Source organism: Enterococcus sp. DIV0756 (genome assembly GCF_051710745.1).
GTDB lineage: Bacteria > Bacillota > Bacilli > Lactobacillales > Enterococcaceae > Enterococcus_A.
In genome coordinates, this window is record NZ_JBIOLF010000001.1 from 2,890,246 (window position 1) to 2,947,916 (window position 57,671).

Annotated in this window: 44 protein-coding genes and 1 other RNA gene (2 of these 45 only partly in view); 9 read left to right on the forward strand and 36 right to left on the reverse strand. The window is 40.0% G+C overall.

The window, feature by feature from the left end; genetic code table 11:
* From IGI44_RS13880 to IGI44_RS13890, 3 genes are all read left to right on the forward strand, one after another.
* Positions 1-66: the 3' end of a histidine phosphatase family protein gene (locus IGI44_RS13880; protein ID WP_438788339.1), read on the forward strand. The gene continues 579 nt to the left of window position 1, outside the view; the window shows 66 of its 645 coding nt (coding positions 580-645); its start codon lies beyond the left edge, outside the window; the stop codon is at positions 64-66.
* 554 nt (positions 67-620) lie between these two features.
* Complete coding sequence (locus IGI44_RS13885) at positions 621-1,763, forward strand: helix-turn-helix domain-containing protein (RefSeq protein WP_438788340.1); 1,143 nt, start codon at positions 621-623, stop codon at positions 1,761-1,763.
* A 46-nt stretch (positions 1,764-1,809) separates the two neighbouring features.
* Positions 1,810-2,049, forward strand: coding sequence for a YgiT-type zinc finger protein (locus IGI44_RS13890; protein ID WP_438788342.1), 240 nt, complete (start codon positions 1,810-1,812; stop codon positions 2,047-2,049).
* Between the two features lie 262 nt (positions 2,050-2,311).
* Here the strand turns inward: IGI44_RS13890 and IGI44_RS13895 are convergent, their stop codons facing one another.
* The 9 genes from IGI44_RS13895 to IGI44_RS13935 all read right to left on the reverse strand — a co-directional run bounded on the left by IGI44_RS13895 (position 2,312) and on the right by IGI44_RS13935 (position 20,679).
* Positions 2,312-3,898, reverse strand: a complete 1,587-nt coding sequence (locus tag IGI44_RS13895) for a SpaH/EbpB family LPXTG-anchored major pilin (RefSeq protein ID WP_438788343.1) — start codon at positions 3,896-3,898, stop codon at positions 2,312-2,314.
* The gene (locus tag IGI44_RS13900) at positions 3,888-4,649 is read right to left on the reverse strand and encodes a pilin N-terminal domain-containing protein (protein ID WP_438788344.1); all 762 of its coding nucleotides are present in this window, start codon (positions 4,647-4,649) and stop codon (positions 3,888-3,890) included. Before IGI44_RS13900 ends, IGI44_RS13895 begins: the two co-directional genes overlap by 11 nt.
* The gene (locus IGI44_RS13905; protein WP_438788345.1) at positions 4,649-8,497 is read right to left on the reverse strand and encodes a SpaA isopeptide-forming pilin-related protein; all 3,849 of its coding nucleotides are present in this window, start codon (positions 8,495-8,497) and stop codon (positions 4,649-4,651) included. Before IGI44_RS13905 ends, IGI44_RS13900 begins: the two co-directional genes overlap by 1 nt.
* Before the next feature lie 477 nt (positions 8,498-8,974).
* On the reverse strand, positions 8,975-10,636 hold the full coding sequence (locus IGI44_RS13910; RefSeq protein WP_438788346.1) for a SpaH/EbpB family LPXTG-anchored major pilin: 1,662 nt from the start codon (positions 10,634-10,636) through the stop codon (positions 8,975-8,977).
* Between the two features lie 11 nt (positions 10,637-10,647).
* On the reverse strand, positions 10,648-11,397 hold the full coding sequence (locus IGI44_RS13915; protein ID WP_438788347.1) for a pilin N-terminal domain-containing protein: 750 nt from the start codon (positions 11,395-11,397) through the stop codon (positions 10,648-10,650).
* Positions 11,398-11,801: 404 nt separating this feature from the next.
* A complete protein-coding gene (locus IGI44_RS13920; RefSeq protein ID WP_438788348.1) occupies positions 11,802-13,295 on the reverse strand; it encodes a helix-turn-helix domain-containing protein in 1,494 nt (497 codons plus the stop codon).
* 922 nt (positions 13,296-14,217) lie between these two features.
* Complete coding sequence (locus IGI44_RS13925) at positions 14,218-17,421, reverse strand: SpaA isopeptide-forming pilin-related protein (RefSeq protein ID WP_438788349.1); 3,204 nt, start codon at positions 17,419-17,421, stop codon at positions 14,218-14,220.
* Positions 17,422-17,839: 418 nt separating this feature from the next.
* Positions 17,840-19,270: a 6-phospho-beta-glucosidase gene (locus IGI44_RS13930; protein ID WP_438788350.1), complete on the reverse strand. Its 1,431-nt coding sequence runs from the start codon at positions 19,268-19,270 to the stop codon at positions 17,840-17,842.
* A 17-nt stretch (positions 19,271-19,287) separates the two neighbouring features.
* The gene (locus tag IGI44_RS13935; protein ID WP_438788351.1) at positions 19,288-20,679 is read right to left on the reverse strand and encodes a 6-phospho-beta-glucosidase; all 1,392 of its coding nucleotides are present in this window, start codon (positions 20,677-20,679) and stop codon (positions 19,288-19,290) included.
* 218 nt (positions 20,680-20,897) lie between these two features.
* Between IGI44_RS13935 and IGI44_RS13940 the strand changes: the two genes are divergently transcribed.
* On the forward strand, positions 20,898-21,815 hold the full coding sequence (locus IGI44_RS13940; protein WP_438788353.1) for a MurR/RpiR family transcriptional regulator: 918 nt from the start codon (positions 20,898-20,900) through the stop codon (positions 21,813-21,815).
* Between the two features lie 42 nt (positions 21,816-21,857).
* Here the strand turns inward: IGI44_RS13940 and IGI44_RS13945 are convergent, their stop codons facing one another.
* The 3 genes from IGI44_RS13945 to IGI44_RS13955 all read right to left on the reverse strand — a co-directional run bounded on the left by IGI44_RS13945 (position 21,858) and on the right by IGI44_RS13955 (position 25,270).
* Entirely contained in the window at positions 21,858-23,765 is a 1,908-nt protein-coding gene (locus tag IGI44_RS13945) for a beta-glucoside-specific PTS transporter subunit IIABC (RefSeq protein WP_438788354.1), read from the reverse strand.
* 85 nt (positions 23,766-23,850) lie between these two features.
* Complete coding sequence (gene licT / locus IGI44_RS13950; RefSeq protein WP_438788355.1) at positions 23,851-24,693, reverse strand: BglG family transcription antiterminator LicT; 843 nt, start codon at positions 24,691-24,693, stop codon at positions 23,851-23,853.
* A gap of 379 nt (positions 24,694-25,072) precedes the next feature.
* Positions 25,073-25,270 carry a hypothetical protein gene (locus tag IGI44_RS13955; protein ID WP_438788356.1) on the reverse strand — a complete coding sequence of 66 codons (198 nt, stop codon included), beginning with the start codon at positions 25,268-25,270 and terminating at the stop codon, positions 25,073-25,075.
* A gap of 163 nt (positions 25,271-25,433) precedes the next feature.
* On the opposite strand from IGI44_RS13955, the gene IGI44_RS13960 reads away from it, so the two are divergent.
* Entirely contained in the window at positions 25,434-25,946 is a 513-nt protein-coding gene (locus tag IGI44_RS13960; RefSeq protein WP_438788357.1) for a type 1 glutamine amidotransferase domain-containing protein, read from the forward strand.
* Positions 25,947-25,994: 48 nt separating this feature from the next.
* Here IGI44_RS13960 and IGI44_RS13965 read toward each other — a convergent pair whose 3' ends face one another.
* From IGI44_RS13965 to IGI44_RS14055, 19 genes are all read right to left on the reverse strand, one after another.
* Positions 25,995-26,261, reverse strand: a complete 267-nt coding sequence (locus IGI44_RS13965) for a hypothetical protein (RefSeq protein ID WP_438788359.1) — start codon at positions 26,259-26,261, stop codon at positions 25,995-25,997.
* Positions 26,262-26,789: 528 nt separating this feature from the next.
* The gene (locus IGI44_RS13970; RefSeq protein WP_438788360.1) at positions 26,790-26,939 is read right to left on the reverse strand and encodes a hypothetical protein; all 150 of its coding nucleotides are present in this window, start codon (positions 26,937-26,939) and stop codon (positions 26,790-26,792) included.
* Between the two features lie 481 nt (positions 26,940-27,420).
* Positions 27,421-28,260, reverse strand: a complete 840-nt coding sequence (locus tag IGI44_RS13975; protein ID WP_438788361.1) for a class C sortase — start codon at positions 28,258-28,260, stop codon at positions 27,421-27,423.
* A 16-nt stretch (positions 28,261-28,276) separates the two neighbouring features.
* The gene (locus IGI44_RS13980) at positions 28,277-30,178 is read right to left on the reverse strand and encodes a SpaH/EbpB family LPXTG-anchored major pilin (protein ID WP_438788362.1); all 1,902 of its coding nucleotides are present in this window, start codon (positions 30,176-30,178) and stop codon (positions 28,277-28,279) included.
* 4 nt (positions 30,179-30,182) lie between these two features.
* Positions 30,183-31,640 carry a SpaH/EbpB family LPXTG-anchored major pilin gene (locus tag IGI44_RS13985; protein ID WP_438788363.1) on the reverse strand — a complete coding sequence of 486 codons (1,458 nt, stop codon included), beginning with the start codon at positions 31,638-31,640 and terminating at the stop codon, positions 30,183-30,185.
* Positions 31,637-35,818 (reverse strand): SpaA isopeptide-forming pilin-related protein, encoded by a 4,182-nt coding sequence (locus tag IGI44_RS13990; protein WP_438788365.1) that lies wholly within the window; start codon positions 35,816-35,818, stop codon positions 31,637-31,639. The genes IGI44_RS13985 and IGI44_RS13990 overlap by 4 nt, the downstream gene beginning before the upstream one ends.
* Before the next feature lie 919 nt (positions 35,819-36,737).
* Positions 36,738-36,962 (reverse strand): hypothetical protein, encoded by a 225-nt coding sequence (locus IGI44_RS13995; protein ID WP_438788366.1) that lies wholly within the window; start codon positions 36,960-36,962, stop codon positions 36,738-36,740.
* A 205-nt stretch (positions 36,963-37,167) separates the two neighbouring features.
* A complete protein-coding gene (gene metG, locus IGI44_RS14000) occupies positions 37,168-39,177 on the reverse strand; it encodes a methionine--tRNA ligase (RefSeq protein WP_438788367.1) in 2,010 nt (669 codons plus the stop codon).
* Between the two features lie 160 nt (positions 39,178-39,337).
* Positions 39,338-39,745 carry a hypothetical protein gene (locus IGI44_RS14005; protein WP_438788369.1) on the reverse strand — a complete coding sequence of 136 codons (408 nt, stop codon included), beginning with the start codon at positions 39,743-39,745 and terminating at the stop codon, positions 39,338-39,340.
* A 104-nt stretch (positions 39,746-39,849) separates the two neighbouring features.
* Positions 39,850-40,194, reverse strand: a complete 345-nt coding sequence (locus tag IGI44_RS14010; RefSeq protein ID WP_438788370.1) for a DUF2200 domain-containing protein — start codon at positions 40,192-40,194, stop codon at positions 39,850-39,852.
* Between the two features lie 15 nt (positions 40,195-40,209).
* Positions 40,210-40,725: a helix-turn-helix domain-containing protein gene (locus IGI44_RS14015; RefSeq protein ID WP_438788371.1), complete on the reverse strand. Its 516-nt coding sequence runs from the start codon at positions 40,723-40,725 to the stop codon at positions 40,210-40,212.
* A gap of 102 nt (positions 40,726-40,827) precedes the next feature.
* Positions 40,828-41,997 carry an NAD(P)-dependent malic enzyme gene (locus IGI44_RS14020; RefSeq protein WP_438788372.1) on the reverse strand — a complete coding sequence of 390 codons (1,170 nt, stop codon included), beginning with the start codon at positions 41,995-41,997 and terminating at the stop codon, positions 40,828-40,830.
* The gene (gene fumC / locus IGI44_RS14025; RefSeq protein ID WP_438788373.1) at positions 41,984-43,366 is read right to left on the reverse strand and encodes a class II fumarate hydratase; all 1,383 of its coding nucleotides are present in this window, start codon (positions 43,364-43,366) and stop codon (positions 41,984-41,986) included. Before fumC ends, IGI44_RS14020 begins: the two co-directional genes overlap by 14 nt.
* Before the next feature lie 131 nt (positions 43,367-43,497).
* Entirely contained in the window at positions 43,498-43,944 is a 447-nt protein-coding gene (dtd, locus tag IGI44_RS14030) for a D-aminoacyl-tRNA deacylase (RefSeq protein WP_438788375.1), read from the reverse strand.
* 10 nt (positions 43,945-43,954) lie between these two features.
* Entirely contained in the window at positions 43,955-46,162 is a 2,208-nt protein-coding gene (locus IGI44_RS14035) for a RelA/SpoT family protein (protein ID WP_438788377.1), read from the reverse strand.
* A gap of 72 nt (positions 46,163-46,234) precedes the next feature.
* Positions 46,235-46,978, reverse strand: coding sequence for a 16S rRNA (uracil(1498)-N(3))-methyltransferase (locus tag IGI44_RS14040; protein WP_438788378.1), 744 nt, complete (start codon positions 46,976-46,978; stop codon positions 46,235-46,237).
* Position 46,979: 1 nt separating this feature from the next.
* On the reverse strand, positions 46,980-47,927 hold the full coding sequence (gene prmA, locus IGI44_RS14045; RefSeq protein WP_438788379.1) for a 50S ribosomal protein L11 methyltransferase: 948 nt from the start codon (positions 47,925-47,927) through the stop codon (positions 46,980-46,982).
* 12 nt (positions 47,928-47,939) lie between these two features.
* Complete coding sequence (locus IGI44_RS14050) at positions 47,940-48,416, reverse strand: DUF3013 family protein (RefSeq protein WP_438788380.1); 477 nt, start codon at positions 48,414-48,416, stop codon at positions 47,940-47,942.
* 2 nt (positions 48,417-48,418) lie between these two features.
* Entirely contained in the window at positions 48,419-49,045 is a 627-nt protein-coding gene (locus IGI44_RS14055; RefSeq protein WP_438788382.1) for a DNA-3-methyladenine glycosylase, read from the reverse strand.
* A 194-nt stretch (positions 49,046-49,239) separates the two neighbouring features.
* Here IGI44_RS14055 and IGI44_RS14060 point away from each other — a divergent pair, with 194 nt between their 5' ends.
* Positions 49,240-50,517 carry a replication-associated recombination protein A gene (locus IGI44_RS14060; RefSeq protein ID WP_438788383.1) on the forward strand — a complete coding sequence of 426 codons (1,278 nt, stop codon included), beginning with the start codon at positions 49,240-49,242 and terminating at the stop codon, positions 50,515-50,517.
* Positions 50,518-50,743: 226 nt separating this feature from the next.
* Here IGI44_RS14060 and IGI44_RS14065 read toward each other — a convergent pair whose 3' ends face one another.
* From IGI44_RS14065 to IGI44_RS14075, 3 genes are all read right to left on the reverse strand, one after another.
* The gene (locus IGI44_RS14065; RefSeq protein ID WP_438788385.1) at positions 50,744-51,829 is read right to left on the reverse strand and encodes a hypothetical protein; all 1,086 of its coding nucleotides are present in this window, start codon (positions 51,827-51,829) and stop codon (positions 50,744-50,746) included.
* Positions 51,830-52,242: 413 nt separating this feature from the next.
* Positions 52,243-53,649: an MDR family MFS transporter gene (locus tag IGI44_RS14070; RefSeq protein WP_438788386.1), complete on the reverse strand. Its 1,407-nt coding sequence runs from the start codon at positions 53,647-53,649 to the stop codon at positions 52,243-52,245.
* A gap of 187 nt (positions 53,650-53,836) precedes the next feature.
* The gene (locus tag IGI44_RS14075) at positions 53,837-54,304 is read right to left on the reverse strand and encodes a MarR family winged helix-turn-helix transcriptional regulator (protein ID WP_438788387.1); all 468 of its coding nucleotides are present in this window, start codon (positions 54,302-54,304) and stop codon (positions 53,837-53,839) included.
* A 393-nt stretch (positions 54,305-54,697) separates the two neighbouring features.
* Between IGI44_RS14075 and ssrS the strand changes: the two genes are divergently transcribed.
* The 3 genes from ssrS (at position 54,698) to IGI44_RS14090 (ending at position 55,888) form a co-directional block, all read left to right on the forward strand.
* Positions 54,698-54,891: non-coding RNA, 6S RNA (gene ssrS / locus IGI44_RS14080), on the forward strand.
* Between the two features lie 65 nt (positions 54,892-54,956).
* Positions 54,957-55,241, forward strand: coding sequence for a hypothetical protein (locus IGI44_RS14085; protein ID WP_438788388.1), 285 nt, complete (start codon positions 54,957-54,959; stop codon positions 55,239-55,241).
* Between the two features lie 176 nt (positions 55,242-55,417).
* A complete protein-coding gene (locus tag IGI44_RS14090; protein ID WP_438788390.1) occupies positions 55,418-55,888 on the forward strand; it encodes a universal stress protein in 471 nt (156 codons plus the stop codon).
* A gap of 61 nt (positions 55,889-55,949) precedes the next feature.
* On the opposite strand, the gene fucO is transcribed toward IGI44_RS14090, so the two are convergent.
* Both fucO and rhaM read right to left on the reverse strand, forming a co-directional pair.
* Positions 55,950-57,107: a lactaldehyde reductase gene (fucO, locus tag IGI44_RS14095; RefSeq protein WP_438788392.1), complete on the reverse strand. Its 1,158-nt coding sequence runs from the start codon at positions 57,105-57,107 to the stop codon at positions 55,950-55,952.
* Positions 57,108-57,415: 308 nt separating this feature from the next.
* A protein-coding gene (gene rhaM / locus IGI44_RS14100; protein ID WP_438788393.1) for an L-rhamnose mutarotase crosses the window boundary here: on the reverse strand, positions 57,416-57,671 show its 3' portion. It continues 56 nt past the right edge of the window; only the last 256 of its 312 coding nucleotides appear in the window; its start codon lies beyond the right edge, outside the window — the gene reads right to left on this strand; its stop codon occupies positions 57,416-57,418.

The window sequence follows — 57,671 nt, forward strand, 5'->3', positions numbered from 1 at the left end:
AAAATAAAAAATGTCGATATTTTTTGTATTCAATGGGATGGTAAAAATTTTTCTATCCTTACATGATAAGCACAGTACGCTTTTGCGGCTCAGGGCGATAATGCGAATTAAGAAATGGTCTGAAAATATGGCGCAAGATGTTTACAACAGTCAATATGGTAATGTGAACTCTATCGAAAAATGAAAATATCTTTCTTCAATAATAAGATTTCGGCTTGTTGCTACCTTACCTTTTTCAGGATTTATTTTTTGATATGCATTAAACATTTATTCAGTTACTTTTCAAATACTTAAGCTCTGAAACTACTTTATAGGCGTGGTTAGCGGGCTTTTTTTACTTTCTAAAACAAAATAACTCCTAATCAACATCCATCATATTTTCCATCAACCTCTTCATCATTTATAGAGGTAACTTTGTAGTTTTCTTCCTCTGTTCTATCAGCTTCTATTACAATACGCCCGCTGAACTTCTTTCCCAGCAGATATCAAACTATGTCATAGAAGAATGTTCCCTCAAGTTTCCTAGAAGTTGATTTATCAGCTCAAAGTTAACCACAAATCCATTGAATACGCTCCAGCATGTTCAGTATAATTAATTCAAGACATTAAATGAATTGAGGATGATTGCTACGAAAGAGATCCATATAGCTGAAAACATTGCTCGCGAGCGGAAAGAAAAGGGCGTTACACAGGAAGAATTGGCACGTTTCATGGGCGTGTCTAAAGCCTCTGTCTCAAAGTGGGAAACGGGAAACAGCTATCCCGATGTACATTTTCTGCCACAGCTTGCGGCCTATTTTAATATCAGTCTGGATGAACTGATGGGCTATGAACCGCAATTGACGGATGAAGAAATTCGCACACTCTATACCAAGTTAATCGACGAATTTGCGGCAAAACCACTGGATGAAATGTTGGAACGCTGCCGCGTCATTGTCAAGAAATACTATGCTTGCTCTTCACTGCTCTATCAAATCGCCATTCTTTTACTCAATTACGCCCCCGAAGCAGAAGATGATACGCAAAAAAACGCCATAATGGCTGAAGCAAAAGCCCTGTTCGTACGCGTAAAAGAACTATCCGAAAATGTCGAACTGAGGCGGCTCGCCCTCCAAAGCGAAGCTTTTTGCGAATTGATGTGTGACAATCCGCAAAACATCGTCGCACTATTGGAAAAAGAAAACAGGCATGAACCGCAACCATCCATCGGGACACTATTATCCCAGGCTCACCAAATGCTTGGCAATCAATTGGTGGCTAAGACCCTCTCGCAAGGCAATGTTTTTGATGCTTTGATCACTCTTTTTTATGAGATTACAGCACACCTTTCCATCTGCTGCGATGATGCCGAAGAATTTGAAACTATTTGCCAACGCACGCTAGCTTTAGAGGATATTTTTAAGATACGATTCCTTTTTCCTTTATCGGTTTTATCTTTCTATATGACGGCTGCATTAGGGTATCTGAATCTTGAAGACACCGAAAATACCCTTACGATGTTGGAAAACTATACCCTGCTTGCTTCGGAAGCAATTTTTCCACTTGGCATAGAGTCCGACGACTTTTTTCCATTAATCAAAGAAGCCAGAGAAAGACAGATGTCGGAAAGTTCCATTATCATGCCAGTATTGCCTCGCGATGAGCAGGCCATGAAGCGTGAAATTGTTAGTGCGGTGCTAGAAAATCCGGTGTTCTCTAGGCTGTCTGGATTGCCGCGTTTCGAAAGGCTGGTCGACAAATTAAATGTATTGCTGCGAGACTGACGCGATACCAAAAAATCAGTCAAATCAAACTTAGGAGGTTTTTATTATGTACTGTGCCAACTGCAAAAAAGAGATGAAAGATTCGACAACAAAAATGGAGGCTCCCGGTAAAGAACGTACCGTGGAAGTGGTGAATGTACCCAGTTCTATCTGCCCAAACTGTGAAGCGCAGGTAGTTGACAGCATTTCCGCTGCCCTAGTGTATAAGAGCGCAAAAAAATGCAAAGAGGCCACTCTAGATTTCGAAAAACTAGGCGGCATTGGTCTTATGGCGGGGAAATTATAGAAGTAATAACAAGATCTTTGTTATCGATCGCATTTAACTCAGCCTATCAGACAAATAATTGTTTGATAGGCTGAGTTAACGGAACTTTTTATCTTCTCCCGGTGGTTATCTCACCACTTTAGTATTTTTTTCTGAGCATTTCTTGTTATAGTTAACCTCTTTGGTTAGATAAACTGAAGTCAAGAAGATATGCTTTCAACATGTTTTACCTACTCAAAAAAAATGAGCAAAAGGTCCTCAAACCTTCTGCTCATTTTTTTAATTATACTTCAAATTGTACACGACGGTAGCGAACGATTGCTGCTGCCATCAAGCCAAGTCCAACTACGATAAATGCGATGATCCCCATGCCACCAGTTGATGGTAAGGTTCCGCCTTTCGTAATATTTTCGATTTCTTGATCCGCTGCGCCATCGTAAGAACCTTTTTCCACTTCAAATTGAACATCACTTGTTAATTTAGAGAAGCCGCTTGGTGCTTTAGTTTCTCGCAAGTAGTATGTGCCATATTCAAGTCCAGTTACTTCGAATTTCCCATCTGCGCCAGAAACATATTTCGTTGCTGTTGCGAAATCTTCATTCGGACCAACGGCTGTCCAAGTCATTGTTGTTGCGCCAGCAGTCAAGTAGTAATCCACTCCGTTTACACGTTTGATTACTACGAATTCTGCGCCGCCCAATGGTGCTTTGCTTGAACCAGCTTCGTATTTGAAGAATTTCTTACCGCCTGTTGTAATTGGATCAATTGGTGGATTGACTTTACTATCATCCTGTCCGCCGTCATGATTCATTGTTACTGAGAATTCATTGTTGATGTCGCGGTCAACCGGTGTTTCATCTGTGAATGACACCGTATAGAAAATTTCAATTGTTTGACCAGCATATTGACTTAAGTAGTTCGCTGTTGCAGGACCAGCAGCCCCTGTCAAATTCATTGCAATGTTAAAACCAGCAAAGCCAGAGAATGGTGCTGCTGTATTTGTATACGTAGCAGTTGCATTGCTCAAGAATGTTGCTTCATTGATTTGCGTACCATTGATCACAATTCGATCAATGCCTTCAAATCTCACGCCTTCTGTGTCGACCGCATCGTTCATTTCTAATTTCGTATAACGAGGAGCCCCGTTTACGATATCGCCGATTTGGTTCGGGATCATGAAGCTTGCACGGTAGTGGATTTGTTGTCCAACTTCAAAGTCATAAGCGCCAGCTGGACGTGGTGGCAATGGATTGCCATTTTCATCAACTAATTCCTTTTCAGGATCTTCGCCTTCTACTTTGTTCTTCGGATACAAATGAATGTCCGTAATTTCTGTATTGCCGTCTTTCAATGGCAACATCAACACTAATTTGTATGAACCAATCTCTACACCTTGTGACGCATGTTCTTCAAAGAAATACACTTTGTAAGAACCATCGGCGTTTTTAGATGGTAAATTCGCAAAATTTGCTTCTCCGTTTGCATCAGTTGTTTGGTCGCCAACATCAACTGCATTCGGTGCTGCATTCAAATCAAAGGCATCCATGATTTGTTTTGCTTTTGTATTGTATTCTGCATCTGTTTCATTTCCAGTTAAGATCGCATCTAATGCTGCATAGAAATCTTCCGTAATATCCCAAGCTGTAAAGGTAATTCCAGGTAATCCTTCATAGCGATCGAATTCTGTCATTTCTTTACCAGTATTAATCTGGCTATCATTAGGAAACTCATCCATTTTTTTCTTGTGCAACGTAACGTTTACTGAATCTGATGCATAAGCACTGTCTCCCCCACCTAGCACCCCTGCTAGTAAAGGAATCAGGCATAGCAATGTCGTTAACAACGCAACCCATTTCTTCTTACTTTTCATAATTTTTTTCCCCCTTATTTTTGTTCAATCCAACTAAACCAACAATCATCAACAACAACCCTAGAAAACAATAATTACGTATCAACTCGTTTGTAGAAGGAAGCTCTTTTCCTGAGTAACTTGGTCCCTCCCCTCCACTTGGTGTTCCAATCGTTTTTGGCAAGTCTTTCCTTGGTCCTGAGCTATCTGTTATCGGCGTTTCTGTCGATTTAGTTGTGGTAGTAGTGGTTGGTTCTGTCGTCGGTATGGTCGGCACCTCATCATATTTGCAATTAAAAAGCAAACTCGTATATTCTCTGGTTGAATCCGTTGCAAACAGCTGTGGTAAATACACCACGATCGGCAACATGTATTGTTTGCCCTTTTCCCCTGAAGAGAGGATCAAATATGCGGCATCCTTATCCTTTTGATAACGAGGAAGCGAAACAGATGTTTTTCCCGCATCATCTAGCAAAAGTGGTGTCTGATTTACTTTCGTCAAGTTTTCATTCTTAACAAAGCTTGCAGATTTTTCTTTTGTGGAATAGTTATCTAAAATATTCTTTTTGTCTTGCTTCTCATTACCAGTTTGTTTAGACCGCCATTCAGTCAAATCATAAACATCGAGAGTGATCGAATCGGTGCCTTCGATTATTTTCCCGGTCGGCCTTGTATCAATGTGTACTTCCACTAGACTTTCCTCTGCAAAAGCAGTAACCCCCATGTTACAAATCCCCAGAATCAGTCCCAAGAGCAGAATCATTTTTTTCATTACGATCCCCTCCTCTTCGTGTGGAGCCAGTAGAGGCTTCCCAGCAGTCCTCCCGCTGTAGAAATAACCCCAAGTGCTACTTTGAAGAACATCGCTGTGCCCGATCCGCCTGTGCTAGGCAATGGACCCGCTCCGCGTTTTCGATTTGTGACAGTCAGTTGAATCAGATTCGGAGTCCCCACTCCGCCAGATCCACTCACATTTTGATTGGACTGAATGCTCACGACACCTTCTCGTGAAATACTGATTCGGACAGTCCCGCTCATTCCCTGATACCCATTTGGAACGACCGTTTCAGACAAACTGTATTCACCTGGTCGCAAGCCGGTAAATTCAAAGTTCGGTCCGCCAGTCTCGGTTCGATCATAACTTGTTCCGATCAGCCGGAAGCTCGCTCCGCGAAGTTCATTCCCGTCTTGATCAACTTTCTTGATCTTCAGCTTGAAATCAGCCAGCTTATTTGTCACTTTGTAGGGTGAAGATTTGCCATTCAAGGTAATGTTCAAGGCCGTCCCTGCAGCATTTTCCACTGCTTTGAGATCGATGTTCGCCATCTTTTCATAGCCTGTCGGTACATAGGACTCTTCAATCACGAAGTCCCCCATTGGAATATTCTCGATAACTACCTGCCCATTACTATCTGGCTCAATATCTGTCGCTAACACTCTGCCATCGGAGCGACGCGTGATGGTGAATTTTGGTTTATCCTTACTAAATGGCGTCTTGCCATCATCCATGTATTTGCAAATGATCGCCTTGCCAGTCAATAATTTGTTGGTCAGCTTAATGCCTTCTGTCGGTTTCGTCGCAGCAGTAAAGCTCGTGCCGTAATTGTACGTTGGTTTGGCATAGCCGATGGTCCGCAACTCCTCAACGACGCGGTAAACAGTCCCTCCACCTTCGACATTTTGGAAAACCCCTTTCCAGTTGTCGATCGGTGTCAGCGTTAAGGTCTCAACATTCTCCCAGCTACTTCCTACTCTCTTTTGCAACGTGACTCTCACGTAGTTTGTCCGAAGTCCCCAGTAATTTTCTGTTCCTCGATGACTATCCGACCAGAGCTTCTCCACTGGAATCTCCAGATCCTTCGCCAATTTATTGATCACTTTGTATGGTGATGATTTTCCATTCATTGTGATGTTCAAGCTTGTTCCTGCTCCATTTTCCACCGCTTTGAGGTCAATATCCTCCATCTTGGCGTAGCCCTGTGGCACATAGGACTCTTCAATGATGAAATCCCCTAGCGGAATATCAGAAATCGTGACTTGACCGCTCGCATCTGGTTCAAGGTCTGTCGCCAGTACCTTGCCATCTGATTTTCTTCTTACTGAGAATTTCGGTTTGTCGCCGCTAAATGGTGTTTTGCCATCTTCTTTGTACTTACAAATAATCGCCTTCCCCGTCAGCAATTTATTTGTGATTTGAACTCCTTTGCTCGGTACGGTTTTCGCGGTAAATTCATTCACATTGGAATCCGGCTTGGCATATCCCGTTGTCCTTTCTGGCTCAACGACCCGATAGACATTACTGCCGCCATCTGCTGTGAACGTGTCTTTCCACTGATTCGCCGCATTCAACGTCTTCGTTTCAACGTCTACCCATGAACTGCCACTTTTTCTTTGTAAAACAACTTTGACACTAGTTGCACGAAGTCCCCAATAGTTCTCCGTGTTCTTATGCGAATCTGACCATTTCTTTTCAACTGGAATTTCGAACTTCTTGGATTTGCCCTTAACTGACGGTACGCCAAAATCCAGCTTATCTGTCGTACGTTCTGGTGTCGGTGTAAGTGTTGTCCTTCCGTTCGTTTGATACCATGTGTCGCCTTCGTAATCTTTATGATCGGTTTTCAGACGCAGTTTGTAGTTCACTTCAATTTCTTGCTGACCGTAAAGGTTAATGTTGCCAACCTTGATCGTATTGTTCGTCACAACTGGATTGCTCGGCAGTTTGCTACTTTCAATTGCAGGGACACCGCTCTTCTTGATTTCCTTAACAGTTGGTGTTCCCACTAGCTCAAACATATCGCCGATTGGATCTTCAATCACACCCTTATCCACCGTTTGAATGACTGAGTTGAACCAATCATCGAATGAAATATCAAAGTCACCAGTAGTACTTGCGTGATAGAATTGATAATCACTTTGTGTGTCTCCAGTTGCATTAGCTTTTTTAGAAGCCATTCGATACAAGCCTGTGACTAATTGATTAGTGGTATGTCTTTCTACAGGTACAACATCTGCTTTGATATTGATCGCAATAGTGTTAATTTCCATTCCTTGCTCTTTGATATCAGCAGCTGTAGAATTGGCAGGTGTCAAGTGACTATATAAACATTGCTTAGTTTTTGTTACTGTTTTCCCCTTTGGCTTATAGGTTGTATGGTATGAATTCCCTAGCCAACTCTCTGAAAGAGCAGCTCCAAAGTAATCTCCAGATGTTATTGAACTGTAATCTGTAATTCGAAGTCCATCATAGTAAATACTTGAATCTGAGTATGCAGATACTGGTGTTGCACTCATGTTAGGAGCGCCATCTGTCAAAAGAAAAATCACTTTTCGACGATTCGTCCCACTTGCACTATTCAGCATCTTCTGCGCATCCATTAATGCTTTTTGCGTATAAGTGTTTCCGTATGCTTGGGTTCCTTTATACGTATTAATTATATTTTGCCAACCAGACGAGCTATTTGACATAGGAACCGTTCGGTTTGCCGACGGATAATCTGAAGAAGAATAAATAACTCCTCCGATCCTTAGACTATCTGTATCTGGATCAGCTGCTTCAAACTTATCGATTAATTTTTGCAATGACTTTAAGGATAATGCTTTTCTAGTCATTCCACCGATATTCCCTTTTGACATTTCCATAGAAGAAGAATTGTCCAAAACAAAACAAACATCTACGCCAGGTTTAGGAATCGTTCTTCCACGAACATTTAACTTCACATCGAATTCATCTGCTTTAGATGTTTCACTCGCATATTTGCGAAGCTCAATATTGGGCTTCGATTTATTTTCCCCATATTTGATATACGATTTCGTATGATCATCATTCGAAACATCCCAGCCTGTATTACCATCCCAGCCGGAATCTTTCTCGTAACCACCTTGATGATTTCGAACATTAGATTGTCCTGTTGGCGTCCAGTAACACGTTGGATAGATACCATTATTCGTTGTGTAAACTGGTGATTTATTGGAATATTTCGGTGGATCCATTCTCAGCAAACCATTTGTAGGTACGGCTGTTGCTGGAACTACTTTTCCATCGTCTTTTGGTCCAATAGCATCTGCTGGGTCAGCGTACACAATATCTACACCAGCAGGGGCATCCGTTTTTTTACTTGCCGCATTTTTTGATACTTTTTTTACATTCAGCTCAAAAGGTTCCTTGATATCAAGAATATTTTCTTGTACCTTCGCATCTTTTCCATCAGAAAGAGTCTGCTCGTCTAATTGAACATCCAAATACAGTTTCTCGATTGTTTTCGGCAGTTCAAAAACAAGTTGCCCTTCCATCGTTGAGGAATAGCTTTTTTCGATCAGCCAATCATCCTTCTCGATCATGTTCTTTATCGTTGGATAAGTGATCACTTTTCCTTTTTCATCTGTTACTTTCAATTTGAGACGGTGTTCTTTATCACTTTCTTCGCTTTGCCTGCTAAACGTAATTCGCCAACGATTGGTGTCTTCTTGCGCTTCATACTCATAGGAGACCTTTAAATACTTCTCATCGATCAATTCCGTTTTCGTCGTTTCGGCATGCGCGGTAACTAGTGATGGCAGTGTTTCTGTAATAAAAGAAAATAATAGAACAACCAACATGAGTAAGTGCTTCTTTTTCATTTCATGATTTCCTCCTTCCACTCCTTTTTTCACCCACTCTCCCTTCCGCGTAACAATATGATAACTGATATCATTTTTATTCGCTTTATGTGTTTTTTTATATTTTTTTGTTATTCAAATAGAGTATTTTCACGTTGTTTTATTGATTTTTATAATCTTTAGTGTTATTACACCCATTTTTTTAATTTGGATTAAAGAATAATAAAGTTTGAATGTCGCATAAAAAATTTGCCTTTTGAATTATTCATTAAAAACACGCAAAAAAAGCCTCGGAAATATCAATTTCCGAGGCTTCTAAGATTCTCCTATATAAAAAGTACACAAAATCACCATGTAACTAATCTTATGATCAAGAGATTTCTACTTATTTGTTCATAGAATAGTTAAATATGAAGAATGAACTAGACAAGCCATCTAATACTAAAAAAGATGAGGCAAAGATTCGCCTCATCTTAAGTGATTATTCAATTGGTTTGACTATGCTGCGTGTTGTGTCTTGCGGTAACGAACGATTGCGATTCCCATCAACGAAAGCCCAATTACTAGGAATGCGATGATCCCTTTACCACCGGTAGATGGTAGGAAGCCGCCTTTAGTGGTATTGGCAACCATACCTCCCAATAATGCATCTGTTCCAGCATAAGAACCTGTAGTGATTTCAAATGGGAACGGTTGAGCTAGTTTTTGGAAGCCATTTGGTGCTTTAACTTCAACTAATTCATATTGACCATACTCAAGGCCAGTAATCTCAAACAACCCTTCGTCATCGGAAATAATTTTGTGTGCATTTGGATAATCAGTTGCAACAGCTACCCATTCACGCTTGTTAGCGCCCTCTTTTAAGTATTGTTTCTTGTTAGGATCGCTAGGGTCTTTTCTAGTAACAATGAATTCCGCACCCTTTAGTGCTTGATTCTCATGGTCTTTTTCGTGTTTTTTGAATTTCTTACCACCGGTAGTTACGATTGGTTTATCTTCAACTTCTCTCTTATCCTCTTCAGAATCATGTTGTTTCAACGTAACAGTGAAGTTATTGTTAATATCCATGTCAACCTTTGTATCTTCTGTAAGAATGATAGTGTAGTAAAATTCAATTTTCTTTCCAGCATGTGTCTCTAAGTACTTCGCAGTTGTTCTGGAGTTGTCAAATTCTGCTCTATTTGTACTGGCTTTAGCGTCACTCAAGTTCATTGAAATTTGGAATCCGGCTTTCACACCAGTTGGAAGATAATTAGTACCTTGGTTAAAATATTCAGCATTTGCATAAAGTGCTCGAGTAAATTCAGAAATTGGAACTTCAGATCCACCAATGACGATCCTTTTAAGTTCGCCAAATTTCACTCCTTCTTTATCCACTTCATCGCGGAAAACCAATTTGCTGTAACGAGTTTGTACTTCGTTATCTTGAGCGTCTTTGATCATTTCACCAATTTGACTTGGGATAGTGAATGAGGCTTTATAAGTAATTTCCTTACCAACATCATAAGAGTGAGTTTCGCCATCAGGAATTGTTCTATCATCTACAAGTTCCTTCTCTGGTTCATTATCTACCTGATTTTTCGGATACAAGTGAATATCTGTGTTTGCTACATCCGGTGAGCCTACTTTATAAACAGGTAACATCATAACGACTGGTTGAGGAAATTCATTTCCGCCAGTTCCAGCAGTTTCTTGGAATAGATAAACTTTGTACGTACCATCCGCATCTCTATCTTTTAGATTAAATGTAACTTCCCCTTTAGGATCGCTAGTCACATCTTGTCCTTTTATTTTAGAGTCAGGATTATTTACATCGCTTAATTTGAATGCCTTCAACAAAGTCTCAACTTTTTCTTTATAAGTGTCTTCGTCTTCATTTCCTGTTACATTCAATAATCTATAAAAATCTTCTGTTACATCATATGCTGTAAATTCTACACCTGGCATTGGCTCATAGCGTTCAAAATCAGTATTTATTTCTCCATCATTCTCTACTCCACCTGTTGGAAATTCATCCATCTTTTTCTTATGCAACGTTACTGTGATATCTTGTGGATCAGCCGCCGAAGCGCTCTCCCCAAAACCTAATAAACCCACGCCTATTGGCAGCAAACAAACAAGTGCCATCAACAAACTGACAAGTCTCCCTCTTGCTTTCATTATTTTTCCCCCTATTTCTTCTTTTGTATTTTTTTGAATCCTAAAAGCCCAATAAAAATGAGTAATACGCCTAAAACCGTGTAGTTCCGAATCAAATCATTAGTTGAAGGATAATTTTTTCCTGAAGTGCTTGAGCCGGCAAAGTCAGAAGGTCCGGGCTCATCACTGTAGGTGTATTCCTCCTCCGAATCGATTGTCGAAGAGGAGATGGGTGGTGGTGTACTGATATCCTTGTATTTACCATAGATCAGGAGACGTTTTGCTTCCTCTTCTGTCTCCGGATGTTTTTGCGGTAAATAAAGAACGACCGGCAGCATATGGAACTTTCCTGTTTCGCCGCCTGCCAGAATCAGATAGGCAGCATCCTTCCCGCCGCTGAAGCGTGGAACATCAAATGAGACATTTCCACCGCCGTCAACTCCTAGTTCCTCTTGATTCCACTTGGTTAATTGCTTTTCTTGAACGAACTCAGCCATCTTTTCCTTCGTTGAATACGTGTTTAATAGAAACTCCTTTGCTTCCTTTTCATCCCCTCCATGTTCTTCTCGCCAACTCGTCAGATCATAGACATCAAACGTTAGCTTTTCGGTTCCTTCGACTCTTTTTCCATCCTCTCCCCACGTATGTATCCACAACTCTACCAACTCATTACTTTGCTCTTCATTTTTTTCTTCGCTCTGCTCATCTGCTGCAAAACCCGTCATACCAAAACAACAAATTCCTAGAAGCAGACATACTATGAAGGAAATCCTTTTTCCCATTTCCAGCCCCCCTTCTGTCACGGAATTAGTGAGCTACTGATAAGCAACCAAGATCCTAGACCTTGGATGGACTTTTGAGCAATCCGCTTATCAGTATTGATATGCTTTGTACGTTTCAATACATTCACATGTCGATTACTCCTCCCTCCAACGTTTTCTACTGTTTCTTCATCCACCACCATAGTACCCGATATTATTTCTTCGTGTTTTTTTGCTTTTTTGTATTTTTAAGTTATTATATTTCCTGCGAAACTAGTTATTTCTTTGTTTCCATTAGTTAATAGAGTTATTCCATTCATTTTTTTAATATTATTTTGCAAATAGTAAAACTCATTTGTTTAAAAAAAAAGAACTCATTTGGATGGATGAAGTTGGATCTAAATGAGTTCTTCCCATTCTTATCATTACCCCGAAAGATCACTGATCAACTGCTGCAATTGGACAATATTTTGATTGGTCAAAAACGGATCTATGATCACCGTAGGATAGTCAAACGGTACTTCCTCCACACTACTCGAAGTGATTAACGCGTCGTATTTCTTCAATTCACTGATTGTGATTCGTGAATCCCGAGAACGCTCCTCTACAAAATGGACTTTAAAGTTTCCGTAAATCCGTTCCTCAATTTGTTCAGCTAAGAAGGTTTCTTCCGTCGGTGATAATTCAGAAAGTAGTAAAATCTTCAAGGGCTGATCTGCACTCGCTAACAGATTTAAACTTTGAGGAACCATGGTGATCAGCAAATAGGTGTAATTCCACACAAAATCATTTTCTTGATAAATACGGTATTTCTTCACAAAAGACTCCGCGATTTTCAATACCTTCTTTACCGCTTGGTAGTGCGTTTCCATCATCTTTTCTAAAAAAATCCCTCGTTGACGATAGAGAATATCAATGTAACGACCTTTAGGTGAATACATGCGTTGATCATTTACCAGCACAATCGTTAGTTCACTCATTTCAAGATCTTCCAGAGAGTGACCCAACAAACGATTGAAATTTTCTACTAGTTCATAATGCTTTTGATACAGATCGCGATAACTTCTGCTTTGCTTCATCACCGATTTCCATTGATCTTCACTAAATATCAACATGTCCGCATACGACAGCCACAAGCAATCCTTGATATCTTCCTTCGTCAACCGAACACGAAAAACTTCTAAAACGATCCTTTCAAACGCTTCTAAGGTTTCTTCATCCGGTAAGCTTAACGGACTCACTAATTCATCTGCGGGATAAAATCGACTATTTTTTATTCGCCACAGACTGATATAAATGTTGTAGCTTAACCTCTTGCGAAAAATGTGGCGATTCTCCAAATGATTGACTTGAATGAATTGATCCACCAAATCCGTTATCGCTTTGATCTGATATTCTTTTAAATTGGAAAATAGTGAATCCATATGATCCGATTTTTCTAAAAAGTACCGGTAGTAAAAATGTCTGATGACGCTCTCTTTTCCCTCGATCCGTAATGGTCGGTAATCTAGCTTAATTCCTGCCTTTTTTAATGCTGTTTCAATTTTCTTTAAGTAGCGTTGGGTATTCGAGGCACTGAGATACAGTTTCTCTGCTAAATCACTGATACTTGAACATTTTTCATACAGTAGTTCTTCAATAATCTGAAACTCAGGTGCCGTCTGAAGAACGTCTGCATACAGCCGAGTGATGCTTACATGTGGTTTGACATTAATTTGATAGAGCCCTTTGAATTTCTCAATATGGAAATCCTCCTGCTCGTCATTAATCAATTTGACATCCTTCAATAAAATAGGTAACGAACATTCTAATTCTTCAAGTAATTGATCACTTGGCAGCCCAACCTGACTCGCATACAGCAATTCAACAAAGCGTAATCGCCTTAAACTACTTGTCCCCAAAACCTCTCTGAAATCCATTTCATCATCCCCTTTGTTCTTCCCCTTTTAGAACGTAACAAATGACTATTCTTTGATATGAAAAAAAATCGGAGGCTCAGTCGTATGAATCTGCAACTCCCATCAATCTTCAACCAACAGTGACCGACCATAATGTATGTGATTCATCAACCTTCACTGATCCCCGAATAAAAAGCGTCTCTTTTCATATATAAAAATAGCCATTGGACTTATTTATATCTAATCCCTTTCACCCTTTCCGTTAATATTTTTCAAATCAATTCAAGAAAATTATGTATTATTTTTTTAATTGAACTATCTATTAATAACTAACAAAAATATAACTGACTCTACATTTACCAAACATCTAACCCAATTTCTTTATGAATTCTTTTTCTATAACTATCATATCGAATCTTATTTTTTCTCGCTTTTTTATTATTTATTTATTTATAGTTATTAAATTATTCAAAAACCCAGTAAACAATTAATTTATAGATAATAGTTCGTTATTTACTCCATTTTTTTTAGAATGATTAAAAAATAATAGTACTCAATTTGGAAATATCAATTAAAAAATTTGAATTCTTTCTATCGTTTGTTAAACCTTCAAAAAAACACTCAAATATACTATTTGTTGCATTTAGCCTATCAATAATCATTAACTTATGTTGCAAATAGTATTAATAAGACGGCTTTCTTCTAATATTTTTAATCAATTAAATGAATTAAACATATTAAAACTGACGATTAGGAAACTTATAAACAATTATTTAAGAACTACTTTCGTGTACATAGATTCTTATTTATCGCACCCTTGAAAAAAGTGTCATATGTTTGTAGGTTTTATTTGCAAATAAACTCTCACGGTGGCGGACTATCAGCAGCAGTTAATTACCCGTACGACAAAAAAATCTGGAAGAAGTTCTCCCAGACGAATGATTTATTTCCTTTTATCGTGATACACATACGCACCACTTAAAAGAATCCCGACACTCATAAAAAAGGCCGCTGCGATGTAAAATTTATGGATACCAGATCGTCCCGTATTTGGTAATACTCCGGGTCTAACCCGTTTATTTATGACTTTTAGATTGATTGTATTGACTTCGCCATCCATACTTTCTGAACCGCTGGCCTCAGAATGCGGCACGATTGTAACTTTCCCATTAATTGAAATGTCAAACTGGATAGGCTCTTTTATCCGTTGATACCCCTCAGGACTTTCTACTTCTGTCAGTGTATAACTTCCTGGACGTAATTCCATGAAGGTGAATTCTGGTCCATCTGTTTTAGTCATTTCGTAATTTGGACCGGTCAAAGTGAAGCTTGCTCCTGCTAGTGGTGTTTCTGTGGGATCGACTTTTTTTAACTTGAGAGAAAAGTCCTTTAATTTATTGATAGCGGTATGGGAATCTGTTTGGTTGTTGACTTTAACGACGAGCCCCTCTGCTGCTGCATTTTCTGTGACCTTGAGTACAAAATCAGCCATCTTTTGAAATCCTTTTGGGACGTACGTTTCTTCAACCGTGTATTCTCCAAGCGGCATCGCTGGAAGAAGAACGTTTCCTTCATTGGTAGGTGTTATGTTTTGGGCAAGGACCTTTCCATCCTTTCGTACGATTTGAAATCTAGGGAGATCTTCGAGAAAGGGTGTCCGTCCATCTTCCATAAATTTATTAAAGGAATACCCCGTCTTTAACAATTCATTAGTCATTTCTATCCCTTCAGTAGCGATCGTCTCAGAGGTGAAACTTTCTTGATTTATCGTGGGGGCCTTGTACCCAAGTGTTCTCTCTGGCTCAATGACACGGTATACATTTTCTTTTCCGCCTTCAACTGGAGAAAATTTCCCTTCCCATTTATTCGCTTCATCCAAATCAATTGACTCTAGTTCTTTCCAATCAGATCCATTTAATTCTTGTAAAGTAGTGGTGACTTTTTCATTTCTCATTTCCCAGTAATTTTCTGTTTCTTGAAATGCATCTACCCAAAGCTTTTTGACCGGAATAACAAAATCCAATTTCTTGAATCGAATTGAGGGGCTACCAAATTCAATACTATCGTTGGTTCGTTCAGGTGTCGGTTTCAAGGTAGTTGTTTTATTCGTAGGATACCATTGGCTCGAGACAAAATCAGGATCGTTCGTTCTTAATTTGACCGTATACTCGATTTCAATTTCTTGGCCACTTGTCAAATTTATGTTGCTAATATCGATTGTACGTTTGTTGTCTTTCAACTGGGCAATGGGCATATTTTTATTGTCTATTTCCGCTGCACCATTATTAACCTGTGTGATTTTTACTGTTTGATCTGGCGAATCCATTTCAATCATATCTACCATATCACCCAAAGGATCTGTGATTATTCCACCATCCACGGTGCGAATAATTGTTTCATACCAATTGTTAAAAACTTCCGACAATTCATCTGAATTGCTTACATCATAATAGAAATAATTTTCTGGTTCATCTTCGTCTCCAGTATTTGCTTTCTTTGTAGACATTCGATAAAGTCCCTTTTTTAATTCATCTGTCGGATGATCACCAGTGGTCCCTTTAATATCTACACCAATTGTATGAATCTCGATTCCTTCATTCTCTTTAATTCTTTTTGCTGTTGAATTTGTTGTCGTGATATGACTGCTAGCAAATCCCTTATACAAGGGAAATTTTGTTAGATTCGCATCCGCTCCCAATTTACTTCCATAATTGTACTCCCCTTTAGAACCGGTATTAGTAAAACTAGTAATATCATAAGGATCATAATACATCGTTGAATCAGGAATCGCTTCCTTAGGTATCCAGCTTCTATTGGGCGCCCCATCTGTTAAGACAAAAAGTAATTTGTAGCGATTGCCAATATCCGGTGCATCCAAAAAAATATCTGCCGCTTCTCTCAATCCTCGTTGTGTAAACGTACTCCCGACAGAAATGGCTCTGTCATATTCTGACACCATCTTATCCCACTCCGTATGATTTGAAGTAAGGGGAAAAGTCATTTTTTCACTTGCTGTTTCTCCCCAATACCCAGGTTCATAATCGGAAAAGGTATGTGACCCGATCCGTATGCCTCCTTGGTTATCAGGATAATCTTCCTGTAGCTTATCAATAATTTTTTTGAAGGCCTTCTCTGTATTTTCTTTTCTAGATAATATAGAACCACTTCCCAAATTAAGCATTGAAAACGAGTTATCTAATAGAAAAACTAGATCAACTCCTGGTTCATAGGAAATATTGCCTTTTACGTTCAGCTTAATCTTAAATTCATCTGGTTTGTCTGTTTGTTGGGCATATTTTCGAATACGAATGTTTGGATTCGTGCTATCTTCTCCGTATTTTATGTACGATTGCGTATGATCATCCGCTGTAACATCCCAACTCTTCACATTATCCCAATCTAGTTGATTTGAATTTCCCCCTTGATGATTCAAAACATTGTCTTGTCCCTCTGGCTTCCATGAAAACTCTGGATACGTTCCGCTGTTATCGGTTTTATACTGTGGCACCTTATTTGTGTACAAAGGACTGTACATTTGCTTCGCTGTGCCAACACTGGTTGCCTGTATTTCCGCCTGCTTTGGTCCTACAAACTCTGTACTACTTATCTTAGTGATCCCAGTGCTTCTTTGCGTCTTTTGCTTTTCAGATGTGGACGTTTCGGTTCGCATCGTATTCTTAAGCTCTAGTACATAAGGCTCCTTTTGTTTGATTAATTCCTTTATTCCCTCTGCCGATTGCTGTTCCAGCTGAACGGATAAATAGAGCCTTTCCGTCGTTTCCGGCAAGTCAAACGCTAGTTGCCCGTCAGACTGACGAGAAAAATTCCTCTCAATCAACCACCCCGCCTTTTCAAGCAGGTTTTCCCTTACCGGATAAGCAATTGTCTGTTCCTTTTCATCTGTAATTTTAAATTTTAACCGTTGAGTGTTTGTCTTTTCTTGCGCCTGATGGTTAAATTTCAACAGCCAGTGTCCTCTGTTTTTACTCACTTCAGTTTGGTAGGAAAGGGTTATGTAGTTTTCATCAATGATGTTCGTTAATTCGGTCTCATTTGTTTCAGCCTGGACGGTACTAATTGACGTTGCCAAGCTTGTTAAAGCTGAAGCAATCATCAGTACTACTAATAATATATTTATCTTTCGCATGTAATTAATCCCCTGTTCGCTTCTATATAAAATAGCAAAATCAAGTAATTATTTTTTATGATTTATACTTATTTTTTATCTATACTCAGCTTAACAGAATAAATAAATTCGTCATTTTTCTGCATATCGGCTCTCTAAGTTAACGAATTTTGAACAAATATTGCTATAACAAAGAAAATAAAGCCTATTGCACGATTACTACTCTTTTTTTTAAATTAAAATTAACTTTTTCAATACCCTTTCTGTTTAAAAAAAATAATCAAATTGAGTAATCCAGCACAGAAAAGTCGCAATTCCTCCCTCATTTTCAAAAGATAACCTGTATTGAAATAGCTTAATAATAGGAAATCATTAACGCTAACTAAAACACCAAAAAAACGAGGTCAGCTCATTAAGCCAACCTCGTTTCTACTCTTTATTAATTACTTAAATCTTCCCCATTGGTTTCGATCACTTTCTTGTACCAATCAAAGGATTTTTTCTTGCTGCGTTTCAGCGTTCCATTGCCTTCATTATCGCGATCCACGTAAATGAAGCCATAACGTTTCTTCATTTCACCTGTTCCGGCAGACACGAGGTCGATACAGCCCCAAGTCGTGTAGCCTAGTAGATCCACACCGTCTAACTCAACCGCATCCTTCATCGCTTGGATGTGCTTCGCAAGATAATCGATCCGGTAATCATCTACGACATAGCCATTTTCGTCTGGCGTATCAATGGCACCTAAGCCGTTTTCTACGACGAATAATGGTTTTTGGTAACGATCGTATAAGTCATTCATGGTAATACGTAGTCCAAGTGGATCAATTTGCCAGCCCCATTCACTTGAATCCAAGTATGGATTTTTGACAGAGGCAAAGATATTGCCGCTGGTTTGTTCTAACAATTCAGGATCAGTCGTTGCGACACGAGAAGAATAGTAAGAGAACGAGATAAAGTCAACAGTGTGAGCCTTCAACAGCTCCTCGTCGCCTTCTTCCATCTTCACTTCGATTCCTTTGCGTGCCATTTCCTTCAAAGCGTAAGCAGGGTATTCCCCACGAGATTGAACGTCAATGAAGAAATAGTTTTGACGTTCTTCTTGACGGCCTTCCCAGACATCCTCTGGTTTTGGTGTGTAAGGATAGTAAGAGCCTGCCGCTAACATACAACCAACTTGGTTTTCTGGATCGACTTCATGAGCGATCTTTGTCGCGATCGCTGAAGCGACTAATTCATGATGAGCTGCTTGGTATTTGATTTGTTCTTCGTTTTCGCCTTCTTCAAAGTACAGACCAGCCCCCATGAACGGTGCATGTAAGATCATGTTGATTTCATTGAAGGTCAGCCAGTATTTGACTAAGCCTTTGTAACGATTGAAGATCACGTTACATAAGTTTTCGTAGAAGCCGACTAATTCGCGGCTGCGCCATGCGCCATATTTTTCCACTAAGTGCATTGGACAGTCAAAGTGCGTAATCGTTACTAAAGGTTCGATGCCATATTTTTTACATTCCTTGAAGAGATCCTCGTAGAATTTTAGACCTTCTTCATTCGGCTCTGTTTCATCGCCTTTAGGGAAGATACGGCTCCAAGCTAAAGATAAGCGGTACGTTTTAAAGCCCATTTCTGCAAATAGTGCGATGTCTTCTTTCCAATGATGGTACATATCAATCGCTTCTTTAGCAGGATAGAAATGTTCATCGTCAAAATCGAACATTTTCGTTTTCCCAGCAATGACGCCGAAACGATCTTCACCCACTGGTGCCAAATCGACATTTGCTAGTCCGCGTCCACCTTCATTATAGCCGCCTTCACATTGATTGGCAGCCGTTGCGCCGCCCCATAAAAAGTCTTTTCTAAATCCCATTGATTGATTCCTACTTTCTATACTTTTTCCATATCTAATTCGCGTGCCACTTCATCTTGCACTTCGATGCCTGCTTTTTCTAGACGTTCGATGGTTTCTTTGAAGTTTGGCAAGTAATCTTTGTGTGCAATAAATAATTCATCCATAATCCGTTGCGCTGTTTTACCAGAACGCACCATTGGGTTGATGGTAAATGCTTGTAATGCGGTATTGTAATCGCCTGTTACCGCTGCTTCGATCGTTAACAGTTCCATGGCTTTCATCACTTGCAGCCAGCCACGTTCTGCTGTTGGCAATTCACCAAAAGCAACATTGCGAGCGCCTTGTCCACCAATATAAGCAGAGACTTCAACAACGCAATCTGCTGGCAGATCTGGTACGGCACCGTCGTTTTTCGTTGAGACAACCAATTGCGTATTTTTGTTCGCATAAATTGACGCGATTGATTCACATGCTGCATCAGAATAGTAAGCACCGCCACGTTGTCCTAATTGTTCTGGTTTGTAGTCCAAATTAGGATCTTTGTACAATTCAAACAATTCCGTTTCGGTTTGTTTGACCTGCTGCGCACGTGTACCGACTGTTTTGTATTCTTCTAATGCATGAGCCAGCGTTTCTTCTTCTTGGTAGTAATAATGGTGGTAGCCACAAGGAATCATCTGCATTTGTTCCAGAATTTCTCTTGGGAATGGAATGTCATGAATATTTTTCGGCATCCCTGTTTCGTCGCCTTCATACATTTTATTAATGATCTCTTGTGTCACATCTTTGCCATGAGTATCCGTTACTTTATGCCAGTGGAAATGATTCAAGCCGGCAAATTTGTAGATCAATTCATCTGGTTGTTTGCCTAACATCTCAGGCTCCACCATTTGCGCCATTACTGGTACGTTACATAAGCCGATGACTTTGTCCCATTTACCATAGCGAACAACCGCTTCAGTCACCATGCCGCTCGGATTCGCAAAGTTGATCAGCCATGCATCTGGACATAAACGTTTCATATCTTCCACAATTTCTAAAATGATCGGAACAGTTCGGAACGCTTTAAACATCCCGCCGGCACCGTTGGTTTCTTGACCTAGCATGCCATAATAAGCAGGAATACGTTCATCTTTGATTCGCGCTTCTAATAATCCCACACGAAATTGCGTTGTTACAAAGTCCGCATCCTTCAAGGCTTCTTCACGATCTAACGTCAGATGGACCTTCACATCATAAGGAGACGCATCCCACATCCGTTGAGCCATCGCTCCAACGATCTCTAGTTTTTCACGACCTGCTTCAATATCGACTAACCAGATTTCACGCACTGGTAATTCATCGTAGCGTTTGATAAAACCTTCCATTAACTCCGGTGTGTAGCTGCTTCCTCCGCCAATTGTGGCGATTTTTACTCCTGCTGACATTCAATCGACTCCTTCTGTTTTTATTTACAAATCAATTATCTACGATGTAAAACTTCTATTCAATCTGTTCACAAGTTATTCCATTAGCATTTACAAACTATCGGATGAAAACGGTTTATTTTGTAAATTTTGGTGGATATTTCTCTATTTTTTATCAAAAAAGCCCCTATTCGTTTACAAATGATTTAAAATAAACGTAAATAGGAGGTGCGCTCGTAATGCTACTATCAGAGAAAATGAAACAAACAGACTTTTCCAACGCAGAGACGGCTTTGGTCAATTATATTCTAGAAAAGGGAACAGCGATTGAACCGATGACCATTAAAGAAATCGCGGAGGCCAATTTCGTTCATCCATCAACCTTGATTCGTGTTGCGAAAAAACTAGGCTATAAGGGCTGGCTAGAATTACGCACAGAATTTTTGGCCGAGCAAACCTATCTCCAAACCTACTTTGAAGATGTGGATGCCAATTTCCCTTTTCAAACCAATGACGGTATCATGACGATTGCAAATAAAATTGCTTCCTTAGAACGAACAACCATTGATGACACTCTGAGTTTGTTGAATCACGATGACCTGCAACAGGCAAAGCAGCTTTTATTAAATGCAAAACAAATCAAAATTTTTGGAAGTAACGCCAACTTATTGATCTCTCAAGATTTTGCTTTAAAAATGCGACGCATCCAAAAAAACGTCGTAACGAGTCAAACGATGGGTGAAGATGCTTATGAAGCCTTTAATAGTCAAGCGGACACCTGTGCCATCTTGATCTCTTACACTGGTGAAAATAAATTTATTCTTCAGATCGCAAAAATTTTGCGAAAACAGAATATCCCCATTATCGCTTTAACCAGCATTGGCGAGAACACGTTGGCTTCCGTCAGTCAGGCGGTCCTGCGAGTCACAACGCGGGAACGTCTTTATTCCAAGATTGCCAACTTTACCATTAATTCATCAATTTGCTATTTGCTGGATGTTTTATATAGTTGTGTTTTTGCGGAGGATTACCAAAAAAATCTCAACCATTTAATCGAAATTGGCGAACTGGCAGATAATCGTAAAACAAGTTCAGCGATTATGGCTGAATCGCCAGAATCAATGATCCGCTTTACGGAGTCCTTTCGACCAAATTAAAGTTCGAGGCAGACGCCTCGAACTCTTTTTTTTATTCCCTATTTAAACTAATACGGTCAATAACTCATCACTGTTACAAACACCGTCTTTTTGATCGGACTCGATAATGTCTAAGTAATCCGCTGAGTTCGTTACAATCACTGGTGTTTCCACACTGTAACCAGCCGCTTCGATGGCTCTGATATCAAAGGTTACCAGCTTATCACCGCGTTTGACTTTCGCGCCTTGCTCCACATGCGCTTCAAAATATTTTCCATCTAATTGAACCGTATCCAAGCCAATATGAATCAGTAGTTCCAATCCGTTATCTGAAATCAAACCAATCGCATGTTTCGTCGGGAACATCGTCATAACCGTACCGTCAAATGGTGCCACGACTTCGCCAACTGTAGGATGAATTACGACACCTTTACCTAATGCACCTTGCGCGAACGCTTGATCACTTGCTGTTGACAACGGCATCATTTGACCTTGAACAGGTGAAGTCACGATTTCTTTGCGAACTTCCATCGCTTTTTGTCCTTCTGGGGTTTCCTCTACTACTGCATCGTCTTTCCAGAAGAAGAAAGTCAACACAAATCCAATCACTGATGCAATCGCGATAGCAATGACAGAGTAGATTGCCCCTGAAGAATCTCCTGTTTGTTGATTGATATAACTAGGGATACCAAAAACGCCAAGTCCTCCCATTACATATGAACGAACGCCCATAGCTGTCATGAAGGCACCAGAAACGGCACCACCGATCATTGAGAAAACAAATGGTTTTTTCTTAGGCAGCGATAATCCGTAAATCGCCGGCTCGGTTACACCACAGATTCCTGAGACAACTGCTGGTAATACTAATGCTTTTTCTTTTGGATTCTTTAAGCGGAAATACATCGCTGCTACTGCCGCTGTTTGTGCGAAGCTGGCACCGAACATCCCAGTTAGAGCTGTTGCGTAGCCCATCGTGCCTAACTGTAGGATCGCGATCGGAATCAAGCTCCAATGCAGACCGAACATAACTAATACTTGCCAGAAGAAACCAACGATTAAACCAAATAGGATTGGAGAGAAGGCCAATAAACTATCAAAACCAGTCGCCAACATGTTCGTCAAAATTGTGATAACTGGACCAATTACTAGAAAACCAATCGGCAAAGCAATTAACAATAAGAAAAATGGTACAAAGAAGTTCTGAATCACTTCTGGAATGATCTTACGTAACGGCCGTTGTAATTTACTTGCTAGCCAAACAATTAAAATTGATGGAATCACACTGCTGGTGTAATTATTCGCTACGAAAGGAAGTCCCATAAACGTCATGTAAACTGGACTTTCAAATAAACTACCTGCAAATAACGTATACAGTGGTTTCGCACCTTCAACAGCTATCGCGGATAATTGAATCGTCGGATAACATAGTGCCCCTCCAATAACTAGCCCGACATACTGATTGACTTTGAATTTTTTTGCAGCGGCTACTGCTACTGCAATTGGCAAGAACTGGAAGATCGCATCACCAATCGCATTCAAAACAATGTAGGTACCGCTTTCAGCAGTTAGTAAACCAGTCGCAACCAGTATCGCATTCAGCCCTTTGATCATCCCGCCAGCACTCAATGCACCTAAGAAGGGTTGGAAAATACCACTAATCACATCAATCAAACGATCAAAAAGACTGCCAGAAGCCTCCTCGGGCTCACTACTTTCACCGCCAAGACCAGTCATATCTACCACATCTTCGTAGACTTGCCCCACGTGATTACCAATAACGACTTGGTATTGTCCGGCACTATGCATAATTGTCACAACACCATCCATATTTTTCAGCACGTCATCATTTGCTTTGCTTTCATCCTTTAATTTAAAACGCAGACGTGTAATACAATGCGTTAAACTATTGATATTTTCTTTACCACCGACATTTTCAACAATTTTTTCCGCTAAATCACGATATTTACCCACTGTTTTTCCTCCTATTTCATTTCAATGTATACCCTTCCACTAATCAACAACCCGGGATAACGTGAGAAGCGGGCGGGTTCAACTGTTATTGAATTACTTTTTGTACTAATCGTGCAATATGAATCGTTAAGTATAATTTCTCATCATTGGACATTTCATAATGATATTGCTTGCGAATAAAATCCGCGATTCGTTCAACACATTGATACGCATTTTGATATTTTTTTTGAATGATCAGTAGCAGTTCGTCATCCGTTTCATCCGACAACTGTCGGCGATTCATGATTCGAGAAGCAAAGAAACGTAGATGGGTCGTAAAACGATAGAAATAGACAGATTCTTCATCCAGTTGAACTTTAAAATAATAGCTGGTAATTTGAATAATCTCCTGCATCAATTCTGCCACCATATAGGCATCTTCATTATCACTTTCCGTCTGCGCATTCACCAGATGCAAGGCAATGTTGCCAGCCTCATCTTCCCCCAAATCAATCCCAAATTTATCCTTGATCCGTCTCACCGCATCCAACCCAACTGAAAATTCATCCGGAAAGAAACGTTTAACATCCCATAACAATAAATTCCGAACGCGGACACCTTCTTTTACACGCTGGATTGCAGCATACAAGTGATCAGTAATTGAGATATAGAGTGAATCATTTAACGGATTCTTCAATGTGACTTTTGCTTCATCAATAATGTCGTTCGCAATTTCTACATACGTAATCGGCATATCTTCTAACAACTCTTGAAACTTGTGTAGCAAGTCACTATTTGTCAATCGATAGGTTTTATCGACAGCTACTTCATCAATCTCATCCCCCACTTTTTTCTGAAAGGCTAGACCACGCCCCATTACGATGATCTCGTTATTTTTTTGATCTGTCGTAATCACCACATTGTTATTCAAAATTTTTTGAATCTGCATCCAATGCTCCTCCGTTCTGTGACATTCGCTACTAAAAACCATTTTCAACGACTTCGTTCACTTAAAATGATAGATAGCTATGTAGTTATTGTCAAACCCAAGTTTGTTCTTTTTTGTAAAGTCACCTCCCATTTTAGAGCAACAAAAAAACCCAATGAGGGCACGACAAATAATCGCACACATCTCATCAGGTTTAGCTTGTATTTAAACAATCACTATCCATCAATTGGTCTATTTAATTCAAAATTAGCTTAACAAACACAGAAAGCGCTGTCAACAGGTTTTACAAAAAGAATTTTTTTTATAACGAAATTTGTGAATCGCCAACAACAATTATCGCTCTCACTTCAATAAGCCTACAATCCTTGTCTTTACTCGATTAAAAATCGAAATCACCAACAATAAATTGATAGGCGATACCCAAGAATAGAATCGCCATTACATAACTGCTCCACAAGCTGACCATAATGAAGGGAGACGTGCCGGCGTTCCCTTTATTCATCAAATTAGAAAAAGAGCGCTTTGTCATCCATAGCTGCCAGATTCCTAAAACCAAAAAGACCATTCCGATTAGCATTATCCTAGCTCCTTTTTCATTTTCCGTACGTTATAAAATAATTATACTCTAAAAAAAGTCATTAAAGAATAAAGCAGTATCAATCATCCCAAACAGATTAGTTGAACTCTCAGCAATTATCCTTTAGGGTGAAAGAGTACTTAAAAGAAAGGATGAACATTCAATGACTAAGAAAATTGCAGCAATTGTTACGGATCTGGTAGAGGATGTTGAACTATCCTCTCCAAAAGAAGCACTTGAAAAAGACGGCAATGAAGTTACGATCATTAGCTTTGAAGCCGACCAAGAAATTACAGGAAAAAAAGGAACGACCTTCAAGAGTGACAAAGGAATCGACGAAGTAAAACCTGAGGACTTCGATGCACTACTCATTCCTGGCGGTTTTTCACCTGATCAATTACGTGGAGACGCACGTTTTGTGTCTTTCGTTTCCTATTTCTTAGATAAGGATCAACCATTATTTGCTATTTGCCACGGTCCGCAACTATTCATACAGACCGGACTCACTAAGGGGCGCACAATGACTGCCTATACGACAGTCCGTCCAGATGTAGGCTACGCTGGCGCGATCGTCAAGGACGAAGCTGTTGTAGTAGACAACAAGCTAGTAACTAGCCGAACACCCGATGATCTCCCCGATTTCAATGAGAAAATCGTCGAGGTTCTACACGCGTAATTTTCATAACAAAAAACGAAGCGAATCATTCGCTTCGTTTTTGTTCTTTCAGAACGGAAGGTCGTCAAAACTAGCCTCACTTTCCCCACTTCTATCTGTCTCCTTATTCCGCTCTGATTCTGTACGTAAATACGCGAGAAAATCCATTTCTTGTAGATAATTCTCAGCAATGAAGGACAATGGGTTTGTGTACGGACTGTTTCCAAGCCCAACCCATTCACGCAGCTCTTTTCGTTCCTTTTTAGTCATCGGATTCCCTTTTTCATAGTCAGCCAATTGTTTCTTTAGAAAAGCTTTTTTCTCTCGATAGTTCATAATTAGCTCCCATTTAAGCAGATTTTTACTTTACACTCACCTGAAAAGATACGACATCAAAAATATCAGCACAAAACCGATAAAAAATGGGGGAACGTATGTAAATACGAACTGACTATAGGCTTTTCCTGCTCTGCGCTCCGCTTCAAACCGCAAATCTTCTCTATGCTTAACAAAATCCCACGGAAATCTTGAAAAAAAGAGACCATTCGTCAAGCGAGTAATCAAAGCAATGCATAGGAATAGACCCGTACAAAAAATACCTGCAATCGCAATTTCCTTAATCAGATAATTATCCAAAAAAGTCCCCCGCTTTCACTAAATGATCGCATTAAAAAAACGATTGAAAATAAACAGCACACAATAAAAAGTCCTACTAGGAAAAGTCCGATATAATTTGGATTCATACGTTTGGTTCTTACGACGACTCCCCTCTCCCCCCCAGTCTACCACCAGCCATGAATTTATTGAAGTCAGTAAATCTTTACAGTAAAAAATAGCCGGTAACTAGCTGTTCCCTGATTCTACTTAGCAATCGTACCCTACTGCTACACAATTTACGCCGTTTGAACCTACAAAGGCATTGATGATTGTGCCATTTTGCGGCAGATAACCATCCTTCTCTTTATTCTTGTTGAAATCCTTCACTGAAAAAACAATGATCCGCTTAAATTTCATGATGTTCCTCCATTCGTTTAGGTTTACTAATTATTTTAGCAACTAGCTCCTACTCGTGTAAACAACATCAAAAATATTTCTGAGTCTAAAGTAAATTAGGGGATTTTCTTTAGATTCAGTAAGCTTGAGAAGAGAGGATGAAATTACTTCTTACTGCTTGATACCTTAAAATAAGAATTCAATTGGAACAGGCGATCCCCATTCTTTTTTGATCAATTCCTTCTTTTTCTCTAACCACGGATAGCTCATATAACTGCAATAATAATCAATAAGGACCTGCCGATGATCATGAGCCGATCGTTTTTTAAATCATCCTTTCAGACATGAGAGGGCTGTACCAATTTTTTCAAAATATTCATTAAAAATGGTCTCACGCAAAAATGTTCATTGAAACTGCGGTATCAGGGGGCCTTATGAGTCAAAAAAACTATCTAACTCCAATGAACGAGAGTCAGATAGTCGAATCATTTATTTAGATGTATCAGAATGACCCTTTTCTCCTGTTCCGGACTCGTTTGAAGGCTATACCGCTTACTCCGATGGTTAACAAAAGACTAAAAAGTGTCACTCCGAGATACTTTTTCTGTTGGGCCTGATTTGCTTCATCAAGGTTCTTTTTCATCTCATCATCGAAAGGAACACGTACCCCTCGAACCAACAACCGATGACTATTCACTCCATACGGCGTACAGGTCATCAAGGTGACATACTCTTTTCCTTCGACAATATTCAATGTTTCAACTTCGGTCGGTTCGATCGTCTGAATTAGATCTACCTTATAAGCAAGGGTTTGCTTATTATGCTCCAGGTAAAAATGATCCCCTTTTTTTAATTTTGGCAGATCACTAAACAACTTGGCCTCCTTCAGTCCTCGATGAGACGTAATCACTGTATGCGTGTCTTTTCCACCGCTAGGATAAGAGGTGCCTTCTAGTAAAGCAGCTCCACGTTTCAAAAACAGTCCATCTGTTTGATCAAACACTGGCAACGAAACACCAATCTTAGGGATTCGGATAACCGCAATCGTATGTTTTTGATAGTAGCTTTTTTCATTTTTAGTGGGCTGCTGTTCTTTTTTTGTAAAGGGATCATTGCCGGGAACACCGGCTTTGGCAATCCTTTTATTCTCTTCCTTGATACGTGCTTGTTCCTGCTGGATCGCCTGCTGGTTTTCTGTGTTGGCTTTTTCTTGATAGTAGTTGATGACCTGTTGGTTCCAATAATGATTCATCGTATCTCCCACAAGAGGATAGAGCAACGCGCCCAATCCACCGATCATTACTATGAACATAAGAATATCTAAAACCTTTTTTTTCTTCATCGAACCACCAATTTTCTTAATTTTTAGTTAATTGATGTCGTTGCTTAAAATAGGTAATCCCGCTGACTAGCCCAATCAGTCCAAGTACAATCAGCCCCGCAATCCCCATTCCTCCAGTCATTGGCAGAATGCCTTTTGTCTTGTTACCCACTCGTAGAATTTCTCCTTCCGAGCCGCCATCTGCCGTAAATGTCATATCCTTTAGCTTCACGTACCCTTCCGGTGCTTTGGTTTCAATTAACGTATAATAATCAGCTTCTTTTGAGCCTAGACCATAAACGCCAAAGTTTCCAGCATCGTCTGAAACGAGTTTGGTTGCGTCTGTTTCATCAGTAACCCAGTTCACCACATAGTTTTGAGCATAACCTGATACTGATTGGACAAAGTCTCCAGTACTTTCCTCTGTTAAATTCATGAAGTCGCCAGCTTTATTTTTTATCACAAATTCGGCACCTTGTAACTTTTTGTCCGTTTTGCTATCGACTTTGACAAAGCGTTTGGCATAGGTTTCTACACGCTGGAAGTCTTTCGAGTCACGGAAGCAATTCTCAAAGACCACATCATTATTAATGGCTTTCAGATCTGTTCCTGCTTTGACTTTCATCGTTGCCTGGAAGGTCAAGGTTTTCGTCGCATGTTTTGCTAAGTTAGCCGGAGTAAAGGTGATGGTAAATTGGTTTGATCCAGAAGTCATTTCGAATTGCGGTGACAATCCTGCTGGCTCTCCACCGTCTATCTTAATACTACTAAGAATTTTCTCCTCACTACAGCAAAGTTCCAGTCGTTGATCAAACGTATCGATCAGTTTATAGAAGCTATAATTCCTAACATCTTCTGGGATTTTTTTCGAGATAGTATAGGTGACTTCTTGTCCGTTGCGGACCTCCTCATCATCGACCTCTTTATCTACATTCGGCACCTTGAAATTATAGGCTTCGGCGATTTCATCCTCATCAAAAGGTGCAGTAAGATTTTTTGGCTGCAACTTTTGATCATAATAGTCATATTTTTCCACTTCCCACTCATCTGATACAGTAACGGACACCTTAGGATTGATTCTAAAATGATACTTATAATCTCCTGTTTGATTCTCATCTTGTTTTTCGGAGGTCGCTACATCACTTTCAATTTCGTAAAACTCGTAGACACCTGGAGACAATACTAGTCCTTTTGCTTCCACGATTCCTTTTGCATCCGAAGTAAATACGGCGGCATTTTCTTTATTGGCTTCGAGAATATCGAATGTATTACTAGTTGAGTTGTAGTACTTGCCACCCTTTTGCCGCAAAATAAATTGTGCACCTTTTAGAATATCTTTTTTCCCATCCGAATCAATGCCGTATTTGATAAATTTCAGATCATTTGTTGGTATTTCATTTTTAGGGTAGACATGGACTTCCTCTCTTAGATTTCCATTCGCATCATGAGAAGGCAAGCCGATGACAAAAGGTTCTGACTTAGCAGGAATGATTCCTGCCGGGAAGGTCGTTTGTTTGATTAGATAGATCGCATTATCTGCCCCGGATTTTATCGGTAATGACAGTTCGGCGATCCCATCACTGTCAGTCTTAGGAAACGCGTTTCCATTCATTTTCGAAGTGTCAACTTTTTTAGCTGCTGCGATTCCCGCCGCTTCTTTCGCCTCATGATTACCACTTGTAGAATTATAGGTGTTCCAATAGGTCGTCGTCACATCATACGCGGTGAAAACCGAGCCTGCCAATGGTTCGCCCGTAAAATCCTTCATTTCATCTCCGGTATTTTGAAGTTCATTTGGTAATTCTTCATATTTCAGATTATGGATCACAATTTTCTGAGTATCGGGGGTACTTGCCTCTGCTGCACCAGCAAAGCCGAACACTCCCTGAAACACGATTGTCGCTACTAAACTAAGTAAGAGAAACATATTTCTTTTCATTTTCTTATTCACTCCTTCTAGCTTTACGCTGAAATGCAAGTACGACGACTATAACGACTAAGATTCCACCTATTACGATAAACCACAGATTTTTCTGATCATTTGCTTTTGGATAGTGAGAAACCGAGCCTGCGGCAGCTTTTTTTGTAGCTATCGGTGTGCCAGGCTTACTTGTTGATGGTTCCTTCTGATTAACAACCTGCAGGATCCCTTTAGAGAACGTATAGCTGTTTTCTGAAACCTCAAAAGGAACATCCTTAGTACTTAATTGATACCCATCGGGGGCCTTCGTTTCTTCCAGTAGGTAACTGCCGTATCGTAACCCTTTAACTTCAAAGAAGCCCTCCTTGTTGGATGTTAATTTGACTACCCCAACATCTGCTTTATTCTTGGTCCACTGATATCCCTTATCCTCTTGCAAGTATTCTCCCTGTGAATTTTTAACAACAAAAGCGGCTCCAGCCAAAGTCTGCTCTTTCGCTAATGCATCAACCTTCATAAATTTCTTGCCGCCTGTTTTTATCTTTCTTTCGCGGGTGATCTTATCGAAGTCTGTCTCTAACTCCGCGCGGTTAATAATGTCCTGATCAATCTTACTGGCATCAACCAAGACCATCGTGTATGTTATCGTGATCTTTTTCCCTGCGTAAGGTTTCAGTTTTGTCAGATCAAAATTCAGTTTAAAGCCATGCTCAGAGGTTGCCAACTGATAATTAGTGAAGGAATCTGTTTCTATTTGAGCTTTGATAGAGGTATCATCAAGTTTTAAACTTTCATCTGCCTGATCTGAAATCAAATACTTGCTATACATCGACAAGCTAGATGGTAGAACGGTCGTCAGCTCATACTTGATTTGATCTCCCACTTGATAGCTCGGCTGCTGATCCAGAATCATTTTTTCAAAGCTAGGCTGGTTGAGTTCATTTTTTGGATACAGGTGGATCGGCCCTTGATGACTATTTCCCGCAGAATCCAGTACCGGTAAGGCCACGATCATATCCTCTGCTTTGCTCTTTACATCACTTGGCACGGCACTCTCTCGAAAAAGATAAACCGCATCTTTACCGCCAGACACCTTAGGCAAATGGAAGTTAGCTATCCCATCCTTGTCCCCGACTGTCGCTGTGAGCTGTTGCCCAACAGCCTGTCGATCTGAGAGATTCATATTCTGTAATTCTGATTGAACCTCTTCTGCTGTCTTATCTTGTGATGCCTCCAGCAAACGATAAAAATCTGTCGTCACATCATACACATCATAGGTCACACCATTCAGACCATCATAGTCCTTCAAACGCTCATCGCCATCATTTTGACTCTTATCTGGCATTTCATTTTCTGGAAAAACCAACTTGTGTAACGTAAATGTTAGCGTATCTGCTTCCGCAGCGACTTGCTGTCCCATCCCGCAAATGATTGGAAGGAGAAATAGGAGCATCATTGTGAATTTCACGAGCCTCTTCATGACAAACCCTCCTTTTTCTTCAATGGGAAGTGATACCATAATCCCACAATTAAACCAACCAGACCTAACGTGACAAGCAATGCTCCGCCAGCCCCGCCCGTTTTCGGTAATGGTGTCCGTGGATTATTTCTAGCTGTAAATTGGATTTGAGAATTTTTATCGTCTGTACTCTTTTTGACGATCACATCAGCATCCTTAAGATCGTCACCATCGTATTTGACGGTAACGTCTCCTTTCGAAGAGATCGAAACAGTGAACTCACCTTTCAGTTTGACGAACCCTTCTGGGGCCTTTGTTTCTTTTACTTTATAGGTTTTCCCTAATTGCAATACATACGGGGCTTCCTGACTATCGACAAATTTTCCGATCCCGTTGTCTTCTGTCTTCGCTGTTGCTAACGGCTTCTCTGGAGCAGATTCATACAGGCTAAATTCACCGCCTTCTAACCCTTGGTCACCATCCTCATTTTGCTTCAAGATCGATAACTCGAAGGGTTTCGTTTTTTTGTTTATGTGCTCATAAACGTATTCATGATCAGAAGTATTCTCATCGATCGTAAATTCACGCAGAGTATCATCTAAATCATAACCATCTGGGGCTTTTGTTTCTTTTATGGCATATGTGCCGTAACGTAAGTTTCCAATCTTATCTAACGGCGGGGTCTGGACATCGTTTCCAATTTGGAGAATCTTGTCTCCTTGTACCTGAATACCTGTATAATAAGGCGTTTTTTCTTTAGTAGTATTATCCACTGTGAAGAGATCAAATATCGCTGCACCGTCTTTTATCAGCTCATCGCTCTCGTCCTTTTTAAGAATCCTTAACGAACCGTCGACACCAGTGGACGTTCCAGATCCTCGTGTATTTTTAACGATGATATTCTTTTTCGATGTACTGATTTCCTGTTCCTTGCCCTTTAGTTGGGCAGAATTCGTGATACTTGTATCATTTGGAATCGCTGGAGAAATATCTGTATAATACTCAATCAAAATAGGGCTTTTGATCGTTCCTAATGACAAGGTCATCGTCTGCGTACCGCCTGCTATGTCATTGGTTATTTTTGACTTTTCACCTGTTAGATCGATGGGTTTATCCTTTACATATGTGCCTTGGTTATTATAAGAAGTCCATGCTTTAACTTTTGGTTGATCCTCATTTTCCCGTTGGAAGGTTTGTTGATTTGATACCACTGTATCGGTAACCACGGTATCTTTTACCGTACGTCCATCTCTGTTAAGAACAATCGTGTATTTCGCTTCAAGCTCGAAATTCTGACCCTCTTTTACTTGCTCCCCGGTTTTATTTATCCAATTGAAAGCCGAGCTCTTGTCTACTGAGGCTGATAAATCAACATCTACTGCATCATCGCCAAGATCGATAAAGGCCCGATTCTGATATTTATGCGTTTCATCTCCGGCATCTACTTTTATAAAAACAGCAAACATCTCATCAATATCCTTTAATAGTTCAATGTCAAATTTGCTTGGATCATCGGTATTTTTACCGATTCGATAGTCAGTATCCACTTTCAATTCATCACCCAAATCACCTAGCTTGTTCCCCCCATCGACATTGATGATATTTTTTATTTTGTATATCTTTACTTCAGGGTTTGATTGATCGCCTGTTAGTGTTTCGTTTATGACCGTTCCTCGCTTCATTCCTGTTTGCCAAATATTTAATGGTACTGACCAATAGACAGTATCCTTATTGGGGGTTTCTTTTTCAAAAGGGCTGGTCTGACCTTTATACTGGGCACCCTCTACGACAAACGTGCCATACTTCCAGCCGTTTTGACTAAAATTATTATTGATCCACATCTCATCTTCATCAGAATCGTAGCAAATCTCCTCTTGCTCATTCCAATACTTCACACGTGCTGAATTGCGGAAATAGTTGCTCTTTTTGGTTGGATTTGCTCCAGTATTATTCTGATCCTCCATAAAAAAGCGGGTATTATAACGAAGTTCTAGTGTTTCATTTGTACTTCCGTAGGTTTCCCCCTTTAATTTGATTACAAATCCTGCTTTATAATCTGTATTTTCCTCCATGAACTTCAGTTCATAATCGGTCCCATTTTTTAAAGGTTTCGTTTCATCAACATTTCCCTCATCGTCATATGGGTAGATTTTTAGTGAATCTTCCACTAAACAATGTGCCGTTTTACTTCCACCATCTACTGTTCCATATAAATCTGTGATTTCCGCATTTTTCATGAGGATCTTATTCACATTTATGGTAGTCGTCCAAGGAATTTCACGCTTCGTATAATCCACTTTTGCGTCATCATGTGTTTTGATTACACCTAACAGATCATCATCAGTGATACCGCTACTACCGTCATAGAACTCATCTTCAATCCACAATTTATTGATAATTTTCTGATTAACTGGTAGCGGAATCGTAAAAGCTTTGGTCGTGTAATCGAGATAATACACGCCTTTCTTTTTAAATTGAATCCCAAAACGAACAATTTTACCATCATGTGTTATTTTTTTATCCTGTACAAAATCCCAATCATCATTGTTAAGCGGCTCTCCTTTGGCATCACTAATTTTTAAGCTATCCTCATCCAAATAGTGTAATGCTCCACGTGGATAATTTTCGTCTTGACACATCTGATCAACGATGATTCCATTATCATTTTTCACTGTTGCCTTAATCCGCCAGTTCAGAATTCCCTTATCAAAATCTGAATCATATAAAAATTTGTAGTTTTTTATATTTACGAGATCCACCGAAGCATCTACTCTGTGCACTCTAAAATTTGATCCTTCGATCGCAGCAGAATTGCTATATGAGACAGTCTCTGATTCTGCATTCGTAATCTGAGTCCGAATGATAAACTTTACAGGATGGGTTAGTTTCTTTCCTTCTCTTTCTAACCCTGAGAAATTGAAGACATGCTGATCGTTTTTTTCATCATAATTTCGAAAACAAAATCCCGAAGGAGCATTCTTCCATTCGCCGTCTTTTTCCTCTTGAATCTGACAAGCATAGCTTCTATATTCATGATTTGCTCCCACAAAATCGGTCACTTTCACATTTGAAAGTTCACGCCAATCATCATTGATGATTACTTCCCAGACGATCTCTTTTCCTTCTGTGATCGATCCATTTTTTTGGATCGCAGCTTTCAGAATCGGAATTCTTGTTTCTTCAGTCGCATTTCCCTCATCATCAATTTCTTTTTCTGTTATTATCTCAGTCTCCTGCTCATCCACATCTAATTGGGTAGAAATATGAATGGTTCCTTGACGATTACTATACTTTTCCACATTCTCATTGAATTTGATTGTTAATAATCCATCCGTTGTCAAATCGAAGGTTCCAAGACTCGGGCCGTTTTCATTTTCTAAAGGCTCATCTCTAACGCTCTTATGGACTGCAAAATAATCCTCTAACTGAAAGGTATAAAAGTCCTTATCTAAGATCTCTACTTCATTCTCTAGTTTCCAATTAAAATTGATCGTGATGTTGTCATTTCGCGTAGGTGGATTTTCTTCAGTAAATTCTTTATCATTTCCATCTAGCACTTGCCAACTACGCATCACCCAAATACCCAGATCATTCAAACTTCGTCCATCAGAAAGTGGTGCTTCCTCAGAATTACGTTCACCTATTGGCGCTTCATCTTTAGCTTCCTTGCTTTCACTCTCAACAACCAACTGTCTTACCACTTGGTTCCCAAAATCAAGTGATATTTCTGAACTATCTGTTTTAGGTACTTCTGCTTCCAGTGACAAACTTCCTTGGTAGTGCTTCACAGAGCTATAATCCGGTAACCTCTCATCTACTTCCATTTGATAATTTCGAGCGAAAGTAAAATGAACCATTCCCTCACTTACTTGGAAGCTGCCCATTCCATCTGACAATTGCCCATTTTGATTGGCATAAGTTAATTCTTTCGGCAAATTTAATTGAAAACTCGCTCCTTCTTCAATCAACGTGGTATTACTCATTTGCCAATCAATTTCGATTGTCACTGGTTCCTGTTCTCTTACCAGATGCTCACTAGTATTGTCTACTCCATTGACATCTAAAATAGTTGCATTGGTAACTAAAACCCCGCTTTGATTCGTTAAATTTTCTGCTCGACTACCTGCATTGAACGGAATTAAACTTAACAATAAGCCTATTGTCAATGCTACACTGGTTAGACAACTTACCTTCCGCATATTCCTCATCCCCCCTCTAAGATATCCGTTAAAAACGCCTCACAAATAATTAACCAAAAACTAATTATAATAATTCTAAAGTCGAAATATAACAAAATATACTTTAATTAAATCCTATCAGTAATTATAGGTGCCATCAAATAGCTTCATTATAGTTCTAAAACACACAGAAAAATTATTTATATGTAATTTTACGTTTGAAAAAGCATGCTTATCTTAGAGATAAATCGCATGTAATGTTATGAAACGTTCTTTTTCTAATTGAATAAGTCACTATTCCCATTTATCAAGTAACAATATGAACCAAATCCACAAGTTAAGGTATTTCCCCTTTTATTCATAGTATTTTTTTAGATTTTCGTCTGTAATTTAAAAAAAAATCATTTTCCCACTTTTTTTAAAAATAATTATTAAATTGGTCAAAAAAAGAACATTAGCAACCTTTACAGAATAAAGGTCGCTAATGTTCCCGAAAATGAACGATAGCCCGCTCTATCAAGAGCGGGCTATCTAACTAATCAATATTTGTTATTCTAAAGTTGAGGGTGTTGACTATTACTAAAAATTAACTATTTCTCGTTTAAACGATGTATTCCCAAATCCTTCTAATACATCCTTGTAACCCTATAGTTACGCCAGTTTGATTAAATTTCATCAAAATGAGTTAAAGTGTCGCATAAAAATATTTTTCGTATTTGTTTATTATAGCACACTTTCCGCGAATTAAAGGTGTTTAAATGAACGATAATTCAATTCTTTTCACTAATTTAATAACTTTATCGAATAAAATATTTCTTTTTACTAATGATTGAAGTGTCCTTATTTTGGGAAAATTAGGTAGTTAAACTATCGTAAAATGACGATCAATCATTCGAAATTGCTCAGTACACATGCGTTTTATGTTTCTTTTATTCTAACATTAGTAGATTAGTAGCTTGATACTCAGTTGATCAAAAACTCGAAAAAACAACATCGTTGATGCCGAAATAATTGAGTCCATAAGAAGCAAGACGACACCATTAATTAGAAAAGAGACCATGAGGATCGCATAACGCAAGGTAAAATAGGCATAGCCTTCTGGTCGATAACTGGTATACTTCTTTCCATGATAACCAATCATAATAACTAGCAGAAGAAGCGTCATGATTCCTTGAAAAATCAATCCAAGCAAATAAAATTCAGAACGAGCATTGCTTAATTGTATAAAGTATCCACCCAGTGTGAGTAAATCAATTAAGATGGCGATAAGCGGTATAAAATCACCCTTCTATCGAATGATCTTGAGTATATCTAATTTTTTTATCTCAAAAACAAAAAGCCCTCGAAGTTTCGAGGACTTTCCGACATTATTAGCCAACAATCGCGCCATTAGGCATATCAGCTGGTGCTTCTACGACTTTCAACGTACCATCTGGTGCTTCTGCTGAAAGAATCATCCCTTGACTGATTTCGCCACGCATTTTACGTGGTTTCAAGTTCGCCACGATGATTAGTTTTTTACCTACCAAGCTTTCTGGATCAGCATAAAATTCTGCAATCCCAGACAAAATTTGACGATCTTGCTTGTCGCCAGCATCTAAGCGGAATTGCAATAATTTGTCGGCACCTTCGACTTTCTTACATTCCATGACTTCTGCGACTTTTAATTCAACTTTATCGAAAACATCAAATTTGATTTCCTTCTCTTTGACTGAAACAAGTTCTGTCTCTTCAGGATTCCATTTGATTTTTTCTTCTTCCGGCTGACTGCCTTCAGACATTTTTTCTTTGATATAAGCAACTTCTTCATCCATATCCAAACGTGGGAAGATTGGTTTGCCTTTTGGTGTTACCTTCGTATTTTCTGGGAATTCACCGAAATGAATCGTTTCTAAATTCATCATGTCAGAATTTAGGCCTAATTGTTCAAAAATACGTTTTGGTGTTTGCGTCATAATCGGCTGTAAAAGAATCGCTACGATTCTCAAACTTTCTGCCAAGTGAACCATTACGCTGTCTAGTTCCGCTTTGCGTTCTTCATCCTTCGCTAAAACCCAAGGTTCTGTTTCATCGATATATTTGTTCGCACGAGAAACCAATGTCCAAACTTCTGCCAACGCGTTGTTGAACTCCATTTTATCCATTGCTTCACGGTAACGACTCACGACATTTGCGGCCGTTGTTGATAGCTCGCTATCAAAGTCTGTGACTAATGATTTATAAGCCGGTACAGCACCGTCACAATATTTATTGATCATAGCCACTGTACGATTCAACAAGTTCCCAAGGTCATTGGCTAAATCATAATTTACTCGAGAAACAAAATCCTCTGGTGTAAATACGCCATCTGAGCCAAACGGGATCGCTCTTAATAAATAGTAACGTACTGCATCTAAGCCGTAACGTTCAACTAACATTTCAGGATAAACGACGTTTCCTTTTGATTTAGACATTTTCCCGTCTTTCATCATTAACCAACCATGACCGTAAATTTTCTTTGGTAATGGCAAATCTAAGGCCATCAACATGATTGGCCAATAAATCGTGTGGAAACGTACGATTTCCTTACCAACCATCTGAACATTTGCTGGCCAATACTTTTGGAATAAGCTGTCATCATCTGAGCCGTAACCTAATGCTGTGATATAGTTTGATAATGCGTCGATCCACACATAAACCACGTGTTCAGGATTCGCATTTACTGGAATTCCCCATTTGAAGGTCGTCCGTGATACCGCTAAATCTTCCAAACCTGGTTTAATGAAATTATTGATCATTTCATTTTTACGCGATTCCGGTTGGATAAATTCGGGATGTTCTTCATAATATTCCAATAAACGATCCGCATATTTGCTCATTCTGAAGAAGTAAGATTCTTCACGAACCAATTCAACTTCGTGTCCGCTCGGTGCTTTCCCACCAATCACGTTGCCTTCTTCATCGCGATAAACTTCATCTAGTTGAGTTTCAGTGAAGTATTCTTCATCTGATACCGAATACCAGCCTTCGTATTCTCCTAGATAAATATCCCCTTGCTCCAACAATTGATCAAAGATTTTCTTGACCGCTGCTTGATGGTAATCATCCGTTGTCCGAATAAATTTGTCGTAACTGATGTCCAACGTCTTCCATAATTTCTTGATATCCGTTGCCATCTTATCCACGTACTCCTGTGGATTTACGCCAAGTTCTTCAGCTTTCTTTTCAATTTTTTGTCCGTGTTCATCGACCCCAGTCAAGTAAAACACGTCAAAACCCATCATGCGTTTGTAGCGAGCAATCGCATCACAGGCAATCGTTGTATAAGAATTCCCAATGTGCAGCTTGCCACTTGGATAATAAATTGGCGTGGTAATATAAAATGTATCTTTCTCTGCCATGAGGCTCCTCCTTTAAAAATAGATTCCTACGTAGTATACCACAAAACCATATGGGGTTTTAAAATTCCTACCATTAAATAGGCTTTTTTCTATTTACACCTATAAAAAAGAAAGCTTACTTATCGATCCTTTATATAAGAATCTAGAACTCTGAACGGATTCATTGAAATTTTGCTTGTTTTTTATATTTTTTTGAGAAACCTTGAGTCAACACGACGTAACCTATAAAGAAAATACCACCTAATACCGGTTTAATAATATCTTGTTTTGTCTGATATTCGTTAGGTGAGGTTGAGATACGATAAGGCTTATTTTTTTGATAGTAAATGTAAACCTGCTCCCCCTCTTTGCGTTTCCCATCAATTGATACTCCATAACTATTCTCAGGAAAATTGACAGTCTGAACGCCTTGTTCAATATGGACCGTTCCTAAAGAACGCCCCTTAGCACTTGCAAGAAATTCTTGATCCATTTGCCAATTATCGTAAGAAATATAGAACATCGCGATTCCAACTATCACAAAAATGATACTTCCCAGTCTATTGATCACTCGCCACTTTCGACCCATCACAAATCCTCATTTCTTATTTAACTGCACCTAGTTTAACACGACAGCATTCAATAAAGAAGGTTATAAAAAAACAGCGAATCCAAGAAGACTCGCTGCCAAAATTATTTTCGTAAAATCTTTTCCATCTTTTTCCCTTTAGCTAATTCATCCACTAATTTGTCCATATAACGGATTTTCTGCATCAAAGGATCTTCAATATCCTCCACTCGATAGCCGCAGATTACGCCTTTGATCAAAGAGACGTTTTCATTCAATTCTGGAACTTCCGCAAAAAAAGTTTCCATATCATTCCCTGAATCAATTTGCTTTTGCAGTCCTTTTTCATCATATCCGGTTAACCAATAAATAACTTGATCTAATTCTTCCTTACTGCGACCCTTTTTTTCGATCTTTTGAAGATACAGTGGATAGATCGAACCAAAGCTCATTTTGAATATCTTACTCATTTAAGGACCTCTTCTCTAAATAAAATGCAAAGCGATCGTAAACAAACAGGCGAGTATAAGCGTAACTATTCCAACCATTTTCATTTGTTTAAGCTCTTTTTTGAATTTCTCTTCATTGCCTTTTAACTGGGCAAGTTTGCCTTTAAATACGCATAACGTAAAAAGATTTGATAGTGAAGCCGCACCGATAAAAGCCACGACTCCAGTATTACTCATTTCTGATAGTGAATACATCATTATGATCAAAAGAACCGCGGTTAAGACTGGGCCTATAAAGTACACCCATGATAAGTTTACAATTTCTTCTTTCCGCTTGATTTCTTTCACCACGACTGAATTTTTAAACAAAAGATCATCTAACGAGACATGAAATACTTTTGCCAGAAGCAAGATACTTTCAATATCAGGCACGGTCTTCCCGGTTTCCCAATTTGAAATGGTTCGTTTCGATACAAAGATCTTATCTGCTAAATCTTCCTGTGTCCATTTTGCTGTTTGACGTTCTACTTTGATCCGTTGACTAATTTCCATCTGCTCACCTTCAAAAGTTGGATTTAATAATTTTAAACTACGGTAACAGCACAAGAATGTCGATAGAAAGTTCTTTCCTCCCTTGATCTAACAGCATTTGTATTAACGTGTTACGCCATCTTTCCTAGCTGCCTCGGCGACCTTCATGGTAATCAAATCCACCACATTTTCATCAAAAGCAGAAGGAATGATGTAGTCTGAATTCAGTTCGCTGTTTGGAATCGAGTCTGCTATTGCATGTGCGCAAGCTAATTTCATCCGCGAGGTAATTTTTTTCGCCTCAGCAGTAAACGCTCCTCGGAATAAGCCTGGAAAAGCTAAAACATTATTAATTTGATTTGGAAAATCTGAACGACCCGTTCCCACAACTGAAGCACCGCCAGCGATCGCTTCGGCATAAGTAATCTCTGGTTCGGGGTTGGCCATCGGAAAGACAATGTTTCCTTCATTCATCGATGCGATCATTTCTTTAGTAACTAGATTCGGAGCAGAAACACCAATGAAAACATCGGCATCAACAAAGGCTTCCGCCATCGTACCAGAAAAATCTTTTGGCGTAATCAATTCTAGTATTTCTTTTTCTACAAAGGTCGCATTTGCCATTTTTTCATTCAAAGCGCTATCTTTATTAAAGGCGATAATAGTTTTTACCCCAAGATCAACCAACATATGGATAATTGCACTGCCGGCCGCGCCTGTTCCCGATATCACGACCTTCAAATCTTTCGCTTCCTTTTTAACCAGCTTCAGCGCATTGATCAAGGCAGCAGTTACGACAACAGCCGTTCCATGCTGATCATCGTGAAAAACTGGGATGTCCAATGCTTCGATCAACGCACGTTCAATCTCAACACAACGTGGCGCACTAATATCTTCTAAGTTGATTCCACCAAAAGTAGGCGCAATCGCTTTAACAATCTGAATGATTTCCTGCGGATCTTTTGTGTCTAAACAAATCGGTACGGCATCAATATCCGCAAACTCTTTGAACAGCAGCGCTTTCCCTTCCATCACTGGTAACGCTGCCTCCGGCCCGATATCCCCTAAGCCCAAAACCGCCGTACCATCTGTTACCACAGCGACACTATTACGTTTCCAAGTATAGTCATACGCTTTATTTTTATCTTCAGCAATTTTTCGACATGGTTCAGCTACACCGGGAGTATAGGCTAAAGAGAGATCCTGTTTATTACGTACTTTAGCCCTGCTAGTTACTTCAATCTTTCCATGCCATTTTTCATGTGCAGTTAAGGCTTCATCATAAATAGTCATCAAAATTCTCTCCAATCATTTTTTCCGGACGAACCCAGTTCTGATATTCTTCCTCTGTCACATATCCTAATGATAATGCGGCTTTCTTCAGCGTTGTTCCTTCATTAAAAGCTTTCTTCGCAATCTCGGCACCTTTGTCATAGCCGATATGCGTATTCAAAGCTGTTACCAACATCAAAGACTGTTCCAATAAGTCAGCCATCCGCTCCTTATTTACAACCAAGCCTTTTAAGCAGTTATCACTAAAGGAATGAAGCGCATCGGTCAATAGGCGAACACTCTGTAAAAGATCGAAAGCGATTAGCGGTAAATAAACATTTAACTCAAAATTTCCTTGTGAAGCAGCAATACCAATGGCTGTATCATTCCCCATTACTTGTACCGCAACCATCGCCAACGCTTCGCATTGTGTCGGATTTACCTTACCAGGCATAATCGAGCTGCCAGGCTCGTTCGCTGGGAGCGTAATTTCCCCTAAGCCACTACGAGGACCACTTGCTAACCACCGAATATCATTGGCCATTTTCATGCAATTCGCCGCTAATGCTTTTAACGCACCGCTAACATAGACAACCGCATCGCGATTGGCTAGCGCATGAAATTTATTGGTTTCTCCAATAAAATGGATGCCAGTTTCTTCATTTAATGCCTCAATAAATGCTCTTTCATAAGCTTTTGAAGCATTTAAACCTGTTCCAACAGCCGTTCCGCCAATTGCCAGCTGACGCAATTCAGCTAAACTATTGATCAGCATATTTTCATTATGTTCCAAAGCAGAGCGCCAACCGCTAACTTCCTGCGCAAAAGTCACTGGCGTTGCATCCTGCAAATGGGTCCGACCGATCTTGATCACCTGTTGATTCTTCTCTTCTAATTCCTCCAACACACCAATCATTTCATGGATTGCTGGTAGTAAATTTTGCTCGATTACAAATGTACCTGCAATGTGCAGCGCCGTTGGAAAGACGTCGTTTGAGCTTTGAGACATATTCACATCATCGTTTGGATGAATGATTAGATCCTTTTGACTTGCCAAGTGGGCAATCACTTCATTGGCATTCATGTTACTTTGAGTACCACTACCCGTTTGCCAAACTACCAAAGGAAATTCATCCCAGTTTTCACCCTTTAATAATAGATCAGCCGCATGTTGAATAGCCAATGATTTTTCAGCAGCCAATTTTCCCGTTCTTTGATTGGCAACGGCTGCCATTTTTTTGACTAATACAAGTGCACGCAATAATTCTGGCGGCATCTTTTCACCGCCAATCTTAAAATTTTGGCGGCTCCGCTCGGTTTGCGCTCCCCACCAAGCCTCTTTTGGCACTTCAATTGGACCCATTGAATCATATTCTGTTCGTGTTTTCATACATTCGACTCCTTGTTTATATTAGGAGGAACTGAAAGACTTATTCTCCTATTTTGTACAATTATCTCTTATTTATACGGAAATGGATACAAAAAAAGTACAAAAGCGATTAAACTTTTGTACTTCGTTCGTTATTTATCTCTTGTATCAAAAAGAATCGTAACTGGTCCATCATTGACTAATGCAACATCCATATCGCCACCGAATTCCCCAGTCTCGACTGTCAGACCTGCTTGACGCAGTCCTTCGTTAAAATATTCATATAAAGGGATCGCTGTTTCAGGACGTGCCGCCTTCACAAAACTTGGGCGATTGCCCTTTTTGGTATCGGCGTACAAAGTAAATTGCGAAACACTTAAGACGCTCCCCTCAACATCCTGAAGAGACTGATTCATTTTTCCTTCCGCATCTTCAAAGATACGTAGTAAAGGAATCTTGCGAATTAAATAATCTGCATCTGCTTTTGTGTCCTCTTCATGAATCCCCAAAAGAATCATAAAACCGCGATCGATCTTACCGATAACTTCATTATCAATCGTCACGCTTGCTTCACTCACTCGTTGAATAACTGCTCGCATAAAAAATCTCCTACCCTTTCGTCCGTTTTACGCTGTAAACATCCGGAACGGTCTTCACCTTATCAACAATCGAATACAAATGATTTAAGTTTTGAATTTTGAATGTCAAATTAATGACTGCTAAGCGATCTTTTGTGGGTTTCGCTTCAACACTGACTAGTTTTTTTGTCATACCACTGACAATGTTCAATACATCGTTTAATAGGCCATCGCGATTGAAGCCATAGATTTCCAAATCTGCATTATACTCTTGAACAGAATTTGTAGTATCTTCCCATTCCACTTCAATCAAGCGTTGTTGGATATCTTTTTGCTTCGTAATATTCGGACAGTCCGTACGGTGGATCGAGATCCCACGCCCCTTTGTGATATATCCGACGATATTATCACCTGGAACAGGATTGCAACAGTGACTGATGCGAATCAATAGATTGTCAATCCCTTGAATAACAATGCCGCCTTCATGACGAACCTTGATTTTTTCAGGTTCTTTAGGATTATTGACCATCTCATCCACAGCATCACGCTGCTTTTGCTTCATTTGTTCCCGACGTTCTTTTTCAGTCAAACGATTAGCAAATGTCAACGCACTTATCTCACCAAATCCAATCGCTGCATATAAATCTTCTTCACTATGGAAATTGAACTTATCCAACACTTCTGAAAGTTTGTCTTTCGTCAGCATTTCTTTTGGTACAAATCCCAGATCATTAATACATTTAACAACTGCATCGTGACCTTTTGTAACATTTTCTTCCCGATCCTGTGTCTTGAAGAACCGTTTGATTTTATTTTTAGCTTTACTGGTTTTTACTAAATTTAGCCAGTCACGACTTGGTCCAAAGGAATTGGCAGAAGTCATGATCTCAATGATATCGCCATTTTTCAGTTTATAATCCAACTGTACCATTTTGCCATTGACCTTGGCTCCAGTGGTTTTATTACCGACATCGGTATGGATACTGTAGGCAAAATCCAAAGGTCCCGAGCCCTTCGGCAACTCCGTCACATCGCCTTTTGGCGTAAACACATAAACCTTATCGCTAAAGATATCGCCCTTGACGCTTTCCATAAATTCAGACGCATCGTAGCTTTCATCTTGAAGCTCAATGATCTCACGGAACCAATCTAACTGCTTGTTATCTTGCGTTGTTTCCTGCTTATCCGTCTTGCCTTCTTTATAAGCCCAGTGAGCGGCAACCCCGAACTCAGCGATTTGATGCATTTCATGCGTCCGAATTTGAACCTCGACAGGATTTCCGCTTGGTCCGATGATCGTCGTATGAAGCGACTGATACATGTTGGCCTTTGGCATCGCGATGTAGTCTTTGAAGCGTCCTGGCATTGGTTTCCATTTTGTATGAATCGCACCTAAAACAGCATAACAATCCTTAATTGAATCTACGATTACACGAATTGCTAATAAATCATAAATTTCATCGAATTGTTTCTTTTGATCACGCATTTTGCGATAAATTGAATAGATATGCTTGGGCCGTCCGTAAATATCCCCTTCAATTCCTAATTCTTTCGTTGCTTCTTTAATTTCATCCACAGCTTCTGCGACAAATCCTTCACGCTCGTCACGTTTGCTGCGCATCAAGTGAACAATTCGGTAATACTGTTTCGGATTTAAATAGCGCAAAGCCGTATCTTCAAGCTCCCATTTAATCCGGCTCATCCCTAGTCGATCAGCTAACGGAGCATAGATTTCCAGTGTCTCGCGGGCAATTCTTCGTTGCTTATCGTCACGTAGGTATTTCAGTGTCCGCATATTGTGTAAACGATCGGCCAATTTAACCATAATCACCCGTAAATCTTGGGCCATCGCTAAGAGCATTTTTCGGTGATTTTCCGCTAATTGTTCTTCATGAGACTTGTATTTGATTTTCCCTAATTTGGTTACGCCATCAACTAGCGAAGCCACGTCATCACCAAATTCAACTTTCAAATCCTCTAATGTTACAGGCGTATCTTCAACAACATCGTGTAAGAAACCTGTTGCAACCGTGTGAGGATCCATATGTAAGTCTGCTAAAATCCCTGCAACTTGAATTGGATGAATAATGTAAGGCTCCCCTGATTTTCGAATCTGAGGCTTATGGGCTTCATATGCAAAGTCGTAAGCCTTTTGTACAAACGCCACGTGCTCTTTTCCCATGTACGTACTAACCATCCTGATGACGTCAGGACCGGTCAATTCAACTTCTTTTGCCATGTGACGTTCCCCCTTGTTTTCTGAAAATGATTGTTCTTATTATACAGACTCTCGTAAGCTTTTTCAATCAAATCAGTGCTGTAGCTCATAATAAAAACTAGCCGCACTTAAAAGATAAAACGGCGCCGTTTCTGTCCGCAAAATTCGCGGTCCTAAACCGCAAAGCTTCGCGCCAGCAGCCTGGAATTTTTCAATTTCGCTTGGCGTTAGCCCACCTTCTGGACCAAACACCACCAATAGCTTCTGACCTGCCTCAAGCACCTGAAAGGTTTGTACTAATTGTGCTTGCTCGCCCTGTTTCGCAGATTCTTCATAAGCGATCAGCACCGCATCATAGTCAGAAAATCCTGCGATCAACTCTTTTTCTGAAGTGAAGTTGACTGTCGGAAGTGCTTGGCGATGGGATTGTTCTGCTGCTTCCAGAGCGATTTTATTCAAGCGTTGCTGCTTCTTTTTCTGCTTCTTGGCATCCCATTTTGCTACGGAACTTTCTCCAGGAAAGGCGATAAAATCATACGCCCCAAGTTCCGTCCCTTTTTGCACGATCAATTCCAATTTTTCTCCTTTTGGAAAACCACTGGCGATCGTAATATGAATCGGTAACTCTCGCTGCAAACTCTCTTTTTCTACTTCTATTAAGGTCACCTTGTCACTATCGATTGCAGTGATTTTGGCTTTAATGGCCGTTTGATCATTAAAAACGAGAAAAACGTGATCGTCCACAGACATGCGCATCACCCGAGACATATGATGATGCGGCTCCCCGCTAACTTCTATAGTTGGCTGATAAGCTTGATCAATAAAATAGCGCTGCATGTTAGTCTTCCTCTGGTTTCTTCAAAATGAGCGCGAACCAATCCTTCTGTTGGAAGATTCGATCCACTTCAAACCCTTGTGCATACATCTCTTCCAGTACCATGTCTTTTTTATCTTCGATGATACCTGAAACGATGAATGTGCCATCTGGTTTCAATAAACGCCATGCATCTTCAATCATCAAAACAATGATATCCGCTAAGATATTCGCCACAATGACATCGGCCTCTTGCTCTACGCCCACCAATAGATCGTTTGCTGATACATGGATATTTTCCGTATTCGCATTTAGATCCACATTTTCCTGTGCCGAACGAACAGCTACTTCATCTAAGTCATAGGCATAAATAGTCTTCGCTCCATAAAGTGAGCTGGCGATACTCAGTACACCAGAGCCAGTTCCGACATCCAAAACTGTTTCCCCACCACGAAGCACTGTTTCTAATGCTTGTAAGGTCAGATTTGTGGTTGGATGCGTCCCTGTTCCGAAAGCCATGCCAGGATCTAGCGTAATAATTTTCTCATCTTCATGTTGGGCTTCATAATTTTCCCAACTTGGTACAATCGTCAAATAACGCGTCACGCGTACAGGATGATAATACTTTTTCCAAGCCGTTGCCCAATCACTTTCTTCCACTTCGCTGACTTCCACGATATTTTTACCAATATTCAATCCGTACTCTGGTAATTTTTCGATCTTCGTTTTAATGAAAGGCAAGATTTCCGGCAAGAAAATCGTTTCTGGGAAATAAGCCATCACAATGGCACCCTCCGTTAAACTAGAAAATGTTTTCTTATCCAAAAGCTCTCCGTACTGGTCTTCTTGATAATTCTCAAAGTCCAACGCATCTTCGATCGCGACACCCGATGCGCCAGCTTCCATTAAAATATTCGAAACAGCCTCGACTGCCTCACTTTCTGTTGTTACTTTCACTTCATTCCACTTCATTATTTTCTCCCCTTAATAACTTGGATACGGCAAATAGCTGCTGTCAGTTGGTTTGATTAATGCTTTAAATACAGCATCGTCCCATGTCATTTCAAAAATCGCATCGTCACTATCATCTGCCAAGAAGTCCAGCAAATCACTTTGTCCTTCTTCGATCACCTCTTTTAAATAGTCAACAACTGCCGTCAATTCATTTTTCTTCATGCCTTTTTTGCCTTCATAAGGGATTACCGCTAAAAAGTCATCTGGATCGTAGCTCGATTTATCAGGATCAACCAATAAAATCGCATCTTCAAATTCAATAATCTCTTCTTCGGAAGCCACGCCATCCACATCATCGATCTCAACTTGTCCTTTATTTTCACCATAAATCCGAAATGCGATCTCGAAACTATGATTACGCGTATCCCAATCCAGTGCTAGCTCATAATCAGGGATTTTCTTGTTTAAATAATTGTCTAAATAAGTCACCATGGTTTCTTTTGCCATTTTTAATTCCTCCAGCCATTATTTTCTTCTATTAAATTCTTTCGTTGATTGGTTATGTATGGGTTACCACGAACAACAAAGCGCAGCGGTTTTTCTGTCCAAACGCCCTTATTAGGAATACCAATGCGGGGAAGTGCGTCGATCTGTTTAGGGATTCGTCTTTTTTCTGGAACAAGATGCAGCGAACTAGAAAAAATCGATTCGCCATATAAGTCACGAGTGATTCCCAGCGCTTCAACCAATTTTCCCGGGCCATCCGAAACGGCAGCACCCATTCTGCCATGACGATTCAGAATCATTTGCTCCATGCCTTCCACTGGTTCGAATCCCCGAATCATCACTCCCTGCGGCATTCCCACAGGCTGTGTGATCATGTTCAATATCAAATGCGTATGCATCGTATATAAATAGATTGTTCCCGGTTTTTCATACATCGCTCGAACTCGGGGCGTATCACGCATGCCGTAGCTATGGGCCGCCTCATCATCAGGGCCAAGATAGGCTTCACAATCGACAATATAACCGCCTAATTTCCCCTCGGATGTCTCGTGCTCTAAATACATACCTAGTAAGTATTTGGCGATATTCTCCGTTGATTCCGTATTAAAATAATTGATTACTTGCTCCATTTTCCTCACCTTCTACATGATACACAATAATCCTGCCACACGCTACGCCCAGCGATCAAAACTCAGCAAACACAAAGGAATAATGCTATAATGAGAACATACATTTGCTCATTAATAGTCCTATTCTCTATTGTTAATTGAAAGTGGGCTTGTATACCACTATAATAAATCAATTTCAAAAAAGGAGGTTCCTTATGCAACAGCCTTTAGCCTATCGCATGCGTCCTCGCAACTTAGATGAAGTTGTCGGACAGCAGCAGTTAGTTGGATCGGGGAAAATCATTCGCCGGATGGTCGAAGCACGGATGCTTTCTTCGATGATTTTATATGGACCACCGGGCACAGGAAAAACCAGTATCGCCAGCGCGATCGCTGGTTCAACCAACTACGCTTTTCGGATGCTGAATGCGGCAACCGATACCAAGAAAGATTTGCAGATTGTCGCCGAAGAAGCAAAAATGAGCGGCACAGTCATTTTATTACTAGATGAAGTTCATCGTTTAGACAAAACCAAACAAGATTTCCTGCTGCCTCATTTAGAAAGTGGTCGGATCATTATGATCGGTGCCACAACGGAAAATCCCTATATCACGATTAATCCTGCGATTCGCAGCCGGACACAGATTTTTGAAGTAAAGCCCTTAGACGAGGATGATATTATCACAGCCGTAAAGTCGGCATTGGAAGATGAAGAACGCGGACTCGGAGAATACCCAGTTGAACTGGATGAAGAGGCATTGAAGCATTTAGCACGTGCGACCAATGGTGACTTGAGAAGTGCCTTGAACGGCTTGGAATTAGCTACGAAATCCACGCCGAAAAATGATGAGGGGAAGATCCATTTAACTCTTTCAATCATTGAAGAGTGTGTACAGCGAAAAGCCCTGACCCACGATAAAGATGGCGATGCCCATTATGATGTGATCTCAGCCTTTCAAAAGTCGATTCGCGGCAGTGATGTTAACGCGGCGCTCCATTATCTTGGACGATTGGTCGAAGCCGGCGACCTCCCGATTATTTGTCGTCGCTTAATGGTCATTGGCTATGAAGATATCGGCTTAGGAAATCCGCCTGCTGCCGCTCGAACGGTGCAAGCAGTCCAAGCCGCCGAAAAATTAGGCTTTCCCGAAGCACGGATTCCTCTGGCAAACGCCGTCGTTGACCTCTGTCTTTCGCCCAAGTCCAATTCGGCCTACGCAGCCTTGGATGCAGCGATCACAGATATTCGCATGGGCAATGCTGGTGAGGTGCCGGATCATTTGCGCGACAGTCATTACAAAGGAGCCAAAGCTTTGGATCGCGGCATCGGTTATCAATATCCCCATAGCTTTGAAAATGCTTGGGTCGATCAGCAATATCTACCTGATAAGATCAAGGATGCCCATTACTACGAACCAAAGTCCACTGGTAAATATGAACAAGCACTTGGTCAGCAATACCAGCGCATTGAAGAATGGAAGAAGAAAAAGTAAGGGACTTCAATTAAGTAAGGTTCCCTTTTAAGAATTGAATACACTACGAAAAGTGGGTACTGGGGTACTCACTTTTTTCGTTATTCAAATCATATCTGCTTTTGAGCATCACAAATAAACCTGCCATATTCGAACTTTTCCCCATACTAAATAAGCGTGATCATTCTACGAATTTTTTCATCGAACGCTCTGAATACTCACCTATAGAAATACAAGCACCTAGGTGTCACTTCCATTTCTTGCCCTTCTTATTCTTTCCACTTTTCTTTTTCTTCTTTTTCTTCTTAGTCTCTAGCTGAATCTGTCCTTTACTTTTACCCTTATTCGGGGAAGAGGAAGCTTTATTCTGTGGCTTGTTGGCGACTTTTGAGGTAGGAGGCTGCTCTGGAACGACGGGATTAGGTGCGGCGGAACATCCTTTTGGCTCCGTCTGCAGCGCGGCTTGCGTCAGCTGGTACTTCGCCTCTTCTTTATCCATGTACTTCTCATAGGACAGCTTGTTTGTACCGGCGCCACTTACTACAGGAACGGGGTTGACGTTTTTTTTGGGGGTGCTGCTATCAATAGTAGAATCAAGTGTTAAATGTGTGCTGTTTGTTGGGGGTGGAGTCAAAGATGTTTGGGCAGACTCCTCCTTCTGATTTTGTTGAGTCTTCTTAGCTTTGCGCTTCACACCGCTGCGTCTTAGAGGACTTTCATATTCTAAAAATTCTGTAAAACGACGAATTCCTTTAGCGTTCTGGAAAATCGTCAAAGTTGTCATAATAGGCAATAACTCAGCAACTTCATCAGCTTTATTCGGTGAATCTTCGGAAATTCCCTTCGTATCGCGCAGGGTCCATTTACTCTTTTTTCCACTGGCGTCTGTAAAAGTTGATACGATATCAAAGGTAAATTCAGAAATTTCAGGCTCTTCGCTGGTCATCTTCTCTAAAAGTTCTTTATATCTACGTGTTTCCTTGGTAAATTCGCGGTATTCTGTCTCATTCATGAAAAGCCGGTCGATAACAGTCATCCATTCCTTTTTACCATCCGCCTTTTTCCCCGAGAAGAATTTTTCAAAATACACGCAATGCTTCCGCAAGGTATCATTTGGTTCTGTTGTAAGGAATATTTGGCGAATAAGGTCCGTCAGCAGATCAACAGAGTAATCATTACGGCACAAAGCGTTCCTCAGCAGGATAGCAACAAGTGCTTCCACGACCTTTGAAGCATTTTGGGTTTGTTCGAAATACTGCCGAACTCTTTTCATAAGATTTTCCTTGGTCATTCTTCCAAAAATCTGAATAAAATCCAATTTGACTAGTTCCATGCTGAACACCCTTTCATTTTTCACTTTAACAGAATATGATTACATACTTTTTTATATTGATAGAGTACCAGTTAAATAACTGGTGTGTAAATAGGCTGGATTGGCAAACATTTTTAGAAAAATTAAATGATTTGGGTAATACAAGTAATTATCACCTATCAACACAATTACAAAATACTAAATAGAGAACAAAAAATAACTGTAATTAGCCATTTTCGCTTATCGCGATGAATATCGTCAGCATGTTCATTTGATTTTTTCAAATTTACACTAATAGCTAAGTAATTGGAATAGTTATAATTTTTTCGCAAAAAAAGTGATCATCCGTAAGAAAGATGATCACTAAAGAATTTTCTATTTTCTCTTAGGGACCTTTTTTGTTCTGCTCATCTCTACATTTGAATACATTACGATTATTCGTTGATACTTTTGGCTTTATTCGTCAGAAAGATACTGGGAATAAAGATCAACGCTAGAACAACGACTGAAACGAGAAAACCGGCATGATAAGCAGATAGTTCATGGGCAATAGTCGGTTGTGCCCCCTGCAAAACGGTCGCGACAACTGTTGCGATCATCGCTGTTCCAAAGCTTGAACCTAGATTTTCGATAATATTGATACCAACGCCAGCATCCGGCAGCTCTTCATCAGCAAGTCCTGTATAGGCATCACTAGTCAATGGCAGATTGATTCCGCCAAAGCTGGTTCCGCGAATGAATAAGATCAACGCGATCCAAATCATACTTGTCTTATCTGTGACAAACACTAACGGAATCGTACCTGCTAAAGAAATGATTAGGCTCACAATAACGACATATTTCGCGCCAAGTTTATCGATCAGCTTCCCGATCAATGGACGTGTAACCAACATACCGATCCCCTGGGGAATCAAAGCGATCGCTGTCTCCATCGCAGAATAGTGACGGAAGTTTTGGAAGAACAGCGGCAGGATCAACATTGGACCCATGATGGCGATGTTCGCGAAAAACAGCCCGATACTCGACGCCTTGAAGCTTCTATGAGAGAAGATCGTCAGCGGCAGAACCGTCTGATGATTCTTTCTGCGGTCGTAAAGAATATAAACAATTAGCAGCGAAATACCGATTCCTGTCCAGATCAATGATTCGCTATTATGGAAGGTCGCGTGATCCGCCGCCTTTGTAATCCCATAGATCAAGGCCGCGCTCATCACGGATAGGTCAAGGATACCAAAAACGTCCAGTTTGCTTGCACGATTAAATGGTTCGAAGCTGGGCAAAGTGCGCGCCATCAACGGTGCAGAAATTAGGGCGATGAAAACATTGATGAAAAAGATCCAGCGCCATGAAGCTGCCTGAACGATGAAACCGCCTAGTACTGGACCAAGGATCGGACCGAAGATCATCGGTGTACTGACAATCGCCATCACACGACCAATATTTTCTGATCCTGCCGTCTTCACTAGCAGAGTGGACATCAGAGGCGTGATGATTCCAGCAGTAAAGCCTTGAAGTAAGCGAAACGTAATAAAGCTGGTGACATTCCAGCTGATACCGGCAAGAACAGAGGTGATACCAAAGAAAATCACGGCGCCGATGAAGATTTTTTTGCCGTCAAAACGATTCATCAGCCAACCTGCGATCGGCACGGCAATCGCCAAAGCTAGGACATAGCCAGTGATCGCCCACTGGATCATCGATAGTGTCGTGTGAAAATTTTTAGTTAATTGATCGATGGCGATATTCACCATCGTAGAATCGAGCATTGGTGCAATGGCGCCAAGAGCGATCGCCCAGGCAGCCGATAAAACTTCTTTTGGTAATTTAGTTGATTGAGTCATAAGGGACTCCTTTCGTATAATTATTGGATGTATATTCTGTTTTTAACGTAAAACAGATTCTCGAGGCCCTCTTCGCTGCAGCCGAAGAGTCTTTTTGTTTCCCAGGAAACTATACAACTGTTTTGTTTCCTAGTCAACAATATTTTTTTAGAAAAAAGACAGCCTCCTTTTGAGACTGTCGCAATTGCTATTTGATCGTCAAATGTTGTTTTTTGATTTCTTGGTCCAGATGCTGATTGTAACGTTCAAGAAATTTTAGAAAGGCCTCGTATTGTTCATCTTTGATGGGTTCAAAAACGACTTGATCACGATCTTCAAATTCTTTATGTAGTCGTTCATGGATATCAAAAACCGTTTTTCCTTCAGCTGTCAGCTTAAAATAGATTTCTTTTTTATTGTCCGCTTTTTGATAGCTTTCGATATACTGCTTTTTTAACATTTTTTTCGTTAATTTGCTGATAGCTCCACGAGTCATATACATCGATTCCGCCATTTTTGTGACGTTCGGGTCTTTATGCTTCCCAATAAACTCAATGCAATGAACCTCGGAGACCGCATATCCGGCTAATTCCTTCTCCATCTTGACCTTATCCAGCCACGCTCGCTTATTGAACACCTCGGCAAAACCGGCTAGGACTTCCTCTTTTTTATTCATAATTTTTCTCCTAGAATATAATAATGAATTTATTTCTCTAAAAAGAACAAACGAACATTTATCCGTTTTGTTTCTCGATTAAGCGCAAGACCATTCTAGATTGTTTTTGTTTCTTTTTCAACAAAATTATTCACTATTCTCCAGCATCGCTCTATATAATAGCGTGTAGTAGTGACGCAAGTAGGTAAATTTTTCCCTTTCTATTCGCCTCAAAAAAAAACGAATAGAAAGATTTGTATCCAAAGCGAAAAATAAGTATTTTGCTTTGACAGATTCGCTTCTTTTTTTATACAATGTACCTATAGAAGACGTAAGTGTTTTTGGATTGCTTCACATTTTTAGATATAAGCCACTTCGTTGCGTCTCAATAATGACTGTGCTATGATTGAGATGGAAATTCTGTGATGTGCGCGTTGCCTATTTCAGTGTTGACCGAACATTTTTATTGATATCTTGGGATCTGTCTTGTGTCAAAGTTGGTAACATGCCTTTACATTTGGTAGTTCAATGCTTAGACCATGGAACCCACCTGCTAGATTTTGCGGGATCAATACTATCGGGTGAATAACGGCATCGACGGAATTTTCCATTTTTATGGAATGAAAGCAATTTGCGTACTGCAAATTGCTTTTTGTTGTATAGGAGGAAAAAGATGATCCGTATTTTATTATTTTTACTAGCACTTATTTTATTATTCTGTAGTTATTATTTGATCAAAAAGCCACAAGGATTGCTCCTTCTCTTCAGCAAAGAGATGCAAACGGAAGCCCGCAGCTTTTTACGCCAATTTGGAATTATTTATGCCGTCTTAGGAATCATGGCGTTTTTGGTCGGCATAATCAATAACCGCTCTTACTCAATGATGTATTTGGTTCTGCTTTTAGTGGTCGCAGCTGTCTTCGCCTTGTTGATGGGTTCAAAAACAAAAAAAGGGTAACAGTACCATTTTCAAGAAATTTGATTTAAAATGAAGATGTGAAAAGAATATCAGACAACTGTTTACATTTTTTATATGTACTTGGTAAAAAGTTGAGTGATACGCATCTTAAAAATGAGATTTATTTTTCTAAACGGAAAAACAAATACTCTGAAAAGAAAAAGGAGTTGGAAACGATGGATCAAGAATACAGTAAAATCATGGTGGCAGTCGACGGTTCAAATGAAGCGGAATTGGCATTTAGAAAAGCGGTCAATGTCGCAAAACGAAACCAAGCGGAATTATTACTTGCTCATGTCATTGATACACGTGCGTTTCAAACAGTTTCTTCTTTTGATAATGTACTTGCTGAACAAGCCACAGACATGGCAAAGCAAACGTTGGCTGATTACGAAGCGGAAGCGAAGAAGGCTGGTGTCAAAAATATCAGTAAAGTCATTGAATATGGTGCGCCAAAAGTAATGATCGCCAATCAAATCCCTGAAAGCAATCAAATCGATCTGATTATGCTGGGTGCAACTGGTTTGAATGCTGTTGAACGCTTGTTCATCGGTTCAGTCTCTGAATATGTTATTCGCAATGCAGACTGTGACGTATTGATCGTCCGGACAGACTTAGACAACAAGGTTCCTGAAGAGGAAGACTAGGTTAAAAAACTATCAAAGAGGGTGTGCCGCACGGCACACCCTCTTTTGCTTTCATTTAAATTTAATCCAGCATTGATTTGTAAAGTCCAACAATCTCTTCCACTGTAGCATCTCGCGGATTCCCTGGTGAACATACATCCCGGAAAGCATCTTCTGCGATTTTTTGTACATCTTCTTCCTTCATACCGATCTCAGTCAGACTTTGTGGAATACCAACATCGATTCCTAATTGCTTCACTGCTTGAACGGCTGCATCGCGGACTTCTGCCAACGGCATATCCGCTGCCCCTTCTACACCCATAGCAACGGCTATTTCACGGTATTTTTCGCCAGTATGATCCTTATTGAAATCCATGATCATTGGCAGCAATGTCGCGCAAGCCACTCCATGAGGCGTATCATACCAAGCTGATAATGGGTGCGCCATTCCATGAACTAAACCTAATCCAACATTTGAGAAGCCCATACCGGCGATATATTGACCCAACGCCATTTTTTCGCGCGCTTCTTGATTACCAGCAACCGAGTCCCGTAAAGCATGGCTGATAATTCCGATTGCTTTGATGTGAAGCATATCGGTCATTTCCCAAGCGCCTTTGGTAATAAACCCTTCGATCGCATGCGTCAAAGCATCCATACCTGTTGCGGCACATAATGCGGTCGGCATTCCCATCATCATGTCGCTGTCAACAAATGCTACGACTGGAATATCATGGGGATCGACACAAACAAATTTACGTGAATTGGCTTTGTCAGTGATGACATAATTGATTGTTACCTCGGCAGCTGTTCCCGAAGTGGTCGGTACTGCTAAAATTGGTAGAGATGGCTTTTTCGTCTCCGCTACTCCTTCAAGACTGATGACGTCTGAGAATTCAGGATTTGTAGTAATAATTCCGATTGCTTTAGCCGTATCGATCGGTGAACCCCCGCCAATGGCTACAATATAATCTGCTCCAGCTGCTCGACAAGCCTTGACCCCAGCCTGAACGTCCTCAATGGAAGGATTCGGAACGATCCCATCAAAAATCTCATAGCTTAACCCTGCTTTGTCTAAAATCGTTGTGACTCTCGTTGCTACTTCAAATTTCAATAAATCTTTATCTGTCACAACTAATGCTTTTTTGAATCCACGTTTTTTTGCTTCATTGGCTACTTCTTGAATCGCGCCTTTTCCAAAATAAGACGTCTCATTCAAAATCATTCGATTCACTACCATAGTATCTCTCCTCTTATTGTGTTTTATTTCACATTAAATTATCTCATATCAATAAAACGCTTTCTATGACATGTTATACAAATTTTTTGCTCTAAAACAGCAACTATGAATCACTGCGTTCAGAATCATCCCTCTTTCGTCTTAAAACTTGAAACCCTTGATAATTTAGCCTTGTCAAACCATTCTTTACTAAATGATGACTGCGTACCTCTTCAAGTTTGTACAGCTTGGTATCTTTATTATCACTTATCCGCAAAAGTGTTTATGTTCACCTATTGTATTTAAAAAGAAACGACAGCGCGTTTCTTTTATAGCTCAAATACTTGTTCCAAATCAAACGTCACCGGTGAATTATCAGAATTAGTTTCCATCAGATCTGCCATAAAATCCCACCATTTGCGGTTGATTTCTGTATCCGCCGTTTGTGCCCACTTTTCTTCATCTTCGATCTCTAGATAACCAAATAGATAATCTGTTTCTGGATCAAAGAAGATCGAATAGCTGATCGCACCATTCTCTTTTAACATCTCACGCATCTCTGGCCAAAGTTCATTATGGCGCTTT

Excerpts from the sequence above, each read along its gene's own strand:
- IGI44_RS13885 (WP_438788340.1), top strand. The coding sequence starts at position 621 with ATGATTGCTACGAAAGAGATCCATATAGCTGAAAACATTGCTCGCGAG.
- IGI44_RS13890 (WP_438788342.1), top strand. The coding sequence starts at position 1,810 with ATGTACTGTGCCAACTGCAAAAAAGAGATGAAAGATTCGACAACAAAA.
- IGI44_RS13895 (WP_438788343.1), bottom strand. The coding sequence starts at position 3,898 with ATGAAAAGTAAGAAGAAATGGGTTGCGTTGTTAACGACATTGCTATGC.
- IGI44_RS13900 (WP_438788344.1), bottom strand. The coding sequence starts at position 4,649 with ATGAAAAAAATGATTCTGCTCTTGGGACTGATTCTGGGGATTTGTAAC.
- IGI44_RS13905 (WP_438788345.1), bottom strand. The coding sequence starts at position 8,497 with ATGAAAAAGAAGCACTTACTCATGTTGGTTGTTCTATTATTTTCTTTT.
- IGI44_RS13910 (WP_438788346.1), bottom strand. The coding sequence starts at position 10,636 with ATGAAAGCAAGAGGGAGACTTGTCAGTTTGTTGATGGCACTTGTTTGT.
- IGI44_RS13915 (WP_438788347.1), bottom strand. The coding sequence starts at position 11,397 with ATGGGAAAAAGGATTTCCTTCATAGTATGTCTGCTTCTAGGAATTTGT.
- IGI44_RS13920 (WP_438788348.1), bottom strand. The coding sequence starts at position 13,295 with ATGGATTTCAGAGAGGTTTTGGGGACAAGTAGTTTAAGGCGATTACGC.
- IGI44_RS13925 (WP_438788349.1), bottom strand. The coding sequence starts at position 17,421 with ATGCGAAAGATAAATATATTATTAGTAGTACTGATGATTGCTTCAGCT.
- IGI44_RS13930 (WP_438788350.1), bottom strand. The coding sequence starts at position 19,270 with ATGGGATTTAGAAAAGACTTTTTATGGGGCGGCGCAACGGCTGCCAAT.
- IGI44_RS13935 (WP_438788351.1), bottom strand. The coding sequence starts at position 20,679 with ATGTCAGCAGGAGTAAAAATCGCCACAATTGGCGGAGGAAGCAGCTAC.
- IGI44_RS13940 (WP_438788353.1), top strand. The coding sequence starts at position 20,898 with ATGCTACTATCAGAGAAAATGAAACAAACAGACTTTTCCAACGCAGAG.
- licT (WP_438788355.1), bottom strand. The coding sequence starts at position 24,693 with ATGCAGATTCAAAAAATTTTGAATAACAATGTGGTGATTACGACAGAT.
- IGI44_RS13955 (WP_438788356.1), bottom strand. The coding sequence starts at position 25,270 with ATGCTAATCGGAATGGTCTTTTTGGTTTTAGGAATCTGGCAGCTATGG.
- IGI44_RS13960 (WP_438788357.1), top strand. The coding sequence starts at position 25,434 with ATGACTAAGAAAATTGCAGCAATTGTTACGGATCTGGTAGAGGATGTT.
- IGI44_RS13965 (WP_438788359.1), bottom strand. The coding sequence starts at position 26,261 with ATGAACTATCGAGAGAAAAAAGCTTTTCTAAAGAAACAATTGGCTGAC.
- IGI44_RS13970 (WP_438788360.1), bottom strand. The coding sequence starts at position 26,939 with ATGAAATTTAAGCGGATCATTGTTTTTTCAGTGAAGGATTTCAACAAG.
- IGI44_RS13975 (WP_438788361.1), bottom strand. The coding sequence starts at position 28,260 with ATGAAGAAAAAAAAGGTTTTAGATATTCTTATGTTCATAGTAATGATC.
- IGI44_RS13980 (WP_438788362.1), bottom strand. The coding sequence starts at position 30,178 with ATGAAAAGAAATATGTTTCTCTTACTTAGTTTAGTAGCGACAATCGTG.
- IGI44_RS13985 (WP_438788363.1), bottom strand. The coding sequence starts at position 31,640 with ATGAAGAGGCTCGTGAAATTCACAATGATGCTCCTATTTCTCCTTCCA.
- IGI44_RS13990 (WP_438788365.1), bottom strand. The coding sequence starts at position 35,818 with ATGCGGAAGGTAAGTTGTCTAACCAGTGTAGCATTGACAATAGGCTTA.
- IGI44_RS13995 (WP_438788366.1), bottom strand. The coding sequence starts at position 36,962 with ATGACGCTTCTTCTGCTAGTTATTATGATTGGTTATCATGGAAAGAAG.
- metG (WP_438788367.1), bottom strand. The coding sequence starts at position 39,177 with ATGGCAGAGAAAGATACATTTTATATTACCACGCCAATTTATTATCCA.
- IGI44_RS14005 (WP_438788369.1), bottom strand. The coding sequence starts at position 39,745 with ATGGGTCGAAAGTGGCGAGTGATCAATAGACTGGGAAGTATCATTTTT.
- IGI44_RS14010 (WP_438788370.1), bottom strand. The coding sequence starts at position 40,194 with ATGAGTAAGATATTCAAAATGAGCTTTGGTTCGATCTATCCACTGTAT.
- IGI44_RS14015 (WP_438788371.1), bottom strand. The coding sequence starts at position 40,725 with ATGGAAATTAGTCAACGGATCAAAGTAGAACGTCAAACAGCAAAATGG.
- IGI44_RS14020 (WP_438788372.1), bottom strand. The coding sequence starts at position 41,997 with ATGACTATTTATGATGAAGCCTTAACTGCACATGAAAAATGGCATGGA.
- fumC (WP_438788373.1), bottom strand. The coding sequence starts at position 43,366 with ATGAAAACACGAACAGAATATGATTCAATGGGTCCAATTGAAGTGCCA.
- dtd (WP_438788375.1), bottom strand. The coding sequence starts at position 43,944 with ATGCGAGCAGTTATTCAACGAGTGAGTGAAGCAAGCGTGACGATTGAT.
- IGI44_RS14035 (WP_438788377.1), bottom strand. The coding sequence starts at position 46,162 with ATGGCAAAAGAAGTTGAATTGACCGGTCCTGACGTCATCAGGATGGTT.
- IGI44_RS14040 (WP_438788378.1), bottom strand. The coding sequence starts at position 46,978 with ATGCAGCGCTATTTTATTGATCAAGCTTATCAGCCAACTATAGAAGTT.
- prmA (WP_438788379.1), bottom strand. The coding sequence starts at position 47,927 with ATGAAGTGGAATGAAGTGAAAGTAACAACAGAAAGTGAGGCAGTCGAG.
- IGI44_RS14050 (WP_438788380.1), bottom strand. The coding sequence starts at position 48,416 with ATGGCAAAAGAAACCATGGTGACTTATTTAGACAATTATTTAAACAAG.
- IGI44_RS14055 (WP_438788382.1), bottom strand. The coding sequence starts at position 49,045 with ATGGAGCAAGTAATCAATTATTTTAATACGGAATCAACGGAGAATATC.
- IGI44_RS14060 (WP_438788383.1), top strand. The coding sequence starts at position 49,240 with ATGCAACAGCCTTTAGCCTATCGCATGCGTCCTCGCAACTTAGATGAA.
- IGI44_RS14065 (WP_438788385.1), bottom strand. The coding sequence starts at position 51,829 with ATGGAACTAGTCAAATTGGATTTTATTCAGATTTTTGGAAGAATGACC.
- IGI44_RS14070 (WP_438788386.1), bottom strand. The coding sequence starts at position 53,649 with ATGACTCAATCAACTAAATTACCAAAAGAAGTTTTATCGGCTGCCTGG.
- IGI44_RS14075 (WP_438788387.1), bottom strand. The coding sequence starts at position 54,304 with ATGAATAAAAAAGAGGAAGTCCTAGCCGGTTTTGCCGAGGTGTTCAAT.
- IGI44_RS14085 (WP_438788388.1), top strand. The coding sequence starts at position 54,957 with ATGATCCGTATTTTATTATTTTTACTAGCACTTATTTTATTATTCTGT.
- IGI44_RS14090 (WP_438788390.1), top strand. The coding sequence starts at position 55,418 with ATGGATCAAGAATACAGTAAAATCATGGTGGCAGTCGACGGTTCAAAT.
- fucO (WP_438788392.1), bottom strand. The coding sequence starts at position 57,107 with ATGGTAGTGAATCGAATGATTTTGAATGAGACGTCTTATTTTGGAAAA.